Origin of the sequence: Facklamia sp. P12937, assembly GCF_050409505.1 — a bacterium.
Taxonomy (GTDB): domain Bacteria; phylum Bacillota; class Bacilli; order Lactobacillales; family Aerococcaceae; genus Facklamia.
Genome location: NZ_JBNUPI010000011.1, coordinates 1 through 57522, shown reverse-complemented (window position 1 = coordinate 57522; position 57522 = coordinate 1). Strand labels below are relative to the sequence as shown.

Annotated in this window: 66 protein-coding genes (1 of these 66 only partly in view); 59 read left to right on the top strand and 7 right to left on the bottom strand. The window is 37.6% G+C overall.

Annotation, left to right across the window (positions count from 1 at the left end; all coding sequences use genetic code 11):
* The 13 genes from ftsH to ACQV2R_RS05485 all read left to right on the top strand — a co-directional run.
* Nucleotides 1-1217: the 3' portion of an ATP-dependent zinc metalloprotease FtsH gene (ftsH, locus tag ACQV2R_RS05545; RefSeq protein WP_428873218.1), read on the top strand. Its footprint begins 838 nt before the window's first position; 1217 of the gene's 2055 nt are visible here — the last part of the coding sequence; its start codon lies off the left edge, out of view; the stop codon is at nucleotides 1215-1217.
* 64 nt (nucleotides 1218-1281) lie between these two features.
* A complete protein-coding gene (gene hslO / locus ACQV2R_RS05540; protein ID WP_428873219.1) occupies nucleotides 1282-2157 on the top strand; it encodes an Hsp33 family molecular chaperone HslO in 876 nt (291 codons plus the stop codon).
* A gap of 85 nt (nucleotides 2158-2242) precedes the next feature.
* A complete protein-coding gene (gene lysS / locus ACQV2R_RS05535; protein ID WP_428891933.1) occupies nucleotides 2243-3754 on the top strand; it encodes a lysine--tRNA ligase in 1512 nt (503 codons plus the stop codon).
* A 111-nt stretch (nucleotides 3755-3865) separates the two neighbouring features.
* The gene (locus ACQV2R_RS05530) at nucleotides 3866-4441 is read left to right on the top strand and encodes a TMEM175 family protein (protein WP_428873222.1); all 576 of its coding nucleotides are present in this window, start codon (nucleotides 3866-3868) and stop codon (nucleotides 4439-4441) included.
* Between the two features lie 111 nt (nucleotides 4442-4552).
* Nucleotides 4553-4846, top strand: a complete 294-nt coding sequence (locus tag ACQV2R_RS05525) for a GNAT family N-acetyltransferase (RefSeq protein WP_428873224.1) — start codon at nucleotides 4553-4555, stop codon at nucleotides 4844-4846.
* 199 nt (nucleotides 4847-5045) lie between these two features.
* A complete protein-coding gene (locus ACQV2R_RS05520; RefSeq protein WP_428875352.1) occupies nucleotides 5046-6137 on the top strand; it encodes a hypothetical protein in 1092 nt (363 codons plus the stop codon).
* Between the two features lie 136 nt (nucleotides 6138-6273).
* Nucleotides 6274-6474, top strand: a complete 201-nt coding sequence (locus ACQV2R_RS05515) for a hypothetical protein (RefSeq protein ID WP_428891932.1) — start codon at nucleotides 6274-6276, stop codon at nucleotides 6472-6474.
* A 20-nt stretch (nucleotides 6475-6494) separates the two neighbouring features.
* A complete protein-coding gene (locus tag ACQV2R_RS05510; RefSeq protein WP_428891931.1) occupies nucleotides 6495-6875 on the top strand; it encodes a hypothetical protein in 381 nt (126 codons plus the stop codon).
* A 391-nt stretch (nucleotides 6876-7266) separates the two neighbouring features.
* Entirely contained in the window at nucleotides 7267-7680 is a 414-nt protein-coding gene (rpsL, locus tag ACQV2R_RS05505; RefSeq protein WP_258436774.1) for a 30S ribosomal protein S12, read from the top strand.
* Nucleotides 7681-7718: 38 nt separating this feature from the next.
* Nucleotides 7719-8189: a 30S ribosomal protein S7 gene (gene rpsG / locus ACQV2R_RS05500; protein WP_090289529.1), complete on the top strand. Its 471-nt coding sequence runs from the start codon at nucleotides 7719-7721 to the stop codon at nucleotides 8187-8189.
* Between the two features lie 79 nt (nucleotides 8190-8268).
* Complete coding sequence (fusA, locus tag ACQV2R_RS05495; RefSeq protein WP_428873229.1) at nucleotides 8269-10359, top strand: elongation factor G; 2091 nt, start codon at nucleotides 8269-8271, stop codon at nucleotides 10357-10359.
* A gap of 141 nt (nucleotides 10360-10500) precedes the next feature.
* Nucleotides 10501-11688, top strand: a complete 1188-nt coding sequence (tuf, locus tag ACQV2R_RS05490) for an elongation factor Tu (RefSeq protein ID WP_428873231.1) — start codon at nucleotides 10501-10503, stop codon at nucleotides 11686-11688.
* A gap of 122 nt (nucleotides 11689-11810) precedes the next feature.
* The gene (locus tag ACQV2R_RS05485) at nucleotides 11811-13025 is read left to right on the top strand and encodes a mechanosensitive ion channel (protein WP_428875349.1); all 1215 of its coding nucleotides are present in this window, start codon (nucleotides 11811-11813) and stop codon (nucleotides 13023-13025) included.
* Between the two features lie 70 nt (nucleotides 13026-13095).
* Here ACQV2R_RS05485 and ACQV2R_RS05480 read toward each other — a convergent pair whose 3' ends face one another.
* From ACQV2R_RS05480 to ppdK, 3 genes are read right to left on the bottom strand one after another with little or no spacing between them, the layout of a single operon-like run.
* Entirely contained in the window at nucleotides 13096-13917 is an 822-nt protein-coding gene (locus tag ACQV2R_RS05480) for a pyruvate, water dikinase regulatory protein (RefSeq protein WP_428875347.1), read from the bottom strand.
* Between the two features lies 1 nt (nucleotide 13918).
* Nucleotides 13919-14533 carry a helix-turn-helix transcriptional regulator gene (locus ACQV2R_RS05475; RefSeq protein WP_258436781.1) on the bottom strand — a complete coding sequence of 205 codons (615 nt, stop codon included), beginning with the start codon at nucleotides 14531-14533 and terminating at the stop codon, nucleotides 13919-13921.
* A 22-nt stretch (nucleotides 14534-14555) separates the two neighbouring features.
* Nucleotides 14556-17174 carry a pyruvate, phosphate dikinase gene (gene ppdK, locus ACQV2R_RS05470; RefSeq protein WP_428891930.1) on the bottom strand — a complete coding sequence of 873 codons (2619 nt, stop codon included), beginning with the start codon at nucleotides 17172-17174 and terminating at the stop codon, nucleotides 14556-14558.
* A gap of 261 nt (nucleotides 17175-17435) precedes the next feature.
* Here ppdK and nox point away from each other — a divergent pair, with 261 nt between their 5' ends.
* The 37 genes from nox (at nucleotide 17436) to ACQV2R_RS05285 (ending at nucleotide 43616) form a co-directional block, all read left to right on the top strand.
* Nucleotides 17436-18779, top strand: coding sequence for a H2O-forming NADH oxidase (gene nox / locus ACQV2R_RS05465; protein ID WP_428882165.1), 1344 nt, complete (start codon nucleotides 17436-17438; stop codon nucleotides 18777-18779).
* Between the two features lie 340 nt (nucleotides 18780-19119).
* Nucleotides 19120-19428: a 30S ribosomal protein S10 gene (rpsJ, locus tag ACQV2R_RS05460; protein ID WP_428873238.1), complete on the top strand. Its 309-nt coding sequence runs from the start codon at nucleotides 19120-19122 to the stop codon at nucleotides 19426-19428.
* Nucleotides 19429-19453: 25 nt separating this feature from the next.
* Nucleotides 19454-20089, top strand: coding sequence for a 50S ribosomal protein L3 (gene rplC / locus ACQV2R_RS05455; RefSeq protein ID WP_428873239.1), 636 nt, complete (start codon nucleotides 19454-19456; stop codon nucleotides 20087-20089).
* Nucleotides 20090-20114: 25 nt separating this feature from the next.
* Nucleotides 20115-20738, top strand: a complete 624-nt coding sequence (gene rplD, locus ACQV2R_RS05450; protein WP_428873240.1) for a 50S ribosomal protein L4 — start codon at nucleotides 20115-20117, stop codon at nucleotides 20736-20738.
* Nucleotides 20738-21034 carry a 50S ribosomal protein L23 gene (locus tag ACQV2R_RS05445; RefSeq protein WP_090289517.1) on the top strand — a complete coding sequence of 99 codons (297 nt, stop codon included), beginning with the start codon at nucleotides 20738-20740 and terminating at the stop codon, nucleotides 21032-21034. The genes rplD and ACQV2R_RS05445 overlap by 1 nt, the downstream gene beginning before the upstream one ends.
* 33 nt (nucleotides 21035-21067) lie before the next feature.
* Nucleotides 21068-21898 (top strand): 50S ribosomal protein L2, encoded by an 831-nt coding sequence (gene rplB / locus ACQV2R_RS05440; RefSeq protein ID WP_428891929.1) that lies wholly within the window; start codon nucleotides 21068-21070, stop codon nucleotides 21896-21898.
* 31 nt (nucleotides 21899-21929) lie between these two features.
* On the top strand, nucleotides 21930-22211 hold the full coding sequence (gene rpsS / locus ACQV2R_RS05435) for a 30S ribosomal protein S19 (protein ID WP_090289515.1): 282 nt from the start codon (nucleotides 21930-21932) through the stop codon (nucleotides 22209-22211).
* An 18-nt stretch (nucleotides 22212-22229) separates the two neighbouring features.
* On the top strand, nucleotides 22230-22586 hold the full coding sequence (gene rplV, locus ACQV2R_RS05430) for a 50S ribosomal protein L22 (protein ID WP_428873243.1): 357 nt from the start codon (nucleotides 22230-22232) through the stop codon (nucleotides 22584-22586).
* A 3-nt stretch (nucleotides 22587-22589) separates the two neighbouring features.
* Nucleotides 22590-23246 (top strand): 30S ribosomal protein S3, encoded by a 657-nt coding sequence (gene rpsC, locus ACQV2R_RS05425; protein ID WP_428875089.1) that lies wholly within the window; start codon nucleotides 22590-22592, stop codon nucleotides 23244-23246.
* A 2-nt stretch (nucleotides 23247-23248) separates the two neighbouring features.
* On the top strand, nucleotides 23249-23683 hold the full coding sequence (rplP, locus tag ACQV2R_RS05420) for a 50S ribosomal protein L16 (RefSeq protein WP_258436790.1): 435 nt from the start codon (nucleotides 23249-23251) through the stop codon (nucleotides 23681-23683).
* On the top strand, nucleotides 23673-23867 hold the full coding sequence (gene rpmC, locus ACQV2R_RS05415) for a 50S ribosomal protein L29 (RefSeq protein ID WP_090289511.1): 195 nt from the start codon (nucleotides 23673-23675) through the stop codon (nucleotides 23865-23867). The genes rplP and rpmC overlap by 11 nt, the downstream gene beginning before the upstream one ends.
* Before the next feature lie 25 nt (nucleotides 23868-23892).
* On the top strand, nucleotides 23893-24156 hold the full coding sequence (gene rpsQ / locus ACQV2R_RS05410) for a 30S ribosomal protein S17 (RefSeq protein ID WP_428873246.1): 264 nt from the start codon (nucleotides 23893-23895) through the stop codon (nucleotides 24154-24156).
* A gap of 31 nt (nucleotides 24157-24187) precedes the next feature.
* Nucleotides 24188-24556, top strand: coding sequence for a 50S ribosomal protein L14 (rplN, locus tag ACQV2R_RS05405; RefSeq protein ID WP_090289509.1), 369 nt, complete (start codon nucleotides 24188-24190; stop codon nucleotides 24554-24556).
* A 26-nt stretch (nucleotides 24557-24582) separates the two neighbouring features.
* Nucleotides 24583-24888, top strand: coding sequence for a 50S ribosomal protein L24 (gene rplX / locus ACQV2R_RS05400; protein ID WP_428873248.1), 306 nt, complete (start codon nucleotides 24583-24585; stop codon nucleotides 24886-24888).
* A gap of 20 nt (nucleotides 24889-24908) precedes the next feature.
* Nucleotides 24909-25451: a 50S ribosomal protein L5 gene (rplE, locus tag ACQV2R_RS05395; protein WP_428873250.1), complete on the top strand. Its 543-nt coding sequence runs from the start codon at nucleotides 24909-24911 to the stop codon at nucleotides 25449-25451.
* Between the two features lie 14 nt (nucleotides 25452-25465).
* Nucleotides 25466-25651, top strand: coding sequence for a type Z 30S ribosomal protein S14 (locus ACQV2R_RS05390; protein ID WP_428873252.1), 186 nt, complete (start codon nucleotides 25466-25468; stop codon nucleotides 25649-25651).
* Nucleotides 25652-25685: 34 nt separating this feature from the next.
* Nucleotides 25686-26084, top strand: coding sequence for a 30S ribosomal protein S8 (gene rpsH, locus ACQV2R_RS05385; RefSeq protein WP_428873254.1), 399 nt, complete (start codon nucleotides 25686-25688; stop codon nucleotides 26082-26084).
* A gap of 31 nt (nucleotides 26085-26115) precedes the next feature.
* Complete coding sequence (gene rplF / locus ACQV2R_RS05380; RefSeq protein ID WP_428875090.1) at nucleotides 26116-26652, top strand: 50S ribosomal protein L6; 537 nt, start codon at nucleotides 26116-26118, stop codon at nucleotides 26650-26652.
* Between the two features lie 51 nt (nucleotides 26653-26703).
* On the top strand, nucleotides 26704-27060 hold the full coding sequence (gene rplR / locus ACQV2R_RS05375; protein WP_428873258.1) for a 50S ribosomal protein L18: 357 nt from the start codon (nucleotides 26704-26706) through the stop codon (nucleotides 27058-27060).
* Between the two features lie 20 nt (nucleotides 27061-27080).
* Nucleotides 27081-27584: a 30S ribosomal protein S5 gene (gene rpsE, locus ACQV2R_RS05370; RefSeq protein WP_428873259.1), complete on the top strand. Its 504-nt coding sequence runs from the start codon at nucleotides 27081-27083 to the stop codon at nucleotides 27582-27584.
* An 11-nt stretch (nucleotides 27585-27595) separates the two neighbouring features.
* Nucleotides 27596-27775, top strand: a complete 180-nt coding sequence (rpmD, locus tag ACQV2R_RS05365) for a 50S ribosomal protein L30 (RefSeq protein WP_428873260.1) — start codon at nucleotides 27596-27598, stop codon at nucleotides 27773-27775.
* Between the two features lie 31 nt (nucleotides 27776-27806).
* On the top strand, nucleotides 27807-28247 hold the full coding sequence (gene rplO, locus ACQV2R_RS05360) for a 50S ribosomal protein L15 (protein ID WP_428873262.1): 441 nt from the start codon (nucleotides 27807-27809) through the stop codon (nucleotides 28245-28247).
* On the top strand, nucleotides 28247-29539 hold the full coding sequence (gene secY / locus ACQV2R_RS05355) for a preprotein translocase subunit SecY (protein WP_428873264.1): 1293 nt from the start codon (nucleotides 28247-28249) through the stop codon (nucleotides 29537-29539). The genes rplO and secY overlap by 1 nt, the downstream gene beginning before the upstream one ends.
* A 35-nt stretch (nucleotides 29540-29574) precedes the next feature.
* Complete coding sequence (locus tag ACQV2R_RS05350; RefSeq protein ID WP_428873266.1) at nucleotides 29575-30228, top strand: adenylate kinase; 654 nt, start codon at nucleotides 29575-29577, stop codon at nucleotides 30226-30228.
* A gap of 25 nt (nucleotides 30229-30253) precedes the next feature.
* Nucleotides 30254-30472, top strand: a complete 219-nt coding sequence (gene infA, locus ACQV2R_RS05345) for a translation initiation factor IF-1 (protein ID WP_090289497.1) — start codon at nucleotides 30254-30256, stop codon at nucleotides 30470-30472.
* A gap of 23 nt (nucleotides 30473-30495) precedes the next feature.
* Entirely contained in the window at nucleotides 30496-30609 is a 114-nt protein-coding gene (gene rpmJ / locus ACQV2R_RS05340) for a 50S ribosomal protein L36 (protein WP_006908512.1), read from the top strand.
* A gap of 22 nt (nucleotides 30610-30631) precedes the next feature.
* On the top strand, nucleotides 30632-30985 hold the full coding sequence (rpsM, locus tag ACQV2R_RS05335; protein WP_428873267.1) for a 30S ribosomal protein S13: 354 nt from the start codon (nucleotides 30632-30634) through the stop codon (nucleotides 30983-30985).
* 25 nt (nucleotides 30986-31010) lie between these two features.
* The gene (rpsK, locus tag ACQV2R_RS05330; protein WP_090289495.1) at nucleotides 31011-31403 is read left to right on the top strand and encodes a 30S ribosomal protein S11; all 393 of its coding nucleotides are present in this window, start codon (nucleotides 31011-31013) and stop codon (nucleotides 31401-31403) included.
* Between the two features lie 73 nt (nucleotides 31404-31476).
* The gene (locus ACQV2R_RS05325) at nucleotides 31477-32421 is read left to right on the top strand and encodes a DNA-directed RNA polymerase subunit alpha (protein WP_428873268.1); all 945 of its coding nucleotides are present in this window, start codon (nucleotides 31477-31479) and stop codon (nucleotides 32419-32421) included.
* A 23-nt stretch (nucleotides 32422-32444) separates the two neighbouring features.
* Nucleotides 32445-32825, top strand: coding sequence for a 50S ribosomal protein L17 (rplQ, locus tag ACQV2R_RS05320; RefSeq protein WP_258436808.1), 381 nt, complete (start codon nucleotides 32445-32447; stop codon nucleotides 32823-32825).
* 247 nt (nucleotides 32826-33072) lie between these two features.
* Nucleotides 33073-33912 carry an energy-coupling factor ABC transporter ATP-binding protein gene (locus tag ACQV2R_RS05315; protein WP_428873269.1) on the top strand — a complete coding sequence of 280 codons (840 nt, stop codon included), beginning with the start codon at nucleotides 33073-33075 and terminating at the stop codon, nucleotides 33910-33912.
* Nucleotides 33882-34787: an energy-coupling factor ABC transporter ATP-binding protein gene (locus ACQV2R_RS05310; RefSeq protein WP_428873270.1), complete on the top strand. Its 906-nt coding sequence runs from the start codon at nucleotides 33882-33884 to the stop codon at nucleotides 34785-34787. The genes ACQV2R_RS05315 and ACQV2R_RS05310 overlap by 31 nt, the downstream gene beginning before the upstream one ends.
* The gene (locus ACQV2R_RS05305) at nucleotides 34780-35583 is read left to right on the top strand and encodes an energy-coupling factor transporter transmembrane component T family protein (protein WP_428873272.1); all 804 of its coding nucleotides are present in this window, start codon (nucleotides 34780-34782) and stop codon (nucleotides 35581-35583) included. The genes ACQV2R_RS05310 and ACQV2R_RS05305 overlap by 8 nt, the downstream gene beginning before the upstream one ends.
* Before the next feature lie 181 nt (nucleotides 35584-35764).
* Entirely contained in the window at nucleotides 35765-40735 is a 4971-nt protein-coding gene (locus tag ACQV2R_RS05300; RefSeq protein ID WP_428873273.1) for a S8 family serine peptidase, read from the top strand.
* Nucleotides 40736-40859: 124 nt separating this feature from the next.
* Entirely contained in the window at nucleotides 40860-41630 is a 771-nt protein-coding gene (gene truA / locus ACQV2R_RS05295) for a tRNA pseudouridine(38-40) synthase TruA (protein WP_428873274.1), read from the top strand.
* A complete protein-coding gene (locus ACQV2R_RS05290) occupies nucleotides 41623-42156 on the top strand; it encodes a GNAT family N-acetyltransferase (protein WP_428873276.1) in 534 nt (177 codons plus the stop codon). The genes truA and ACQV2R_RS05290 overlap by 8 nt, the downstream gene beginning before the upstream one ends.
* Nucleotides 42150-43616: a phosphate:AMP phosphotransferase gene (locus ACQV2R_RS05285; protein ID WP_428891928.1), complete on the top strand. Its 1467-nt coding sequence runs from the start codon at nucleotides 42150-42152 to the stop codon at nucleotides 43614-43616. Before ACQV2R_RS05290 ends, ACQV2R_RS05285 begins: the two co-directional genes overlap by 7 nt.
* 79 nt (nucleotides 43617-43695) lie before the next feature.
* Here ACQV2R_RS05285 and ACQV2R_RS05280 read toward each other — a convergent pair whose 3' ends face one another.
* Entirely contained in the window at nucleotides 43696-44940 is a 1245-nt protein-coding gene (locus ACQV2R_RS05280; RefSeq protein ID WP_428873280.1) for a peptidase U32 family protein, read from the bottom strand.
* A gap of 9 nt (nucleotides 44941-44949) precedes the next feature.
* The gene (locus tag ACQV2R_RS05275) at nucleotides 44950-45870 is read right to left on the bottom strand and encodes a peptidase U32 family protein (RefSeq protein ID WP_428873281.1); all 921 of its coding nucleotides are present in this window, start codon (nucleotides 45868-45870) and stop codon (nucleotides 44950-44952) included.
* Nucleotides 45871-46072: 202 nt separating this feature from the next.
* Here ACQV2R_RS05275 and ACQV2R_RS05270 point away from each other — a divergent pair, with 202 nt between their 5' ends.
* The 9 genes from ACQV2R_RS05270 to ACQV2R_RS05230 are packed head-to-tail and all read left to right on the top strand — an operon-like array spanning nucleotide 46073 to nucleotide 54500.
* Nucleotides 46073-46393 (top strand): hypothetical protein, encoded by a 321-nt coding sequence (locus ACQV2R_RS05270; protein ID WP_428873282.1) that lies wholly within the window; start codon nucleotides 46073-46075, stop codon nucleotides 46391-46393.
* Nucleotides 46384-48306: a V-type ATP synthase subunit I gene (locus tag ACQV2R_RS05265; protein WP_428891927.1), complete on the top strand. Its 1923-nt coding sequence runs from the start codon at nucleotides 46384-46386 to the stop codon at nucleotides 48304-48306. The genes ACQV2R_RS05270 and ACQV2R_RS05265 overlap by 10 nt, the downstream gene beginning before the upstream one ends.
* Nucleotides 48307-48323: 17 nt before the next feature.
* On the top strand, nucleotides 48324-48788 hold the full coding sequence (locus ACQV2R_RS05260; protein WP_428873344.1) for a V-type ATP synthase subunit K: 465 nt from the start codon (nucleotides 48324-48326) through the stop codon (nucleotides 48786-48788).
* 12 nt (nucleotides 48789-48800) lie between these two features.
* Nucleotides 48801-49379, top strand: coding sequence for a hypothetical protein (locus ACQV2R_RS05255; protein ID WP_428876134.1), 579 nt, complete (start codon nucleotides 48801-48803; stop codon nucleotides 49377-49379).
* A gap of 12 nt (nucleotides 49380-49391) precedes the next feature.
* On the top strand, nucleotides 49392-50402 hold the full coding sequence (locus ACQV2R_RS05250) for a V-type ATPase subunit (protein ID WP_428873286.1): 1011 nt from the start codon (nucleotides 49392-49394) through the stop codon (nucleotides 50400-50402).
* Nucleotides 50392-50703 (top strand): V-type ATP synthase subunit F, encoded by a 312-nt coding sequence (locus ACQV2R_RS05245; protein WP_258436826.1) that lies wholly within the window; start codon nucleotides 50392-50394, stop codon nucleotides 50701-50703. The genes ACQV2R_RS05250 and ACQV2R_RS05245 overlap by 11 nt, the downstream gene beginning before the upstream one ends.
* Before the next feature lie 13 nt (nucleotides 50704-50716).
* Complete coding sequence (locus ACQV2R_RS05240) at nucleotides 50717-52498, top strand: V-type ATP synthase subunit A (protein ID WP_428891926.1); 1782 nt, start codon at nucleotides 50717-50719, stop codon at nucleotides 52496-52498.
* On the top strand, nucleotides 52491-53867 hold the full coding sequence (locus ACQV2R_RS05235) for a V-type ATP synthase subunit B (protein WP_428873289.1): 1377 nt from the start codon (nucleotides 52491-52493) through the stop codon (nucleotides 53865-53867). Before ACQV2R_RS05240 ends, ACQV2R_RS05235 begins: the two co-directional genes overlap by 8 nt.
* A gap of 6 nt (nucleotides 53868-53873) precedes the next feature.
* Nucleotides 53874-54500, top strand: coding sequence for a V-type ATP synthase subunit D (locus ACQV2R_RS05230; protein WP_428873290.1), 627 nt, complete (start codon nucleotides 53874-53876; stop codon nucleotides 54498-54500).
* A 374-nt stretch (nucleotides 54501-54874) separates the two neighbouring features.
* On the opposite strand, the gene ACQV2R_RS05225 is transcribed toward ACQV2R_RS05230, so the two are convergent.
* Nucleotides 54875-55588 (bottom strand): YebC/PmpR family DNA-binding transcriptional regulator, encoded by a 714-nt coding sequence (locus ACQV2R_RS05225; RefSeq protein ID WP_428876136.1) that lies wholly within the window; start codon nucleotides 55586-55588, stop codon nucleotides 54875-54877.
* 150 nt (nucleotides 55589-55738) lie between these two features.
* Nucleotides 55739-57370 (bottom strand): ABC-F family ATP-binding cassette domain-containing protein, encoded by a 1632-nt coding sequence (locus ACQV2R_RS05220; RefSeq protein ID WP_428873293.1) that lies wholly within the window; start codon nucleotides 57368-57370, stop codon nucleotides 55739-55741.
* Between the last annotated feature and the right edge of the window lie 152 nt (nucleotides 57371-57522).

The window sequence follows — 57522 nt, the reverse complement described above, 5'->3', positions numbered from 1 at the left end:
AAAATGCAAAAAAAGAAGCACCAGCTATTATTTTTATTGACGAGATCGATGCTGTAGGCCGACAAAGAGGAGCAGGTATGGGTGGGGGCCACGATGAACGTGAGCAAACACTTAACCAACTGCTTGTTGAAATGGACGGCTTTGAAGGAAATGAAGGTGTCATTGTTATGGCTGCGACTAACCGTTCAGATGTCTTGGACCCGGCTCTTTTACGTCCTGGGCGCTTTGACCGTCAAATACTAGTAGGTAATCCAGATGTTAAAGGCAGAGAAGCCGTGTTGAAAGTTCACTCTCGTAATAAAAAGTTAGCTTCTGATATTGACTTGAAAGTGATTGCTCAACAAACACCCGGTTTTTCAGGAGCCGATTTAGAAAATCTTTTAAACGAAGCAGCTTTAATTGCAGCCCGCTTTGACCGTAAAGAAATTACAGCGCCTGATTTAGACGAAGCACATGATCGTGTGATTGCAGGACCTGCTAAAAAAGATGCTGTCGTTTCGGAGCGTCAAAGAAAAACGGTTGCTTACCACGAAGCAGGACATACTGTAATTGGTATGGTTTTAAGTGAAGCCCGTACAGTCCATAAGGTGACTATCGTTCCACGTGGTCGTGCAGGTGGCTATGCTATTATGCTTCCTAAAGAAGATCAATACATTGTTACCTATAAAGAATTATTTGAGCAAGTTGTAGGTCTTTTAGGAGGTCGTGCGGCGGAAGAAATTGTCTTTAACCATCAGTCAACAGGAGCCAGTGATGACTTCCGTCAAGCGACAGCTATAGTACGTAGTATGGTGACTCGTTACGGGATGTCTGAAACAATTGGAACCGTTCAATATGAGAGTGATAGCCAACCATTTGCAGGACGTCGCTATGGTACAGAAGACCATACCTCTTATTCTGAGCAAGTGGCTTATGAAATCGATAAGGAAATTCACCGTATTATGAAGGAAGCTTTAATGGAAGCTTATCGTATTATTAATGAGCACCGAGAACAGTTAAATCTGATCGCAGAAAAGCTCTTAGAAGTTGAAACCTTAGATGCTCGCCAAATTAAAGCTCTTTTTGAAACAGGTGAAATGCCTAAATTAGATGAAACGGAAGCAGCAGAAGTTGTGGAAGATCCATCTGACTTTGAAGAGTCTAAACAAAAATCTTTGGAAGATGACCCTAAAGAAAATTCTAACGAAGATTTGGATTCAAAGGACGAAGTCAAATAGTTAAGTTAAAAGACAGGCCCTCGCCTGTCTTTTATCATCGAATGAAATAGAAAGAAGGGAAAAAATGAAAGGGCAGTTAATCAAAGCATTAGCTTTTGATGATCAAATACGCGTATTTGTAGTAGATGCGACGGACTTAGTTAAGCGAGCACAAGAAAAACATCAAACGTGGCATACGGCTACAGCTGCATTGGGGCGAAGCTTGGTTGCTACAGCACTCTTGTCAGCCAATCTAAAAGGGGATGACCGCCTGCTTGTTCAGATTAAAGGTAATGGTCCTTTAGGATTAATCTCTTGTGATGGCGATACCCAAGGTCGAATTAGAGGGTATGTATCAAATCCGAACGTGGCTTTAGAGTTAAATAGTAAAGGCAAGTTGGATGTAGCGAGAGCGGTTGGGCTTCCTGGTAGTTTGAAGGTCAGTAAATACCTTGCGGATTCAGAAGCTTTTACTGGCCAAGTTGAGCTTATTTCAGGTGAACTGGGCGAAGATTTTACTTACTATATGGCAGTATCGGAACAAACTCCCTCTTCTATTGGCTTGAGTGTGCTTGTCAATCCAGATGAATCAGTTCAATCAGCTGGGGGCTTTATGATTCAAGTTTTACCTGGGACATCTGACGAAGTGATTGATCAACTGGAAACAAGGATTAAGTCGCTTGGTTCGCTGTCAGAGTTAATCGACGGATCAGAAGCGATTACAGATCTTTTGGATTCATTAGTTGGATTGAATAATAGCCGAGTTATTTCGCAGCAACCAGTTGAATTTTATTGTCCATGTAGTAAAGAGCGCTTTCGTAAGTCACTTGCAGTTTTGGATTCTAATATGTTACAGCAAATGATTGACGAGGATAAGGGAGCAGAGGTTATTTGCCAATATTGTAGTGCGACTTATCAATTTAGTGAAGAAGAATTAAAAGCGATCTTAGCTAATCAATAAGATCGCTCTATTATCACCATGACAAACTGAACGACTTCATGTAAAATGAAAGGGACAGTATAAAGAAATAGTGGGAGGAAAGCCAATGTCTGATGTAAAAGATAATCCAGAATTTGAAGAATTAAATGACCAGTTAGTAGTCAGAAGACAAAAGATGCAAGAAATGTCTGAAGCAGGAGTCAATCCTTTTGCTGCAGGATTTGAACGCAGTGACTATTCAAAGGCTTTAATTGAAAAGTATGATCACTTATCCAAAGAAGACTTGCAAGAAAAAGAAGCGATTGAAGTTTCTATTGCTGGCCGTATCGTTTCTAAGCGCGGAAAAGGAAAAGCAGGTTTTGCTCACCTGTTAGACATGAAAGGTAAGTTGCAGATTTATGTTCGCCAGGATCAAGTGGGTGAAGCTGCCTTTACTTGGTGGAACGCTGCCGATTTAGGAGATATTGTGGGGGTTCGCGGCAACTTGTTTAAGACAAAAACAGGGGAACTTTCAGTTAAAGCAAAGGAGTTTATTCCTTTAACAAAAGCTTTAAGACCACTACCTGATAAATTCCATGGTTTGACAAACGTTGAACAGAAATATCGCCAACGTTATTTAGACCTAATTGCCAACGAAGAAAGTTTTGATCGCTTTGTCAACCGTTCAAAGATTATTCGCGAAGTGAGACATTATTTAGACGATTTAGATTATCTAGAGGTTGAAACTCCTGTCTTACATAATCTAGCAGGTGGAGCGTCAGCTAGACCTTTCATTACACATCATAATGCATTAGACATGGAACTATACTTACGGATTGCTTTAGAATTACATTTGAAGCGTTTAGTAATAGGCGGTATGGAAAAAATATACGAAATCAGTCGTGTCTTCCGTAATGAAGGAATTGATACTACCCATAACCCTGAATTCACTATGATTGAAGTGTATACAGCTTATACAGTTTATACGGATATTATGGACTTAACAGAAGGGTTGATTCGCCATGTTGCCAAGAAAGTCTTAGGGACTGCTATGATTGATTATGATGGTAAAAAGGTAGATTTGGAAACGCCGTGGGCACGTCGCCATATGGTTGATTTAATTAAAGAAGAAACCGGTGTCGATTTCTGGCAAGAGATGACTCTAGAAGAAGCTAAAGCTTTAGCTAAAGAACATCAAGTCCCAGTTGAAGACCACGATTTGTCAGTAGGACATATTATTAATAACTTCTTTGAAGAAAAGGTAGAAGATACATTAGTTCAGCCTACTTTTGTTTATGGACATCCGGTTGAAATTTCACCATTGGCTCGAAAAAACGAAGAGGATCCACGTTTTACCGACCGCTTTGAATTGTTTATTGTTGGTAAAGAATATGCGAATGCCTTTACAGAGTTAACGGATCCAATTGATCAAAGAGAACGTTTTGAAGCTCAAATGGCAGAAAAAGATGCTGGAAATGACGAAGCGCATCCAGTTGACGAAGATTTCTTAGAAGCATTAGAGCACGGAATGCCTCCAACTGGTGGCTTAGGAATTGGTATTGACCGTTTAGTAATGTTATTAACGGATTCACAATCCATTCGTGATGTCCTCTTATTCCCAACATTAAGAAATAATTAAGAATTGAATTGATTAAGAAATTACCACAAACTGGATAGAGATTTGTTTGTGGTGTTTCTTTTGAAATAGTTAAAAATCTAAACCTCTCAACATTAAATAAAGGAGAATACTATGAATACAAGTAGAGCAGAAGCGTTTAGCGATGGAGTTTTAGCAATTGTTATTACTATCATGGTTTTAAAATTACAACCCCCAGCTAGTTTAGACCTAGCTGGATTGAAAGAAATATATCCGACTCTATTAGCCTATATACTAAGTTATGCATATGTGGGGATATACTGGGCCAATCATCATCATTTATTAGCCGTTTTAAAAACAGTCAATGGTAAAATTTTATGGCGTAACTTATTTTGGCTCTTTTTTATGTCTTTGATACCAACTTTCACGGAATGGATGGGCTTAAACCCTTCTGTTAAACTACCAGCCTTTTTTTATGGATTCATCTTACTAATGTGTGCTGTTTCTTATAATATTTTACAAACAGAAATTATTCGGGTGAATGGCAAGGATTCAGATTTAGCTAAAAAGATTGGTAAGGATTTCAAAGGGAAAGGTTCGATTGTTTTTTATATTCTTGCTTTGATTTTCGCTTTTTATCAGCCTCTAATTTCTTATCTAATATATGTGGCGATAGCTTTATTATGGATTATTCCAGATAAGCGACTAGAAAGCACCTTTTATAAATAGTCTTTCATTTATTTCTACGAATTTTTAAATATTGATATGGCAAATCATATTTTTTTAATTTTTGCGATTAATAGGTTATTATAGAATTAACACAATTAAGGAGGGCTAGTAATGGAATTTTTAAGAGAAGACCATGCCATTGTTTTACGTAATGAAGAAAACGAGATGATTGCCGAGATAACTTATCGAGATACTGATGATGAAAAGTTAGTGGTGGCTAACCATACCTTTACTTCAGATAGTCTTAGAGGTCAAGGAATTGCTGGTAAGCTTTTAGATGAGTTAGTAGCAGATATGCAACAGCAAGGTAAAAAAATATATCCCAGTTGTCCATATGTCATTAGAAAATTTGATGAGGAAGCAGAAAAATATAGGCATATAGATGCTCGTAAACACCCAGCTTAACAGTTGCTAATCATATAACCAAAAGTAGTTTCATCTACTTTTGGTTTTTTTAAGGTCTTTAATTAGACAATAAAGCGCTTCCGTGATAACCTTTTAATTAGTAGGTCTATTTCAAATATTTTAATAGTAAGTTGGAAAATACAGTGCTTACGACCTAAGTATTGATTTTATTTACAAAATATAGAAAGGAAGGATCAAGATGAGTTACAGTTTTATTGCAAATTTAAGAGAGTTACAAAGTCAAAAAGATTTGATGCGCCTTTCCCTTTATATGCCTACTAATCGTGGAGGTTTAAATAGGCAAGAAGACCTGATTCAATTTAAAAATCTAATTCAGCAAGTTAAATCTAAGCTGGAAGAAGTTGATAAAGATGAAGCAAATAAGATTTTAAAAGAAATTGAAAGAATTCGAAACGATAAAAATTTTTGGGATCAAACTAAAGAAGGTCTAGCCCTTTTTATCAGTCCTAAAGATGTTGAAGTTGCCTATTTACGTAATGAATTTAAACCTTCGATTCATCTAGGAAATGAATTTTATCTTTTACCTTTATTGGCTTATTATGAGGAACTTCATGAAGTAATCATTGCAGATATATCTAAAGATTCGGTGGATTTTTTTGATGCCAACCAGTTTAATGCCGAAGCCCTTACTCTAGACCCTGCGATTGAAGTGAAAGACTTTTCAGAGATTTATGATGATTTAGACGCTGACTCTCAAGTCAATGTACACTCTTATGGCGGACGTCAAGAGCCTGGTATGCATCATGGACACCGAGCTACTCCAGAAGAAAAAGATCTAGATCGCGCAAAATATTTCAATTACTTGCATAAAAAAATGCAAGAAGTAGCTAAACATTATCACCGGCCAATTTTATTAGCAGGAACAGTTGAGAACATAGGCCATTACAAAAAAGTTAATGAAAACACCGCTATTTATTATGATTCAACAATCGACAAACCCTTCCAATCCATGGATGCTAAAGCGAAAACCAAACTTTTAAAAGAGACCCTTAGTCAAAATCAGCAAGAATTCGCAAAAGAAAAGATTGATCAAATTGAAAAAGCTCGTAATCAAGGGAAAGTCATTCATGATTTTGAAGAGATTAAAGGGCTGATCCATGAAGGGCGTATCGAAGAATGGGTGATTCAATACTTTACAGACAACTTATTAGATGGAGAGGCTTTAAATCATTGGGTGATCAAAGCCATGGATCAAGGGGTTAAAATTTCTCTCGTTTTGGAAAAAGTTGAAGGGATTAAACAACAGTTTTCTGCTCTTTTAAGGTACTAAAAAAGAGATGAATTTATCCCTTTATAGCAAAAGATTACCAAACATTTTGGGCCATGTAATAGAATGAAAGCGATGCATGATTCCATAGTTATGCATCGCTTTTTAATTGCTTAAATAGATAGAGGAGTGTTTCTATTTGAATCGAAAGACATTGACGATAGCTTTTGCCTATGTGGGAGTAGTAACAGGGACGAGACTGACTTCAGGCCAAGAGCTACTGCAATGTTTTATTAGGTTTGGTTCTGTTGGCCTATTCGGCCTATTCTTGGTAGGGCTCATGCATGCCTTAATGGGTGGCTATTGTCCGGAGCTAGTTTGCAGCAGCAATTTAATTTAAAAAGCATTTGGGGTAGCGCCTTGTGTGTTCTATTAGTTTTGATTATTGCATCCTTTGATTTTGAAAAATCCAACAAATTATTGTTTTTTTACGCCGGTCTTAATTATTTTATTATCCTAGTTTTTATCGATACTTTATTTAACTATCGGTTTGATTTTGAAAAGATTGAAGTGATGAGTCAAGAACTCAATCAGCTTTTCCCTTCGATAATTTTGCCTAGCTTAAACTATTTTTCAATGTGTTTTATAACGGGTTTTTCCATGGCAGTTGTTATCAGTGGTGATGCCCTGCGCCTTCAGTTTACTTTCGCTTGTGCGCATCGCCTATCTAGTAAGCAACCCGACAAGTTTTATACCTACTATGTAGCAGTTACTTTAGCGGGGTTTGCTCTAAGTTTTTAGGATTTAAAGAATTAGTTGCTAGCATGCATCCTATTTTAGGCTTTATTTCTGTCAAGGATCGCTCCGCTTTCCTCTTTGACAAAAGTAAAGAATTTGAGGGCTAGACGCTAAGACATAAGCATGCCCATTTAGAAGCACCTTGTGTAACATATGTTTGACAACTCTAGAAAAGTTTTTAAAATATATGCGAAATTTAATTGACGAGGAAAAAACTACATGGTAAGATAATAAAGGTGTTTTTATTGACAGATACCTGAAACTCAGTCGTGCTGACTGCTATAGATTCACCCTGAAGCGCAGTTTTGAAAATTTCAAGCCTGCGGAAAATTTATATTTATAAATGACACACTTGGATGTGTGGACTAAGAAAATAATGGAAGGAGGACTTTTGATGCCAACAATTAATCAATTGGTTAATAAACCTCGTAAATCAAAAGTAAGTAAATCAAATTCACCCGCATTAAACGTAGGTTACAACAGCTTCAAACGTTCTAACACAAAAACAATGTCTCCGCAAAAACGTGGGGTATGTACACGTGTAGGGACTATGACTCCTAAGAAACCGAACTCTGCTTTACGTAAGTATGCCCGTGTTCGTTTATCTAACCTTATGGAAGTAACAGCTTATATTCCAGGTGAAGGCCATAACTTGCAAGAGCACAGTGTGGTACTAATCCGTGGCGGACGTGTGAAAGACTTACCAGGGGTACGTTACCATATCGTTCGTGGAGCGCTGGATACTGCCGGTGTTAATGACCGTAAGCAAAGCCGTTCTAAATACGGTACTAAGAAACCTAAATCATAATTATAACAATCACCGATTTTTCGAAAGGAGGAGTTTAAATGACTCGTAAAGGGAATATTCCTAAACGTGAAGTGTTACCAGATCCAATTTATAATTCTAAAGTAGTAACTCGCACAATCAACCGTTTAATGGTTGACGGTAAGCGAGGTAAAGCATCATCTATTTTATATAGTGCATTTGATGTAATCCGTGAACAAACAGGCCAAGATCCAATGGAGGTTTTCGAACAAGCCATTGAAAACATCATGCCATTATTAGAAGTTAAAGCTCGTCGTGTTGGGGGTTCTAACTATCAAGTACCAGTTGAAGTAAGACCTGAGCGTCGTTATACTTTAGCGATTCGTTGGTTAGTGACATATTCTCGTTTACGTGGTGAAAAAACCATGGAACAACGTCTAGCACGTGAAATTATGGATGCAGCAAACAATACAGGTGCTTCTGTACGTAAGCGTGAAGATATGCATAAAATGGCAGAAGCTAACAAAGCCTTTGCGCATTATCGCTGGTAAGATTTATAATGGTATTGTTAACTTAGTGATTCTTTGTTAACAGATAATGATTCAAAAAAGGAAAGAGGGGTAAATATACATGGGAAAAAGAGCATTTTCTCTTGAGAAAACTCGTAACATTGGAATTATGGCCCATATAGATGCTGGTAAGACAACGACTACTGAACGTATCTTGTATTATACCGGTAAGATCCATAAGATCGGTGAGACCCACGATGGTGGAGCTCAAATGGACTGGATGGAGCAAGAGCAAGAACGTGGTATTACCATTACTTCTGCTGCAACAACAGCTCAATGGAAAGAACACCGTGTAAATATCATCGATACACCAGGACACGTGGATTTTACGGTTGAGGTTGAACGTTCATTACGTGTATTGGATGGAGCGGTTGCCTTATTAGATGCTCAATCAGGTGTAGAACCTCAAACTGAAACAGTTTGGCGTCAAGCTACTACCTATGGAGTACCTCGTATTGTATTTGTTAATAAAATGGACAAAATGGGAGCTGACTTTGAATATTCACTAAGAACCCTTCATGAGCGCTTAGACGCAAATGCAGTAGCTATGCAAGTTCCAATCGGATCTGAAGATGAATTCAAAGGAATCGTCGATATTGTTCATAAAAAAGCATATATTTATAATAACGATTTGGGGACAGAAATAGAAGAAACAGATATCCCAGAAGAATATCAAGAAAAAGCTGCTGAATATTATACAACTTTAGTTGAAGCAGTAGCTGATACTGATGAAGAAATTATGATGGCTTATCTTGAAGGGGAAGAAATTCCTGAAGATGTTTTGAAAAAAGCTATCCGTAAAGCAACAGTTAATGTTGACTTATACCCAGTCTTCTGTGGTACAGCCTTCAAAAACAAAGGGGTTCAATTATTACTAGATGGTGTTATTGATTACTTACCAAGTCCACTAGATGTTCCACCAATTATTGGTTTCGAACCAGGAAGTGAAAAGGAAATTGAACACCATGCGGATGACAGTGAGTCATTTGCAGCTTTAGCCTTCAAAGTTATGACAGACCCATTCGTTGGTCGTTTAACTTTCTTCCGCGTTTACTCAGGAACATTGGCATCTGGTTCATATGTTCAAAACGCAACTAAAGATTCGCGTGAGCGTGTAGGTCGTATCTTACAAATGCACGCTAACTCTCGTGAGGAAATTGCTGAAGTATTCTCGGGAGATATTGCTGCAGCTGTTGGTCTTAAGAATACAGGAACTGGAGATACTTTATGTGACCCAGATAACTTAGTTATTCTTGAATCAATGGAATTCCCTGATCCAGTTATTGAGGTAGCGATTGAACCTGATTCAAAAGCTGACCAAGATAAGATGGGCTTAGCCTTAGCTAAGTTAGCTGAAGAAGATCCAACCTTCCGTGCTTCAACTGACCATGAGACTGGTCAGACAATTATTGCCGGAATGGGAGAATTACACTTAGATATCATCGTTGACCGCTTAAAACGTGAATTTAAAGTTTCAGCTACGGTTGGTGCACCACAAGTTTCTTACCGTGAGACCTTCCGTGCCGCGACACAAGCTGAAGGTAAATTCGTTCGTCAATCAGGTGGTAAAGGTCAGTATGGTCACGTATGGATCGAATTTGAACCAAATGAAGAAGGCGCTGGCTTTGAGTTTGAGAATGCGATTGTTGGTGGGGTTGTTCCTCGTGAATACATTCCAGCAGTAGAAGCAGGATTGAAAGATGCGATGGAAAATGGTGTCCTAGCAGGATTCCCATTAGTAGATATCAAAGCTAAGCTTTACGATGGATCTTATCACGATGTTGACTCTTCTGAAACAGCTTATAAGGTTGCGGCTTCAATGGCACTTAAGGCTGCTGCTAAGAAAGCACAACCTTCAATCCTTGAACCAATGATGGCTGTTGAAGTAACAGTTCCTGAAGAATATTTAGGAGATGTTATGGGACACGTGAACTCTCGCCGTGGACGTATTGAAGGTACTTCAACACGTGGAAACGCACAAATTGTTAAATCATTCATTCCTTTATCAGAAATGTTTGGCTATGCAACGACTTTACGTTCTTCAACTCAAGGACGTGGTACATTTACAATGCAATTCGACCACTACGAAGATGTTCCAAAATCAATCGCTGAAGAAATCATCAAAAAATACGGTGGGTCTTCAGAAAATTAATCATAAGCAATAAAGGCTTATTAAGAAGAAAGACCAAGGTTAAGGGAAATATCCGTTGAATTCACTTCAATATCTTTGGTATAATAATTTTGATAGATTACATAATCTATAAACACTTTAAAATTAGGGGGATTTACTCAAATGGCAAAAGAAAAATACGAACGTACGAAACCGCATGTTAACATTGGTACTTTAGGACACGTTGACCACGGAAAAACAACTTTATCAGCTGCAATCGCGACTGTATTAGCTAAAAACGGATTCGGTGAAGCTAAGGACTATGCTTCAATCGATAACGCTCCAGAAGAAAAAGAACGTGGAATCACAATCAACACTTCTCATATCGAGTATGAAACTGCTAACCGTCACTATGCACATATTGACGCTCCAGGACACGCGGACTACGTTAAGAACATGATCACTGGTGCTGCTCAAATGGACGGTGCGATCTTGGTTGTATCTGCAGCTGATGGCCCAATGCCACAAACTCGTGAGCACATCTTATTATCGCGTCAAGTAGGAGTTCCTTACTTCGTAGTCTTCTTAAACAAAGTAGACATGGTTGACGATGAAGAATTATTAGAATTAGTTGAAATGGAAGTTCGTGACATGTTATCAGAATACGACTATCCAGGAGATGACATTCCAGTAATCGCAGGTTCTGCTCTTAAAGCTTTAGAAGGCGATGAAGCTTATGAAGCTAAAGTATTAGAGCTAATGGAAGAAGTAGATGCATATATTCCAGAACCAGAGCGTGACACTGACAAGCCATTCATGATGCCAGTCGAAGACGTATTCTCTATTACTGGTCGTGGTACAGTTGCTACAGGACGTGTTGAACGTGGACAAGTTCGTGTAGGTGACGAAGTTGAAATTGTAGGTATCGCTGAAGATACTATGAAGTCTACAGTAACTGGTGTAGAAATGTTCCGTAAGATGTTAGACTATGCTGAAGCAGGGGACAACATTGGTGCATTATTACGTGGAGTTACACGTGATGATATTGAGCGTGGACAGGTATTAGCAGCTCCAGGAACTATTACTCCACATACTAAGTTCGAAGCGGAAGTATATGTACTTTCTAAAGAAGAGGGTGGACGTCATACACCATTCTTTACTAACTATCGTCCTCAATTCTACTTCCGTACAACTGACGTAACAGGTGTTGTAGAATTACCAGAAGGAACTGAAATGGTTATGCCTGGTGACAACGTATCTATGACAGTAGAATTAATTCACCCAATCGCTATCGAAGACGGAACTCGTTTCTCAATTCGTGAAGGTGGACGTACTGTAGGTGCAGGTACTGTTACTAAAATTAATGCTTAATTAAATATTAAGAACAAAAGCCAAGCAAAATACTTGGCTTTTTTATTTTAGATTAATGTTTGTTGTATCAAGCTTAATCATGCTATACTAAAAGTAAATAAAATTTAGAAAGGGGAATGACGATGGATTTTAACAGTGTTGTTAGCTCTATTCCTGGAATAATAGGCTCATTACTTTTATTAATAGCAGCATTGATTTTGGCGCATTTTGCGAGAAAATATGCGATTAAGGCTATGGAGAGTATCGACTTTGACTTGAAACTACAAAAATGGGGGTTAGCTAGAACCGATGAGGAATCTAATGCCTTCTTAGAAACAATAGGCACTTTATTATATTTTATTATTGTACTTTTCTTTGTACCTTTCATTTTAAATGGATTAGGATTGGCAGGGGTTGTTGATCCAATATCTAATATGTTTGCGAAGTTTTTTGCTTACATTCCAAACATTATTGCAGCCGTTTTAATTATATTCATTGGCAACTTATTCTGTAAGTTTGTTAAACAGTTAACGCAAAACTTACTAGAAGGTTTCAATTTAGATAAGTGGTATAGTAAGATGACGGGGCAGGAAGAAAAAGAAAGAGTCAATGATACACATCTAGCTGAAGTGTTTTCGACCGTTGTTTATGTCTTAATATTTATTCCGATTTTAACAGTGGCCCTTGAAACACTAGGTATTCAGACTATTTCAGCACCGATTGTCGGTGTATTAAACTCTGTAATGTCAGCAATTCCAAATATAATTGTGGCAGTTATTCTTGTTTTTGTCGGTGGCTTCATTGCAAAATTGTTAGGTGATTTATTAGAAAGTCTATTAAAGACATCTGGTATCGACCAATATTCAAAATATTTAAATTTTAAAGGTGAAAGCCATATCCAAATTTCAAGCGTGATTGCTCAAGTGGCTAAATCACTATTACTTATTTTCTTTATTGTCGAAGCTATTTCAGTTCTTAACTTAGAAGTATTAAATGCGATAGGCACTTCTATTATTGCCTACATCCCTGATGTAATAGCTGCAGCGTTAATCTTAGCGGTAGGAGTAATAGGTGGTAATATTCTTGCAAGCTTTTTGAAAGAAGTTTCTGGTAGTAAAGTATTTGGAGAATTTGTTCGTTATGCTATTATTGTATTGGCGATTTTCATGACATTGAACCAATTAAAGTTTGCTCCAACAATTGTTAACGCGGCCTTTATTATTATTCTTAGTGCGGTAGCTGTTGCCTTCGCTCTTGCAGTTGGAATAGGTGGTAAGGATTTTGCTGCACGTCAACTAGAAAATATTGAAAAAAGCATTGAACACGAAGAAAAAGAAGAAGAACAGCAAAGATTCTAAAACTAATCAAAACAAAAAGCTCGCTATTCTTAATTGAATGAGCGAGCTTTTTTGTGATTGTAATTACGATTTATTGAATCAGTCGATTATAGTGACCAATGATTTGTTCAGATAACTCTTCAATCGATTGATTCTCTACATTAATCACGGTGGCACCTAGTTGATGATATAAATCATCTGCGAACATCAATTCTTGCTTTACTCTCTCAAGTGAAGAGTAAGTAGCTTTTTCACCTAACCCCATCATTTCGACTCGTTTTTTACGAATGTTTTGGATATATAGAGGAGAGGCAATCAAACCATATATTCTTCGTGAATCAGCCTGATAGATTTCATCAGGAATGTGAACTTCTGGAAAAATTGGTAAGTTGGCTACCTTATATGATTTATTAGCTAGGTACATACTTAAAGGTGTTTTGGAAGAGCGTGAAACTCCTAGCAATACAATGTCAGCTAATTCGAATCCTTTACGATTTTTACCATCATCGTACTTCACTGCAAATTCAATGGCTTGAATACGATCGAAGTAGTGATCATCGAGTCGATGTAGGGTTCCTGATTTTTCAGTAGCTGTCATATTTGTTTTTTGTGAAATAAGGTCTAGAATGGGGTGGATTACATTATGATAATCTAATCCGTTTTTCTTTGAGAACTCACTGGCGTAATTTTCTAGACCTTCATCAACTAAAGTAGTGATTAAAATCGCATTCACTTTAGCAGCCTCTTCAAGTATGGGTTTTAATTCATCCCGGGTGTTAATAAATGGAAATCTTTTTAAACTGATGTTGGTTAACTTTGGGAATTGGGCTAAAGCGGCGTTGGTAGCGCGTAGGGCTGTTTCACCGACAGAGTCGGAAATGACATAGAATTTGTAAGAATTGGTTACTGACATATTATTCCTCCGATTGGCTTAATTCAACCAAAAGATTCACGATATGAGTTTTTGATACTTTGCCAAGTATTTCATAGTCAGCGGTTACGATTGGCAGTGAATCAATCTGGTGTTCAGATATTAGGCGTGCCGCATCAAGCACCGTTTGATCGGGTTGAGCGACAATAATATTTGGCATTCTGGTCATTATAATGGTTAAGGGTGTATCCATTAACTGACCAATCGCTGAGCGGAGTAAATCCTTACGCGACACGATACCTGCTAGCTTGTGGTCTTCTTCATCAATTACATAGATAGAACCAGCATCATACATAAATAAGTGAGTAATTGCGTTTTGGACTGTAGTATCAGGTGTAACTGTGATAGCCTGGACCATAATATCTTTAACAAGATACTCTGAAAATGCTTCATATAATAAGGATTTTTCAGTTAATCCAGAATAAATATAGCCTACTTTTTGACGAGCATCGAGGATGCCCGTCATGGTTAAGACAGCGAAATCACTACGCAATGTTGATTTTGTTAAACCAAGCTTACTAGCAATTTCGTCGCCGGTGATTGGTTCATTTTCTTTAACGATTGAGATGATTTCTTCTTGTCGGGGTGAAAGTTTCATAGTTCCCCTCCTAGTTAATTAATTATACGTTTTTAATAGCGCTTTGTGCAGCGGCTAATTGTGCAATTGGTACACGGTAAGGTGAGCAAGATACATATGAAAGCCCTACTTGGTGGAAGTGTTCAATGGAACGAGGGTCTCCTCCTAGTTCTCCACAAACACCAATTTTCAAGTTTTCTTTCACGGATCGTCCTCGTTCTACAGCTATCTCAACAAGTTCTTTAACAGCAAAAGTATCAATAGTTTGGAAAGGATCATCTTTTAAAATGCCTTGGTCAAGGTATTGATTTAAGAATTTACCAGCGTCATCTCGTGAGTAGCCAAAGGTTAGTTGAGTCAAGTCATTGGTTCCGAACGAGAAGAATTCAGCGTCATTTGCTAATTGATCGGCAATTAAGCATGCACGAGGTGTTTCAACCATTACTCCAACTGTAAATTCCATACTTACCTTTTCTTGCTTTAGAACATTTTCTAAGTGTTCTTTTATTTTTGCTTTCAAGTGAATTAATTCAGCTTGACTACTCACTAAAGGAATCATGATTTCTGGTTTAACTTTAACACCGTCTTTTGCTACTTTCATAGCTGATCGGATAACTGCTTCTGCTTGCATGATATATAAGTCAGGGTAGGACATTCCCATACGACAACCACGGTGGCCCATCATAGGGTTAACTTCCTTCATAGATTGCACCCGGTCACTCAATTCAGAAGCATCAATTTGAAGTTGTTTAGCAACTTGTTTGATTTCATTTTGACCATGCGGTAAAAACTCATGTAAAGGAGCATCTAACAAACGTACTACCACTGGTTTTTCTTGCATTAACTCAAAGATATGTGAAAAATCTTCGGTTTGGAAATTACGGATAGCATCTAAAGATGTTTGACGATCAGCAGGGTTTTTGGCAAGTAAGAATTTGCGGATGGCTATTAGACGGTCTTCTTGGAAGAACATATGTTCAGTTCTAACTAGTCCAATACCAACTGCTCCAAAACGTAAACCGTTTTCAATATCTGAAGCTGTTTCGGCATTCATACGAATAGCTAATTGAGCATGCTGACGAGACCATTCTAAGACCTTATCTAAGTCTTCATTTGCTCCGCCTGCAACTGTTGGGATTTCACCGATGTAAAGACATCCTGTCGTACCGTCTACAGAAATGATATCTCCTTCATTTAGTTGACCACCAGGATAAGATAAAGTCTTCTTATCTTCATTGATGTCCAATTCACTACAACCAGCTACACAGCATTTACCCATTCCGCGAGCAACAACCGCTGCATGAGAAGTCATTCCTCCTTGACTGGTTACAATGCCATTAGCAGAGTTCATACCCACAATATCTTCAGGTGAAGTTTCATGACGCACTAAAATAACTGATTTGCCAGCATCTGCCCACTCTTTTGCAGTGACTGCATCAAAAACGATTTGTCCAGTTGCAGCACCCGGACTGGCTGGCAAGCCCAACTTAGAAACTAATTCAGCTTGATTTAGAGCATTCGGATCAAAGGCAGGGTGTAGCAATGTATGGAGGGATTCTGGATTAATAGTTAGAAGGGCTTGGTCGGGTGATAAGATGCCTTCATTTACAAAGTCCACCGCAATTTTGACAGCTGCTTGAGCAGTCCGCTTGCCATTTCTTGTTTGCAGAATATACAATTTTTTATCCTCAATCGTAAACTCAATATCCTGCATATCCGAATAGTGCTTTTCAAGTTTCTCAGTTAATTCTATGATTTGTTGATAGATGTTAGGGAATTGGTCACGTAGACGATTAATTGAAACAGGGGTACGTATACCAGCAACTACGTCTTCTCCTTGTGCATTAGTTAAGTACTCACCGTATAATTCGTGCTTACCGTTTGCGGGATTACGTGTGAAGAGAACACCTGTACCAGAAGTTTCGCCACTATTACCAAAGACCATTTCTTGGATGTTAACAGCAGTACCTAAGTCATCTGGAATATTGTTTAAGCGACGGTAAACAATAGCCCGTTGATTATTCCAAGATTTGAAGACAGCTTCAACCGCTGCGTAAATCTGTTGGTAAACATCTTGAGGGAATGGATGGTTCAATTCTTCTTGATAGATAGCTTGATAATCTTTAACAATTCCTTTAAGGTGTTCAGCTGTCAATTCGTAATCATAGTGCAAATGATTGTCTAATTTAACTTGCTTAAGAATTTTTTCAAACTTAGCCATATCGATTTCATAAACGACGTTCCCATACATTTGTAGAAGACGACGATAACAGTCGTATGCGAAACGTTCATTGTTGGTGATTTGAGCTAATTTTAAGACATTTTCATCGTTAAGCCCTAAGTTTAATATAGTATCCATCATACCTGGCATAGAGATTTTTGCTCCAGAGCGAACGGAAACTAATAATAATTTTTCTGGATCATTAAAGGTCTTGCCTGAGATTTCTTCAAGATGGCTCACGGCTTCGGCAATTTCATCTTTAAGCTCAGTTTTTAACCCCTTAGCTTCCTCTAAGTATTCCAAACATGCTTGAGTCGAAATAGTAAATCCTTGGGGAACAGGGAAGCCTAGACTAGTCATTTCAGCCAAGTTGGCTCCTTTACCGCCTAATAGATCCCTCATTTTGGCATTTCCTTCACCAAATGCATAAACACGTTTCATCAACAAACCTCCTAAAAATTTAAGTAGTGCAACTTATCGTATTATATAATGCACACTATTACTTGTCAATCTAAAATAAGCCACAAAAATTATTGTTTTTAACGCTATGTAAGTTTAATAGTGTTGCTTATTTAAACGCTAAAATGTTTAATGAAAGCACATGATAAAAAGAAGGGTAAAAATTGACTTATTTTCGAGAGAATGGTAAAATATAGGCGTACAATTAGCTTGTGAAAAAACAATTTGGAGGCAGAAATATTTATGAAAGTGATCATCATTGGAACAAACCATGCTGGAATAGCAGCGGCAAATACTTTGTTAGAAAATTATCCAGAGCACGAAATTGTGATGTTGGAACGTAATTCAAATCTTTCTTATCTTGGCTGCGGAACAGCTTTATGGGTAGGTCGTCAAATTGATGATTATAAGGGTCTTTTCTATACAAACGAGGAGGCTTTCGCTAAAAAAGGAGCCCGAATTTATACTGAAACTGAGGTTTCTAACATCGATTTTTCGAATAAAAAGGTATACGCTCTGAAAAAAGATGGCGAAAAACTTGAGGAAAGCTATGATAAATTAATCTTAGCTACAGGATCATTGCCAATCACTCCTAAATTCCCGGGTTATGATTTGGAAGGATTACACTTCTTAAAATTATTCCAAGAAGGACAAGCGGTTGATAAAGCCTTAGCAGATAAAGGGGCAAAAAATGTTTGTGTAATTGGTGCAGGTTATATCGGTGTCGAAATTGCTGAAGCTGCTAAGAGACGTGGAAAAAACGTTCGCATTTTTGATGCTGAAAAAACTTCACTAGCTAGTTACTATGATCCTGAATTCGCTAAGATGATGGACCAAAACTTAGAGCGTAATGGCATATCAACACATTTTGGTGAATTAGTTCAAGAATATATCGGTGAAAACGGTAAAGTTAAGGCTGTGAGAACAGATAAGGGCACTTATGAAGCAGATGTGGTAATTAATTCAATCGGCTTCCAAGCGAATACCGAGTTAGGTAAAGACCATCTCGACTTATTTGAAGGTGGAGCATATCTTGTAGACCGCCATTTTAAAACATCAGATGATGATGTCTATGCGATTGGAGACTGTGCCAGCAATTACTCCAATGCCATTCAGGATACAACATACATTGCCTTAGCTTCTAATGCGGTTCGATCAGGTATTGTTGCAGCTCATAACCTTGCAGGTACTGAGTTGGAAGGAGCTGGTGTACAGGGATCAAACGGAATTAATATTTTCAACTTAAAATTAGTCTCAACTGGTTTGACGTTAAAGGCAGCTGAACTAGCAGGTGTTGATGTAGACTATGTAGAACATGAAGATACACAATTTCCCGGATTTATGCCTGAAAATCATCAAGTCAAAATAAGAATTGTCTATGAAAAGACAAGTCGTCGGATAGTAGGGGCTCAGCTAGCTTCAGATTACGATGTATCTTTATTAATCCATATGTTTTCACTAGCTATTCAAGAAGAAGTTACGATTGATAAGTTAGCCTTATTAGATACCTTCTTCCTACCTCACTTTAACCAACCGTATAATTACATTACTGTGGCTGCTTTAAAAGCTAAAAAACAATTAAAGTAAGATAATTTAAAATCCTCTATATAATAAGGTAGCAATTATGTTTTTCTAGGAAAATTGATATTGGTTTTCCTGCAGCTAAAAAAACATAAAAGCTATCTTTTTTTATAAATACTCAAGAAAGCTTTGATTATCGCTTGCATTAGCAATCTATCTTCGGTATAATATCGGTTGTGTCAATTGGAGGGTTCTGCCCCGAAATGGGCACAATCCCTCGAGAAGAGGGAGATATGCAGTGAAACGAGAGGTTGTGACACGCCAGGACAAGTTGCCAAGGGCTGGTTTGTTAGAAATTCTTGTGGAGCAAGTCACATATTTTATATTGACGAAGGAGGAAATAAAAATGGCAAATCAAAAAATTCGTATTCGCTTAAAAGCTTATGAGCACCGTGCTCTTGATGTTTCTGCAGCGAAAATAGTTGAATCTGCTCAAAGAACAGGGGCTAAGACATCGGGTCCAATCCCTTTACCAACAGACCGTTCTGTTTATACAGTTATTCGTGCAACACACAAGTATAAAGATTCTCGTGAGCAGTTCGAAATGCGTACACACAAACGTTTGATCGACATCGTTAACCCTACTGCTAAAACAGTAGACGCTTTAATGAAGTTAGACTTACCAAGCGGTGTGGACGTAGAAATCAAATTATAAAAAATAAAATAATGGAGGTGTACTCATGACCAAAGGAATCTTAGGAACTAAAGTCGGAATGACTCAATACTTTACTGAAAATGGTGAATTAATTCCTGTTACTGTTATCCAAGCTCCTGCAAACGTTGTTTTACAAGTTAAAACAGTTGAAACAGATGGCTATGAAGCAGTTCAAGTAGGATACCAAGATTTACGTGAAGTATTGACTAACAAACCACATAAGGGTCATGTAGCAAAAGCTAATGCTACTCCTAAGCGCTTCGTTCGCGAATTTCGTGATGTTGAGCTAGGAGAATATGAAGTAGGGCAAGAAATCACAGTCGAAACATTCGCAGTTGGTGACATCGTCGATGTGACGGGTACATCCAAAGGTAAAGGTTTCCAAGGAGCTATTAAGCGCCACGGACAATCTCGTGGACCTATGGCTCACGGTTCTCGTTACCACCGTCGTCCTGGATCAATGGGTATGGCGTCAGACGCTTCTAAAGTGTTTAAAGGTAAAAAATTACCTGGACAAACTGGTGGCGAACGTATCACTATTCAAAACTTGGAAATCGTATCAATAGATAGCGAAAACAATGTGATTCTTATTAAAGGAAACGTTCCAGGTGCTAAGAAGTCACTCGTTGAAATTAAACAAGCAATTAAAACAGTTAAATAATATCTAAGAGGGGAGGAACGAGCAAATGCCAAAAGTTACATTATTTAAACAAGATGGAACACAAGCAGGAGAAGTTGAATTAAACGAAGCAATCTTCGGAATTGAACCTAATGAAGCGGTAGTTTTCGAAGCAGTCGTAATGCAAAGAGCTTCACTACGTCAAGGGACTCACGCGGTTAAAAATCGCTCAGCCGTTAGCGGTGGAGGACGTAAACCGTGGAGACAAAAAGGAACTGGACGTGCGCGTCAAGGTTCTACTAGATCACCACAGTGGGTAGGCGGTGGAATTGTCTTTGGACCAACACCTCGTTCATACAGTTACAAATTACCTAAGAAAATGCGTCGTTTAGCCTTAAACTCTGTACTATCTCAAAAAGTTATGGATGAGAAGTTAACAGTTGTTGATGAATTAGTCTTTGACGCACCAAAATCAAAAGAATTCAAAGCGGTATTAAACAACTTAAATATTGATAGCAAAACATTATTAATCTTAGAAGGTGCAAATGAAACAGCGTACTTATCTGCACGTAACATTCCAAATGTAAAAGTGATTGATGATTTGAATGTGAATGTTTTAGATGTAATTGATGCGGATCGTATCTTAATTACAAGAGCTGCGCTTTCAACAGTAGAGGAGGCTTTAGCATAATGCAATTATCAGAAGTTTTATTACGTCCAGTAATTACCGAACAATCAATGCTAGCCATTGATGATAATAAATATACTTTCGAAGTTGACCGTCGTGCTAATAAGACTCACATCAAGCAAGCTGTTGAAGCAATGTTTGAAGGTGTTAAAGTAGCGAAAGTTAATACTATTAATGTAGATGGAAAAGCAAAGAGAATGGGACGTTATCAAGGTTTCACTCGTAAGTACAAAAAAGCAGTGGTTACCTTAACAGAAGATTCAAACCGGATCGAATTGTTTGGCGAAGACGCTGAGTAATTCTGGAAAATATTAAAATAGGAGGGTAACGCAGTGGTAATTAAACATTATAAAGCGACGACTAATGGACGTCGTAACATGACTGGATATGATTTTTCAGAGATCACTACAAAAACACCTGAAAAAAGCTTGTTAGAGTCAAAAAAACAACGTGCAGGTCGTAATGGTCAAGGAAAAATAACCGTACGTCACCACGGTGGTGGAAATAAACGTGCTTACCGTGTGATTGATTTTAAACGTAATAAAGATGGAGTAGTCGGAACAATTAAAACAATTGAATACGATCCAAATCGTACTGCTAACATTGCTTTAGTGCATTATGAAGACGGTGTTAAAACATATATTCTAGCACCTAAAGGCCTTAAAGTAGGCCAAAAAATTGAGTCTGGTGACAATGCGGATATCCAAATAGGAAACGCTTTAGCACTATCTAATATTCCGGTTGGTACAGTTATTCACAACGTGGAATTAAAACCAGGAAAAGGTGGACAATTAATTCGTTCAGCTGGTACAAGTGCTCAAGTTTTAGGACAAGAAGGCAAATACACTCTAGTTCGTCTGAACTCAGGTGAAGTTCGCATGATCTTATCAACTTGCCGTGCAACGATCGGAACAGTTGGTAACGAACAACACGAATTGATTAATATTGGTAAAGCAGGACGTTCTCGTTGGTTATCAAAACGTCCAACTGTTCGTGGATCTGTAATGAACCCTAACGATCACCCACACGGTGGTGGTGAAGGTCGTACTCCAATCGGTCGTCCATCACCAATGACACCATGGGGTAAAAAAGCTATGGGTGTTAAAACTCGTAACGCTAAGAAGAAATCTAGCAAATTAATTATTCGTGGACGTAAGAAATAATAACCAATAAATTCTGAAGGGAGGCTACATTGTGACTCGTAGTTTGAAAAAAGGACCTTTTATAGATGAACATTTAATGAAAAAGGTAGAGGCTCAACAAGATGCCCAAAAAAAACAAGTGATTAAGACATGGTCTCGTCGTTCAACAATTTTCCCTAATTTTATTGGGATGACAATTGCTGTATATGATGGCCGTAAGCACGTGCCTGTATTTATCCAAGAAGATATGGTCGGTCATAAGTTAGGAGAGTTCGTTCCTACACGTACATATAGAGGCCACGTTGACCAAGATAAGAAAACTAAGAAACGCTAATAAGAGGAGGTATATAAGATGTCTGAACAAATTACATCTGCTAAGGCAATGGCAAAAACAGTTCGAATTGCTCCTCGTAAAGCTCGCTTAGTAATGGATCTTATCAGGGGCAAGCAAGTTGGAGAAGCAATGGCTATTTTGAAGTTCACTCCAAAAGCTGGTTCACCAATTATAGAAAAAGTATTAATGTCAGCTATTGCAAATGCTGAACATAATTATGACTTAGATTTAGAAACGTTGTATGTAAGTGAAGCATACGTTAACGAAGGACCAACCATGAAACGTTTCCGTCCTCGTGCTAAAGGGTCAGCTTCACCGATCTTAAAACGTACAAGCCACATTACAATTGTGGTATCAGAAAAAGAGGAGGCTTAATTAATGGGTCAAAAAGTACATCCGATTGGAATGCGAGTTGGCATCATCCGCGATTGGGATACTAAATGGTACGCAGACAAGCAATATGCAGACTATTTACACGAAGATATCAAGATTCGTGAGTATCTCTACAAGAAATTAGCTGATGCCTCTGTATCCGTTATTCAAATTGAACGTGCAGCAAACCGCGTTGTAGTTTCTGTTAACACAGCTAAGCCAGGTATGGTAATTGGTAAAGGTGGATCAGAAGTCGACGTATTACGTGCTGAACTAAATAAATTAACCGGCAAACAAGTTCAATTAAACATTGTTGAAATTAAAGAACCAGCATTAGATGCTAAATTAGTTGCAGAAGATATCGCTCAACAATTAGAAAACCGTGTGGCATTTCGTCGGGCTCAAAAGCAAGCCATCCAACGTGTGATGAGAGCTGGCGCTAAAGGAGTTAAAACGATGGTTTCTGGCCGTTTAAATGGTGCGGATATGGCAAGAACTGAGCACTATACTGAAGGAACAGTTCCATTACATACGCTACGTTCTGATATTGATTATGCTTGGGAAGAAGCAGACACTCAATATGGAAAACTTGGAGTGAAAGTATGGATTTGTCGTGGTGAAATCTTACCAACTAAAAATAACTCTCAGAGAGGAGGAAATTAATCATGTTAGTACCTAAACGTGTAAAACACCGTCGTGAATTCCGTGGTAAAATGCGCGGAGAAGCAAAAGGTGGAAAGCAAGTTGACTTTGGATCATACGGTCTAAGAGCTACAGAAACAGGTTGGATTACCAACCGTCAAATCGAAGCTGCCCGTATCGCTATGACACGTTATATGAAACGTGGTGGGAAAGTATGGATTAAGATCTTCCCTCATAAATCATATACAAGTAAAGCTATTGGTGTTCGTATGGGTAAAGGTAAAGGGGCACCCGAAGGATGGGTAGCACCTACAAAACGTGGAAAAGTTCTATTTGAAATTGACGGTGTGAGCGAAGAGATCGCTAGAGAAGCCTTCCGTTTAGCTTCCCATAAATTGCCAATCAAGACAAAATTTGTAAAACGTGAAGAATATGGTGGTGAATCGAATGAAAATTAATGAAATAAGAGAATTATCCACTGCTGAAATGGTTGAAAAAGAAAAAGAATTCAAGCAAGAATTGTTTAACCTTCGATTCCAATTAGCAACAGGACAATTAGAAAACACTGCCCGTTTACGTCAAGTACGTAAATCTATTGCTCGCATAAAAACAGTCTTGCGTGAGCAAGAATTGTCTAAGTAAAAACGACAAAGGAGGCACATATTAAATGACTGAACGTAACCAACGTAAAGTTTACCAAGGACGTGTAGTGTCAGATAAAATGGACAAAACCATTACTGTGCAAGTAGACACACGTAAAATTCATCCTAAATACGGTAAACGTGTAAAATATTCTAAGAAATATAAAGCTCATGATGAGTTAAATCAAGCTAAAGAAGGCGACATCGTACGTATCATGGAAACTCGTCCATTATCTGCTACGAAACGCTTCCGTTTATTAGAAATTGTTGAAGAAGCAGTAATTATCTAATAATTGCGAAAATCGGAAGGAGGATAACGAAATGATTCAACAGGAAAGTCGATTAAAAGTTGCTGATAATTCAGGAGCTCGTGAAGTGTTGACAATTAAAGTGTTAGGCGGATCAGGGCGCAAAACAGCTAATATAGGCGACGTCATCGTTGCAACGGTTAAACACGCAACGCCAGGTGGAGTTGTCAAAAAAGGTGATGTTGTTAAAGCAGTAATCGTTCGAACTAAATCAGGAGCTCGCCGTAAGGATGGTTCTTATATTAAGTTTGACGAAAATGCATGTGTAATTATTCGAGACGATAAGAGCCCACGTGGGACACGTATCTTTGGACCAGTTGCACGTGAATTGCGTGATAACAACTTCATGAAGATTGTTTCATTAGCTCCAGAAGTTCTGTAATTTTAAGAAAAAGGAGGAAACAGTTCATGCGTATTAAAACAGGAGATAAAGTCCTTGTGATTTCTGGTAAAGATAAAGGGAAACAAGGTACGGTTATTAAAAGTATTCCAAGTGAAGATAGAGTTGTTGTAGAAGGAATTAACATTGCGAAGAAACATCGTAAGCCAAGTCAAACACAAACTGGTGGAATTGAAGAATTCCCAGCAGCGATTCATGTATCAAATGTTCAATTAGTGGATCCAGAAACTGGCGAAGCAAGTCGTGTAGGTTACCGCTTTGAAGATGGCAAAAAAGTTCGTTTTGCTAAAAAATCAGATAAAACTATCAATTAATTAGAAGGGAGGAACTTTAAATGACAAATCGTTTAAAAGAAAAATATCTTAATGAAGTTGCCCCAAAATTGGTAGAGCAATTTAATTATTCTTCAATTATGCAAGTCCCAAAAGTTGAGAAAATCGTAGTCAACATGGGTGTGGGTGACGCAACTGGAAATGCTAAAAACTTAGAAAAAGCAGTGGATGAATTAACTTTACTTTCTGGGCAAAAACCAATCATTACTAAAGCTAAGAAATCAATCGCTGGTTTCCGTTTACGTGAAGGCATGCCAATTGGTGCAAAAGTAACTTTACGTGGCGAAAGAATGTATGATTTCTTAGATAAATTAATCTCGGTCGCACTACCACGAGTAAGAGACTTCCAAGGGATTTCAAGCCGTGCATTCGACGGTCGTGGTAACTACACACTAGGTGTTAAAGAACAATTAATCTTCCCGGAAATTAGTTACGATAATGTAGATAAAGTACGTGGAATGGACATTGTTGTTGTAACTACTGCAAACACTGATGAAGAATCACATGCCCTTCTAAAAGAATTAGGCATGCCATTCAAGAAATAAAGGAGGCATTATCTTTGGCTAAAACATCAATGAGAATTAAAAACCAACGCAAACCAAAGTTCAAGGTTCAAGAGTATTCTCGCTGCGAACGTTGTGGTCGTCCGCACTCTGTATACCGTAAGTTCAAGCTTTGCCGTATTTGCTTCCGCGAACTTGCTTATAAAGGACAAATTCCAGGCGTTAAAAAAGCAAGCTGGTAAGAAATATATAATTAATCAAAGGAGGTAAATCCACATGGCAATGACAGATCCAATTGCAGATTTTCTAACAAGAATTCGTAATGCAAACAGTGTAGGACATAAAATAGTATCTGCACCTTCTTCAAATGCTAAAGTTGCGATTGCTGAAATCTTAAAAAGAGAAGGTTTCATCAAAAACTTTGAAATCACTGAAGATAACAAACAAAATGAAATCACTATCTTCTTGAAGTATGGCCGTAATGATGAAAAGGTTATTACTGGTATCAAGCGTATTTCTAAACCAGGATTACGTATTTATGCTAAGTCAGAAGATATTCCTAAAGTACTAAATGGTTTAGGGATTGCAATTATCTCAACATCAAATGGTGTGATAACAGATAAAGAAGCTCGTCAACAAGGTATTGGTGGCGAAGTGTTAGCTTATATTTGGTAAAACTTATAAAATTAAAGGAGGTGCAGCCCCTGTGAGTCGTATAGGAAATAATCCCGTAACAATTCCAGCTGGCGTAACCGTTTCAATGGATGGTCATACAGTGACTGTCAAAGGACCAAAAGGTGAATTAACTAGAGAAGTTAGTCCAAACATCAAGATTGAAATTAATGAATCAGAGATTACATTTAGCCGTCCAAACGATTCAAAAGTAAATCGCTCATTACATGGAACAACCCGTTCTTTAATTAATAATATGGTTGTTGGTGTTTCTGAAGGCTTTAAAAAAGAACTTCAATTAATTGGTGTTGGATATCGTGCTCAATTACAAGGTACTAAGTTAGTTCTAAACGTAGGTCTTTCACACCCGGTTGAGTTTGAAGCTTCAGAAGGTGTATCATTTGAAGTTCCTTCAAACACACAAATCATTGTTAACGGTTATAATAAAGAAAAAGTTGGCGAATTAGCAGCTAATATTCGTGGCATTCGACCACCTGAACCATATAAAGGCAAAGGAATTCGTTATGTTGATGAATATGTTATTCGCAAAGAAGGTAAAACTGGTAAATAATCGAATTATTTATCAAATTAAATTCAAAATTAAATTAAAGAGGTGACCATTGTGATTACTAAACCAGATAAAAATAAGTCGCGTAAAAAACGCCATAATCGTATTCGTAATAAGATTTCTGGTACTGCTGAGTGCCCACGCTTAAACGTATTTCGTTCAAATACAAACATCTACGCTCAATTAATTGATGACGTAGCGGGTGTGACGCTAGCAAGTGCCTCTAGTAAAGATGAGTCAGTAGCTAAGGCAAGTAAAACAGAACAAGCTTCTGCTGTTGGAAAATTAATTGCTGAACGCGCTGCTGAAAAAGGAATTAAAGTCGTAGTATTTGACCGTGGCGGATATATCTATCACGGACGTGTTAAAGCCTTAGCTGAAGCTGCACGTGAAAATGGACTCGAATTTTAAGAAAAGGAGGAAACCGATCGATGGTTAATATTAAACCAGAAAATTTAGGTGAAATTGAAGAACGTGTAGTAGCGATTAACCGAGTAACTAAAGTTGTAAAAGGTGGACGTCGTTTACGTTTCTCAGCACTTGTAGTTGTTGGAGATAAAGAAGGACACGTTGGTTTTGGAACCGGTAAAGCTCAAGAAGTTCCAGAAGCAATTCGTAAGGCAATCGAAGCGGCTAAGAAAAACCTAGTAACTGTCCCAATGGCAGGAACAACGATTCCTCATGAAGTTATCGGTGAATTCTGTGGTGGACGCGTTCTGCTTAAACCAGCACAAGCCGGTTCTGGAGTGGCTGCAGGAGGGCCTGTTCGTGCCGTTATGGAATTAGCAGGTGTTGCTGATGTAACTTCTAAATCATTAGGTTCTAATACACCTATTAATATGATTCGCGCGACTGTTGAAGCTTTGAAGCAACTAAAAGTGGTTGAAGAAGTGGCTCAATTGCGTGGTAAAACAGTAGAAGAATTATTAAGTTAGGAGGAAAGTCCATGGCAAACTTAGAAATCACTTTAAAACGTAGCCTAATTGGTCGTAAAAAGAATCATGTAGCTACTGCCAAAGCTTTAGGGTTAACAAAAACTTATAAAACCGTTATAAAACCTGATAATGAAGCTATTCGTGGAATGCTCCAAACAATTAGTCACTTAGTAGAAGTAAAAGAAGCTTAAATCTAGTATACTAGTATAAGGAGGTGCCAATATGAAATTACACACATTAAAACCCGCTGAAGGTGCGCGCAAGGAACGTAACCGTGTAGGTCGTGGACAAGGTTCAGGTAACGGTAAATTAGCTGGTCGTGGACAAGGCGGACATAAACAGCGTTCAGGTGGCGGTGTACGGTTAGGATTTGAAGGAGGACAACAACCTCTATTCAGACGTTTGCCAAAACGTGGTTTCACTAATGTTAATCGTAAAGACTATGCAATTGTTAATCTTGAGACATTAAATATGTTCGACGAGGGAACCGTTGTATCACCGGCTTTATTGATTGAATCAGGTGTTATTAAAAAAGAATTATCAGGAGTAAAAATCTTAGGTGAGGGTAACTTAGAGAAAAAATTGACTGTTCAAGCTAGCAAGTTCTCTAAAACTGCAGAGGAAGCTATTACTGCAGCTGGCGGTTCAATCGAGGTGATCTAATGTTCACATTTATTAAGAATGCTTTTAGTTCGCGAGATGTTAGAAGAAGAATTCTTTTCACCTTGTTTATTTTAGCAATCTTTAGATTAGGATCGCATATCCCTATGCCAGGAGTAAATGCGAAAGTTTTAGATTCAATAGCAAGTAATGGTCTTTTGGGGCTCTTAAACACATTTGGTGGAGGAGCCTTAGGCCGGTATTCACTGTTTGCTATGGGAGTCTCGCCTTATATTACAGCTTCCATTATTGTTCAACTCTTACAAATGGATATTATTCCAAAGTTTACTGAATGGGCCAAGCAAGGTGAAGTGGGACGACGTAAATTAAACCAGTGGACGATATACTTAGCCATAGTCATAGGCTATATCCAATCAGCTGGTCTTTCATATGGTTTAAACCGTATGTCCGGTTTAGGTTTAATTAAGAATCCACAACCTTCCACCTATTTAACAATTGCTCTTGTCTTAACAGCTGGCAGCATGTTACTCGTTTGGTTAGGTGAACAAATTACACGTAAGGGTGTCGGTAATGGGATTTCTATTTTAATTATGTCAGGTATTCTAGCACAAATTCCACAGGAAGTTGTCGCTTTTGTGAATACGATGATCATTGGAGCTGGCGACAAATTGGGAATCAATATTCTAATTGGTTTAGGAGTTGTTCTAGCTCTTATTGTTATGACAACCATTGTCGTCATAATGGAAAGGGCTCAGCGTCGCATCCCGATCCACCACTCCAAAAAAGTATCTGGCGCTAGACATATGGCGCATTTGCCGCTAAAAATTAACTCTGCTGGAGTTATTCCAGTCATCTTTGCGACATCATTTTTAACTACGCCTCAAACGATTATCGGTTTAATTAATCCAAATCCTGAAGGTGGCGTGATGGAATTACTTAGCAAGGTATTAAACATTCAGCATCCGTATGGTGCGGTATTCTATACAATTCTTTTAATCGCATTCACCTTCTTCTATTCATTAATTCAAGTGAATCCAGAAAAGGTAGCTGAAAACTTACAGAAACAAGCTGCATATATTCCGAGTGTACGGCCAGGAAAAGATACTGAAGATTACATTACTCGTTTAATTAATCGCTTGAGTGGTGTAGGTTCAATTTACTTAACAGTGATTGCACTATTACCAATTGTCGTGAGCTTCATTTGGAAAGTTCCCGCTAATATTGCTTTGTCAGGTACAAGTTTGCTAATTGTAGTTGGAGTAGCGATTGAAACAGCTAAGCAAATTGAAGGTCGTATGATTAAACGTCGGTATCAAGGTTTCTTGAATTTATAATTGCGTAATAGACAAATATAAAGGATGATTAATTAATGAATATATTATTAATGGGTTTACCTGGGGCTGGTAAAGGAACTCAGAGTGAACAAATTACTCGAGACTATCCGGTTGTCCATATTGCTACTGGCGATATATTCAGGCAAGCGATTAAAGATGAGACGCCACTAGGACTAGAGGCGAAATCATATACCGACAATGGTAATCTCGTTCCAGATGAAATTACTAACGGACTTGTTAAAGAACGTTTAAATCAAAGCGACGTAAAAGAAAATGGCTTTATGTTGGATGGCTATCCAAGAACTTTACAACAAGCCCGCGCTTTAAGTGACAACCTTGAAAGCCTCGATTCTAAAATCGATGCCGTTATTTACATTGATGTGGCTCCTGAAGTTCTAAAAGAACGCTTAAGTGGAAGAATTATCTGTGGATCTTGTGGAGCGAGTTACCATAAGATTTATAATCCACCAAAAGTAGAGAACACATGTGATTCATGTGGCGCTCATGACTTCTATCAACGTGAAGATGATAAACCTGAAAAAGTTGCTCATCGTATTAATCTCCAAATGGAATCGATTCAACCAATTCTAGCTTATTACGAAGAACTTGGATTGTTGCACCGAGTGAGTGGAGAAAATTCTATCGATCAAGTTTATAGCAAGATTCAAGAAGTGTTAAGTAAATTATAAAACTTCGTCCATAGGAGGTAAGTGAATGGCAAAAGATGATGTAATTGAAGTAGAAGGTATTATTATGGAAACTCTACCGAACGCTATGTTCAAGGTAGAACTTGAGAATGGTCATGAAATATTAGCACACGTCTCTGGTAAAATCCGTATGAATTATATCCGTATTCTACCTGGAGATAAAGTCACTGTTGAATTATCCCCTTATGACCTTTCTCGTGGCCGCATTACCTATCGCTTTAAGTAGTCTACGAAATAAGGAGGAGTATAATGAAAGTTAGAGCATCAGTAAAACCAATTTGTGAAAAATGCAAAGTTATTCGCCGTAAAGGAAAAGTTATGGTGATTTGTCAAAATCCAAAACACAAACAACGTCAAGGATAATAATTAAGAAGGAGGAAATTGCATGGCTCGTATTGCAGGAGTAGATATTCCCCGCGAAAAACGTGTGGTTATTTCTTTAACGTATATCTTCGGTATCGGCAACTCAACTGCTAAGAAAATCTTAGAAGAGGCAAATGTTTCTGAAGATACACGTGTAAAAGATTTAACGAACGACGAATTGGATCGTATCCGTGAAATCATTGATAAGATTCGTGTTGAAGGAGACTTACGTCGTGAGGTCAGCATGAACATCAAACGTCTTCAAGATATTGGTTCATTAAGAGGTATCCGTCATCGTCGTAACTTACCTGTACGTGGACAAAACACTAAAAATAATGCACGTACTCGTAAAGGTCCTAAGAAACCAATTAGATAGAACTTAACAAAGGAGGTTAAAATTCATGGCAAAACAACAAGCACGTAGAGGTCGTCGTCGTGTTAAAAAGAATATTGAAAAAGGAATTGCTCATATTCGTTCAACCTTTAACAATACGATTGTTATGATCACTGATGTGAATGGAAATGCTGTTTCATGGTCATCAGCTGGATCACTTGGATTCCGTGGTTCGAAGAAAGCAACTCCATTTGCAGCGCAAATGGCATCTGAGGTTGCAGCTAAAGGAGCAATGGATCATGGCATGAAGACAGTCGAAGTAACTGTTAAAGGTCCAGGTTCAGGTCGTGAGTCTGCAATCCGTTCATTACAAGCAACTGGATTAGATGTTACAGCTATTCGTGATGTTACACCAATTCCACACAACGGATGCCGTCCACCAAAACGTCGCCGTGTATAATGATAATTGTGTAGAATCCGTTTAGAAACGAAATTATCATCGCGACAAACGTTTTGAAAGGGGCAAATAATCGATGATCGAAATTGAAAAACCAGATATTAGAACGATTGAAATCAGTGACGATGCTAAGTATGGTAAAATTGTCGTTGAGCCACTTGAACGTGGTTATGGAACAACCCTTGGAAATTCATTACGTAGAATTTTGTTATCTTCATTACCAGGATCAGCGATTACAAGTGTTCAAATTGAAGGCGTAGTTCATGAATTTGCTACAATAAAAGGTGTGGTTGAAGACGTTCCAACCATCATTTTGCATTTAAAAGAAGTAGCTTTCAATACACATACAGAAGAAGATAAGGTGATCGAATTAAATGTTGCAGGTCCTAAAACAGTAACAGCAGCAGATATTATTCATGATAATGAAATCGAAATCCTAAACCCTGACTTGTATATTTGTACCTTAGCAGAAGGTGCTCAATTGAATATGCAAATGAATGTGTCAAATGGTCGTGGATTTGTTCGAAGTGAACATAATAAGCGAGAAGATACACCAATTGGTGTATTGCCGATTGATTCGATCTACACTCCAATCAAAAAAGTAAACTATCAAGTTGAAAACACTCGGATTGGACAGCGAAATATTTATGATAAGCTTACATTGGATATATGGACCGATGGGTCAATAAGTCCAGAAAAAGCTCTAAGTTTAGCTGCAAAAATTTTAACTGAACATTTAAATATCTTTGTAGATTTGAATGATGAAGCACGTAATACTGAAATTATGGTAGAAAAAGAAGAAGCAGAAAAAGAAAAAGTTCTTGTCATGACGATAGAAGAACTTGATCTGTCTGTTCGATCTTATAATTGTCTAAAGCGTGCCGGAATAAATACAATTCAAGAGCTAACTAATAAATCCGAAGCTGAAATGATGAAGGTTCGTAACCTCGGCCGTAAGTCATTAGATGAAGTGAAAAATAAATTAGCTGGTTTAGAATTAAGCTTACGTGAAGAAGACTAGTAGAGAGTAAAGGAGGAAACTGAATGTCATATCGTAAATTAGGTCGTACGAGTTCACAACGTAAGGCTTTACTACGTGATTTAACGACAGATGTGATTATCAACGAGCGTATCGAAACAACTGAAGCCCGCGCTAAAGAAGTTCGTAAGACAGTTGATAAAATGATCACTCTGGGTAAAAAAGGTGATTTAGCTTCTCGTCGTCGTGCAGCAGCATTCTTACGCAATGAAATTGCAGATGCTCGTATCGAAGGTGATGAGGTAGTGGTTGAGACTGTATTAAATCGTGTGTTTGATACTTATGCTGAGCGTTACGCTGAACGTAATGGTGGATACACACGTATCCTTAAGAAAGGTCCTCGTCGTGGCGACGGTGCACCGATGGTTATCTTAGAGCTAGTTTAAGATAACGCTATTTCTTAAGTTGACTAATTCACTTTGATGATGGAGAGTGTTATGATTTCAAGAGATAATCGAGGAGTCTAGCTCTATAGCAACCAATATAATTGGTGGATTGGGATTAGCCGAATTTCTAATCTCAATCCTGCTATCATCTTCAAGTGTTTTTTTTATACATAAAACTTGTATTAATAGTTAAGGAAAGCAAACGACTTTAACTATTAATTTAAGAATATCTTTTAAGGAGACAATAATGAAAGAAGAAATTATCCGAATCGATTCAGTTTCTTTTCAGTATCCTGGCGCCGAGAAAGACGCTATTAAGGATATCTCTTTAAGTATCAATAAAGGGGAATGGGTAGCGCTCATTGGTCCGAATGGATCGGGCAAGTCTACTCTTTCAAAGACGATTAATGGTCTTCTAGTGCCTTACGAAGGAGAAATATACGTTAAAGGCATGAAGTTACAAGAAGAGACTGTTTGGGATATTCGTCGATCAGTTGGTATGGTCTTTCAAAACCCTGATAACCAATTCGTCGGTGCGACTGTCGAAGATGACGTGGCCTTCGGTCTTGAAAATAACGGGGTCAATCGTGAAGAAATGAAAGTTCGCGTAAAAGAAGCTGTTCAACAAGTCCGAATGCTTGATTTCTTAAAAAAAGAGCCAGCAAGACTTTCAGGTGGGCAAAAACAAAGAATTGCCATTGCTGGAGTTGTTGCTTTACGTCCAGACATTATCATCATGGATGAATCAACGGCTATGTTGGATCCTTTAGGACGTAAAGAAGTGGTCGAAGTCGTTCGAGAAATCAAAGAAAAGTATGGATTGACGGTCATTTCCATTACTCATGATATTGATGAAGCCAGTCTAGCTGATCAAATCATCGTTTTAAAAGAAGGAAAAGTAATTTATAAAGATATTCCTGCTAACATTTTTTCTATGGGCACATCCCTAATTGAAATGGGTTTAGATCTTCCTTTTGCTGAGAAATTACGTTTGCAACTAAAAGAAAAGGGAATGGATGTCCCAGACTACTACTTAACAGAGGAGGAAATGGCAGAATGGCTATCTCAATCGTATTTGAACAAGTAGATTTCACTTATTCGCCAGGAACCCCCTTTGAAGTTCCTGTACTTAAAGGGATTGATTTAGAAATCCCACAAGGAAAAGTCACAGCTATTATAGGTCATACAGGATCAGGTAAATCTACCCTTATCCAACACCTAAACGTCTTATTAAAACCAACTAGGGGCAAATTGATTATTGACGGTCGGGTGATCACATCCGAATCAAAAGATAAAAACCTTAAAGCACTAAGAAAAAAAATAGGTGTAGTTTTTCAATTTCCCGAAAGTCAACTCTTTGAAGAAACAGTGTTAAAAGATGTTATGTTCGGTCCACAAAATTTTGGTGTTTCTAAAGAAGAAGCCGAGCGAATTGCCCGTGATATGCTAAGTTTAGTGGGAATCGATGAAGAACTTTTTGAGCGGTCACCATTTGATTTAAGTGGAGGTCAAATGCGGAGAGTTGCTATCGCCGGTGTACTGGCATTGCAACCAGAAGTTTTAATTTTAGATGAGCCAACGGCTGGTCTGGATCCACTGGGACAAATCACCATGCTGGAAATGTTTATGCAATTGCAAAAGGACTATCATCTTTCTCTCGTATTAGTTACTCATCAGATGGATGATGTGGCCAAGTATGCCGATAATGTGGTGGTTTTGGAAAATGGCCAGATTGTTAAGCAAGGAACTCCTTCAGAAGTATTCTCTGATCCCGAATGGTTGAGAGAAAAGCAATTAGGTTTACCACAGACTTTAGCGTTTATTGATTTATTAGATGATAAAATTCCTGAAGATCTCATGAAAAAAATTAAGCAATCTCCTCTAACAGTAGAACAACTAGCAGAGATTCTAATTGACATTAATCATCAACAAAATGATTGGGAGGCTAGCGCTAATGAATGATAAGATATTAATCGGCCGCTATATTCAAATTGATTCATGGATTCATGCGCTCGATCCTCGCACTAAATTGATTGCTACTTTCTATTTTATTTTACTTGTTTTTTTTGCAAATAATGTAGTAGGATATGGAACTTTATTTCTAGTATTGTTAATAGGCATCAAATTGAGTCGGTTGAAGCTTAGTTTTTTCTTTAAGGGATTAAAGCCTATGCTATGGATTATTCTTTTTACGGTCATTTTTCAGATATTGTTTACAACAGGAGGACAGGTTTATTTTAATTGGGGACCCATTTCGATTACATCGCTAGGATTATTAGGCGGCTTTTATATCTTTATGCGTTTGTTCTTAATTATTATGATGTCAACCATTTTAACTTTAACAACTGCTCCGCTTGAGTTAACTGATGGTATTGAACATCTGTTGCGTCCTTTAACACATTTTGGATTTCCATCGCATGAAGTAGCCTTAATGTTGTCAATTGCCTTACGTTATGTACCGACACTTTTAGATGAGGCTCAAACTATAATGAATGCTCAACGTTCAAGAGGAGTGGATTTTGATGAAGGGTCTATGATGGAACGGATGAAAGCAATTGTTCCTATACTTGTTCCACTATTTGTTTCCGCTTTTAATCGAGCAGAGGAACTAGCTACGGCCATGGAATCACGTGGGTATCATGGTGCTGAGGGGCGAACAAAGTACCGTTACTTAGATTATGATCGCAACGACGTGATTGTTTTAATTGTCATGATTTTAATCACCGTAATCATTCTAACTATTCGGTTTTATATTTAATTTAAAACTACAATCTTATTGCACCCTAAACCTAGTGTTTAGGGATTTTTAATAGTTTAACAATATTAAAATCAAGCCCTTACAATTTAATAAAACACTCATTTATTTCTTATATTCACTATCAAATTTAAAAAAAATCTGTTAAAATGTATCCATATGAAAACGTTTGAGGAGGAATTTTATGAATAATCGATTGAAGGTGCTTAGTTCTTGTGGGCTTGCGTTAATGATGATGGCACAGGCTAATCAAGTTAATGCTGAAGAACAAGAAGTAAAAGTGGATCAAGTTCAGCTTCAAGAAAACAGTCATCAACAGACTACTAGGGAGTCGGATCAAAAAGTTACCACGAATTCAGTGGAGGAAAAACAGCAAGCGAAAGAATTTTCAAATGAAAAATTGAAAGCGATTCCTAAAAAAGAGATCATAGAGACAAGTGAAATAGTGGAGACATCAACTTCAATTGAAAAAACTGAGACTATTGAAAACACTGAGATAGTTGAAACAAGCGAAACGGTTGAAACAAGTGAAGCTGTTGAAACAACAGTCTTAGAAGAAACAGCAGAGCCAACTAAAACAACAGAAGCTAAAGATGATGAAGCAGTAGCCGAAGATAAAGTTAAGATAATTGTGCGCACCAATAACCTAGCAGCTATTGATCGAGCAGACTATCGTGACGAGACACTCTATCAGTTAGCTATTAAAGAAAGTGAAGAAGAAGTAAAGAAAACCATCAAAGAAATTACTGATCTTCTCGCTGGTCAAGGGCTTACTTTAGAAGGTGAACAAGAATATTCAGCTTCATTTACAGGTTTCTCAGCTGTAGCTAACCAAGCTACAATTGATCAACTTAAGTCGATGACTCAAGTCTTGTCTGTAAATGTATCGCAAAGTTACACACGCCCAGTAGCCGAAGCTAATATGATTAATTCTGGTCCTTTAATTGGAATGGATTTATTAGCTGATTACCAAACAGAATATAAGGGTGAAAACATTGTTGTGTCAGTTATTGATACAGGCTTTGATCCTTATCATCGTGATTTCATTTTAGCTGATGATATCGAAAAACGTTATGATGAAGCAGAAATGAATGAAATGATTCAAAAATTAGGATTACCAGGTAAATGGTACTCTAATAAAATTGCATATGGTTATAATTATGCTGACAATGTAGACACTTTACAGTCTAAAGATGAGCATGGAAACCACGTAGCTGGTACGATTGGAGCAAATGGTGACCCAGAAGAGGGTGGTATTCGTGGAATCGCGCCACATGTACAATTACTATTAATGAAAGCCTTCTCAGAAGATCAAGTAAACGCAACAGTTTATGAAGACATTTGGATGAAAGCGTTTGATGATTCGGTTAAATTAGGTGCTGATATCATTAATATGTCTCTAGGCATGTCAAGTGGCTTTAACATTATGGGTGATACTCCAATGGCAAAAGCCGTTCAAAACGCTCGCGATAAAGGAATTCTTCCAATGATTGCAGCAGGTAATGACCGTAACGCTACTTGGGGGACAGATTATACTCAACTAGGTAAAAATCCAGATAATAGCACGATGGGCTATCCAGCCAGTGTGGATCCTTCCATGTCGATTGCTTCATTCGATAACTTAAAAGAAATGAAACGCTATGTTCAAGTAAAAGCAGGAGAAGAAGTTAAATACTTCCCAGGCTCCTTTACCTATCCTGAAGGATTCAGTGAAGAATTACCACTTGTAGAATTTGGCAAAGGTAATGTAGAAGATTACGAACTGTATAAAGATACCAACAATGCAGAGGTCGATTTTACTGGGAAAATTGTTCTGGTCCAACGTGGGGATGCTTCATTTAATGAGAAATATCAGTTAGCTAGAGAACGCAATGCGGCAGGACTAATTATTTATGATAATTTAGAAAGCCCTTATACTATGGAAATGACAGGTTTAGAGAATTTAGATATTCCAATTATGTTTGTGACTAAGGAGTCTGGACAGAAGCTTAAGGAAATTGCTAGTTCTAATCAAGATGCCCTTTTCAAAATTTCTAAAGAACTACAAGCATTTGATGCTTTCACGGCAGGTAATCTCAGCGAGTTTTCTTCTTGGGGGCCTTCTACAGACTTACTATTAAAACCGGACATCGCCGGACCAGGTGGTTTCATTTATAGTTTAATGAGTGATGATCGTTATCAGAATATGTCGGGAACATCGATGGCAACACCTCACTTATCGGGCATGGCTGCTCTTGTAATGCAAAGACTTTATGATGAAGGTATTTTAGTCCGTAATGGGAAAGAAAAAGATCCATTACAGGATGACTTAGCAATGCTGATTTTAATGAATACAGCCGTTCCAAAGTTAAATACACTTGAAGAGGGTGCTTCTTATTACACTCCTATTCAACAAGGTGCAGGTCTTGCGAATATCAAAAAAGCCTTAGATAATCTTGTGACTGTTGTGGCAACTAATGAGACAGATACAAAAGAAGACGGAAAGCTTGAAATAAAAGAAGTTCAAGATCAATTTGTAGCTAATCTAAAACTGAAAAACTATGGTAAAGACGATCAGACCTATACTGTTTCTTATGTTTTATTAAAAGATAAGATTAATGAAGAAGGTCGCTATACAGAAACAACCGAAACGATTAAAGAAGAGAGTTTAGGTGAAATTACTGTTAAAGCTGGTCAAACAGCAACAATGGAACAAATCATTTCAACTATGGGTATCGATCAAAATCAATACGTCCAAGGATACTTCTTCTTCAAGCCAGTTGATTCTAAAGCCACTGAATTGTCATTGCCTTTCTTTGGTTTCAAGGGGGAATGGGATAAATTACCGATTATTGATGAAATGATTGATTTTGCCGACGCTAAAGATGTCAACTTCTTACCGATTGAATACGAGGATGGTGGTGTCGACAAAACAGCCTTTGTTCGTAAGCGTTTAGAACAGGGTTGGGATTACTTTAATGCATGGCGAGTTGAAGATGATAAGGTGATTTTTGTTAATAGTAATGAGAAAGATGGCTTTGAAAACAAAGTAACGCCGAAATTAGCTTTCTTACGTGACGCAGTCGATGTAACTTTCCACGTGGAAAATGCTGCTGGAGAAAAAATACGTGATCTTTCCATCATCAATCGTATGTTTAAAGTTGCTCGTTTATACCAAGATCAATATCGATTCTTACAAGATCCTTGGGGAACTGGCTGGGATTTCACCGATACATTTGGTGAGAAAGTAGATGAAGGTGAATATTATTATGTAATCGAAGCACAAATTGATGCGCCAGATGCTGAAAGACAGCGTTATGAGTATAAGTTTGTACTAGATAATAGTGATGCTATGTTAGAAGCCAAACGTGAACAAAACAAAGTAACTTTATCAGTAGAAGATAACTTATCTGGCATTTTTGCAGTAGAGGTTTATAGTGGCGATCAATTTGTATCTTGGCAAGAAGTTAATAAGAATGATAATCCACAATTACTAAAAGAAACATTTACAATTAATCTAGAAGAAGGTTTTGAAGATAAAGACTTAGATATTTGGGTATATGACAACGCTCGAAATATTAAACAATATCGCTTATTAGCCGATGGTACTTTAGAAGAAGTCGAAAGAGGATCTGATATTAAACCAGGAGAAGAACCAGAAGCAGAGGTAACTGAAGAGAACAAAGCTTATGGTGAGGCTCCGAGCAATCCAGAAGAATATATTGCAGAAAAAGGCTTAGATACAACCGACTTACCATCAATTGTTACTAATAGCCCTTGGTACTTCCAGCCATATGGTGAGTATCAAGAATTCATTGACCTTTCAGGTGAAATCTCAAATTATAATGAGCTTCATTATTTAGAGTATCGAGTGAGTGACGAAGACGGAAATATCATTATAGAAAATCACCCAGTCGCTTTTGAAGAAATAGAGGGTATGATCTACTTTAAGGAAGATATATCTACTGAGAAGTTAACCGAAAATAAAGTTTACAGTATTGAAATGATTGCTTATGTTAAGAGTCCTAACGATAAATTAGTTAAGCAGCAAGTGGCTCAAAGAATAAGACGAGATATTGAAGCGCCAAAACTTAAAGTTAACCAAGTCTTTGGTCCAGATAAGGATTTATTATACTTCGAGATCGACTTCAGTGATAACATGAACTATGTTGAATTATGGGCGGATAATGACATGATCGGTCGCGTAGATAAGACATTCGATTCACTATTAAATCCTATCCCAGTCGAAGGAAAAGTTTTATATACTATTCCTAAATCTAAGTTAGGAAAAGAGCTAACCTTTACTGTTTATGATGACTTTGGTAATGAAAGTGAAGCAACATCTATCCCAGTTCAATTAAGAGATTTAAAAGCTATTCCATTTAAAGTTGTGAAACGTTTTAATGCAGATTTAGCTGTGGGTGAAATGAACGTTGTCCAAGAAGGTCAAGAAGGAAAAGCTAATATCGATGAAGATGGTGAATTAGTTATTCTTATAGACGCGACTGATAAAGTTGTGGAATATGGTCCATTAGAAATTGATTTTGAAACGGATAAAAAATCAGACTCTTATTTATTAGAAGGAATCGAATTAACTATTCAAGAAGGAGTTAAAGGGTTGTTGAATCCGTTAACCGGAGAAGTTATTCGTCCGGCTCAAACAGAGATCATTCTAATGGGTACTAAGGTAAATGATGAGCATTTAAGTCCGGAAGAACCATCCAGTCCAACTGATCCAACAAAACCAGAACAAGCAAAAGAAGACGAATTATCAGAAGAAATTAAAAACTTCAATGCTTACTTTGAAATGTTTAAATATAAACTAAAGAATATCGAAGATTATCGTAAGCCTAAAGATTTTGATCTTAAGAAAGCTCAAGCTTTAGTGAATGAAATTGAGGCAAGTAACTTAAACGATTTAACAAAAGCTCAATTATTAGAATTGCAAAATCTTGTAATGGGATATTCTAAAGACTTGAAGCCTAAGGCTGGTTCAAGACCACAGCAAGGTGAAAGTTTTGATAAGAATCAAGGTGTAGGATCTGATGCTGAAGGCGCTAGCGTCTTACCAGCTACTGGAGAAACGAGTCAGCATGCTTATCCTATCGTAGCAACAATACTTTCCTTCTTAGGTTTAGGCAGCCTTGCGTATTCAAAGAAAAAATTAAAAGATTAATAACACATTACTTTTTTCTCTCTCATTCAAATTGAATGAGAGAGTTTTTTTGTTAGGCAACCATTAGCCTTTATAATGAAGAAAAGAATGTCTATAATTAAATGAGATGGAAAGGAGTGGGAGTTTGCCACGTTATGTAGCTAAAGTTCAATATGATGGAAGTCACTATCACGGTTATCAAATTCAAAAAAATGGTATATCTATTCAAGAGAAAATTGAAAATGCCTTGCTTCTTATTGCTAAAAAAAGCCCAGAAAACCCTATTAAAATTATAGGTTCCGGTCGAACAGATGCAGGGGTTCATGCCATGGGGCAAGTGATCCATTTTGATTTTCCTGCTTCGATTCCGGCTATCAATCTTTTGCGTGCTTTGAATTCTATTCTTGAAAAAGACATTCGTATTATTCAATGTAACCAGACGAAGATAGATTTTCATGCCCGCTACCATGCTATTGGAAAGTCCTATCGCTATCGCGTGGATACTCAAGCTTTCCCAGATCCTTTTAAACGAAATTTTACCACTCACCATGGTTATCCTTTTGAAATTGAGCGCATTCAAGAAGGTTTAGCTTATCTACAAGGAGAACACGATTTCACAAGTTTTTGCTCTACTAAAACAGATAAAGAGAATAAAGTGAGAAACTTATATGAAGTAAAGGCTAATCTAGACGTTCCTAATCAAGAGTTAGTTTTTGATTTTAAAGGGAACGGATTTTTATACAATATGATCCGTATTATTGTGGGAACTTCCCTTCAAATAGGTGACGGCCTTAAAGAACCTATCGAGATGCAACGACTTCTAGATATAAAAGATCGCAACCAGGCAGGTCCTACAGCGCCTCCACAAGGTTTATATTTAATGCATGTAGAATATGAGGAGGATCCTTTTGAGTAAGATAAAAAAAACAAGTGACTGGCAGGTTCGTCGAGTAGAATTAAGAGATATCGATAAGTTGCAAGCCATTTATGATCAAGCACGTCGATTTCAATTGGCTACTGGTAATCTCAATCAATGGATTGATGGCTATCCTGGCAGAGAGGTCATTCTAAATGATTATCGTTCAGCACATTCTTATATAGTAGAAGATAGGCTCGATCATGAAATATTAGCAGTGATGGCTTTGCTAGCAGGGGAAGACCCTACTTATAAAAACATTCAGGGACAGTGGCTGAATGATGAAGAGTATGTGACTATTCATCGACTAGCATCTTTACCATCAGCAAAAGGTAGTGGGCAAGCATTATTAGACTGGACCTTGGAACATTATTCGAATATCAGAATTGACACACATGAGGAAAATCAACCAATGAAACATATTTTAGCAAAGCTAGGATTTCAGTTTTGTGGCATTATTTTTTTAGAAAATGGCGATCCTAGAGATGCTTACCAATATTACAGAAAGAAGGAGAATCCATGTTAAAAGACTTTGATTTTGAAAAAATTGACCAACGCTTTGATAACTATAAAAGATCAGAGTTGGGTGAAAGGCTCGATCAATTACAACGAACAGTTAAAGGACTTGAAATTCCAGTTTTAATTTTAATTGATGGCTGGGAATCGGCAGGTAAAGGCTATGTGATCAACGATTTAACGCGTGAACTCGATCCACGTTATGTGAGAGTAGAAGTCTTTGACAAGGCCAATCAAATGGAAAAAGCGCATCCTTCTGTTTGGCGTTTTTGGCAAAAAATTCCCTCTAATCAAGAAATAGTTGTCTATGATCGTTCCTTTTACTATCAAGTCTTTAATCATGATCAAAAAAATGATGAAAAACTAGAGCAGCGTGTTCGTGAATTAACAGAACTAGATAGTACTTTGATAAATAACGGTATGATTGTTATTAAGTTTTTCATAAATATAACGGAAAAAACACAAAAAAAACGCATCAAGAAACTTGAAGAGACAGTTGAAGGAAAGCATTTGTTATCTGAGGTAGACTATGAACAAAATAAAAACTACCAAGACCACCAAGAATGGTTTGAAAAGATTCTTACCCAAACTAATAATAAACGATCACCTTGGCATATCGTTGCAGCTGAGGACAAAAAATATGCTTCTAAAATGGTCTTAGGGACGGTAATTGATGAAATTCATCGTGGTATAGAACGGATCGTTCAGTGCCGGACTAGGGATGAAGCGATTAAAAGAGATCGTGATCAGGTTTACGATGTTCTTGACCAATTTGACTTAAGTAAGAGTCTTTCAAAAGATGATTACCACAAGGAGTTAGCTGACTTACAAGAGCAAGCGGCTAAATTGGTTTACCAATGCTATGATCAGAAAATCCCCATTGTTTTAGCCTTTGAAGGAATGGATGCAGCTGGTAAAGGTGGGGCAATTAAGCGGTTGACTCGGCACGTTGATCCTCGTTCTTATAAAATATTTGGAATTAACGCACCAGACCCTATAGAAGAAAAATTTCATTATTTATGGCGTTTTCAAAAAGAAATGCCCGAAGATGGTCAGATGGTTATTTTTGATCGTTCTTGGTATGGGCGGGTCTTAGTTGAGAGGGTAGAAAATTTCACCCCTGAAAGAGATTGGGAACGCGCTTATGAAGAAATTAATCAAATGGAAAGAACCTTGGCCGACCACGGCACGGCTGTCATGAAGTTTTTCTTATATATTGATAGTCAAGAGCAATATGAAAGATTTGAAGATCGGGTAGAAGATCCAGCCAAAAACTATAAAATAACAGCTGAAGATTGGCGCAATCGTGAGAAAATGCCACAATATTTAGAGGCTATGAATGAAATGTTGGTTCGCACAGATACCGAATATGCTCCTTGGTATATCGTAGCCAGCAATGATAAACGCTATGCCCGTATTCAAGTCTTGAAATACTTCATTGAGCACTTAGAAAAAATAATAGCTAAATAAAAGCAACTCTGAAAGATACCTACCCTTTGACTGTTTATCCAGCAAAAGTGGTAGGTATCATCTATGAGTTGCTTTCGTTTTATTTTAAGTGTTTACGAAGCATATCATGCTTAGCAACAGGTTGACTGACTTTCATAGTAACAATTTGCATAGCGTGAGGAGCCACTTCGATTTCAGCTCCTGTGTCATCCCACATTTGATCTAATGTTTCTTGATGACGGCGCATGCCAGGACCATAAAATTCAATGGTTTCACCAACTTTAAAGTTATTGCGTTGTTGAATAGTAGCGATGGTTGTATCAGGGTCATAATCTAAAACTTCCCCTATAAAGGAATACTCTGGTCGACGTCGACGCTTGCCAAACAATTGCTCTTTTTCACTTGGTGCGTCGTAATAAAAGCCAGTTGAAAGCTCGCGTTGAGCAATTTTCCATAATTCATCAGACCATTCTTTTTTTACTTCATAATTTTTAGGATCAGCAAAGAAGCTATCAATAGCCTTACGATAAACGTTAACAACGGTTGAGATATAATGGATGGATTTCATACGGCCTTCAATTTTCAGCGAATCAATCCCTGCCTCAATGATTTCAGGGATATGGTCTAACATCCCCATATCAACAGCTGACATCGAGAAAGGTTCTTTAATACCCGGTTCACCTGCCCCCACCATTACTTTTTGGTCCAACTCAGGCAGTTCGAATAAGCCATAGTGCCAACGACAAGATTGACAACAGCCGCCTCGATTAGCGTCACGATTAGCCATATGGTTGGAGAGAGTACAACGACCGGAATAAGATATACACATAGCACCATGAATAAAAGCTTCGATTTCTACATCCGTATTAGCACGGATTTCTTTAATTTCTGCCATAGAGACCTCACGTCCTAAAACGCAACGTGTCAGTCCGGCTTCCTGCCAAAAGTTCAAGGTTTCATAATTGACAGCTGATTGCTGGGTGGAAAGGTGAATGTCTAGTCCCGGAGCTTCACTGGCACATATTTGCATAAGAGTCGGATCAGACACAATGACCGCATCAATGCCAATATCCCTTACTTGCCGGAAAAAATCACCAGCACCTATCTCATCATTTTCATGAGTAACCATATTAGCAGCGACATATACCTTCGCATCTCTTGCATGGGCAAAAGCGACTCCCTCAGCCATATCCTCAAAAGAAAAATTACCGGCTCTTTTACGAAGTCCGTAATCATTACCGCCAATATATACTGCATCTGCTCCATAGTGAATCGCAGTTTTTAGTTTTTCGAGCGTTCCTGCGGGTGCTAATAATTCTGGTTTTTTAAAAGTTAAGTTTTCCATAAGCGCCTCCTATTGTACCTGGTCTGCTTCATATAAGAAGAAACCTGTACCCAATTCCCGATTTTTAGTGTGATATTGTTCAACCGCTACACGATGTAGTTTTAGTCCTTCTAAAGTCACTTGGTCTTGTTCAATTAATTCCTTCACACGTATAAAATGTCTTGCGACTTGTTTGAACGCTTCTTCGGGTGTAAATAATCCATCTAAATACCAATGCGTTTGTTGAACATTTGCTAAATCGGGTAAATATTCAATTAAATTTAAATCTTTATTGGCAAAGATATGTGTACCGTGTTGATCGGTGTAGATCGAATAATGGCTATCCTTTTTATTAGGCTCAGACAAGAAAAGATCACGATCGGTTAACTCCTCAACATCCTTATGAATATAGTTAAAGTAATTATTCAATAAGCGTCTTCGACTTTGATGAATACAAGTAGAGCCATAGACTTGATAAACAAGAGGAATTTGACTTTCAGCTAACATATCCTTTAATTCAACAAATGGCACTTCACTTGCGACAAAGGCTCTCTTTGCGCCATATTTGGCCCAGAAATTTACTTGACCGGATGAGGTCATTAAAACAGAAGCATTATAAATATATGGTAAGTAGAGGTCTTCATCTTTAAGAATTTGAATCAAGCCAGTATCGCCAACCATAATTTGGTCTGCACCGATTTCTTTGATCTTCTTTAGAAAAGATCGTGCTTGCTTAATTTGTTCATTATGCAAAATAGCATTCATGGCAATGATGACTTCTTTTTTGTATTGGTGGGCGTAATCGATAACCTCTTTCATTTCGTCAAAGGAGAAATAAGCCGGCAAGCGCAAACCAAATACTTCCTCACCAATAACAACTTGATCGATCCCAAGATCGATTAGTTTTTTGGCTTGTCCTATCGATTCAGCTGTTGCAATCAACTTGATCATTAGAACCCTTCTTTCTAATCGTTATTTTATTCATCTATCAATTATATACGAGTAAACAGAGATAATAAACAGCATTTTAATACATAGTAACTTTTTCACAAACTAAATAATATTGGAAACGGAATCAAAATTCATGTTATAATATCAGTGTCGCTAATTATTTATTTCCTATTTGAAATAGGAAAAGAAGGGTGGTGAACGAATGGCAAATTTAATTGAGACAGTTAACGAATTAGAGGCATTAAGTGCTGAAAAAGTTGCTGATTATCAAAAAAAATTGCAAGAAATGCAAGAAAACTTTGAAGATCAAAAACTCACATTTAAAAGGCAGGTTGATTCGGAATTCGCTCAATTTAAACAAACGACTAAAGAAAAATATAATCATCAATTTCTTGAGGTTGAAAATGACTTAAGAAATGAAAATCAATTGTCGGTTGTTCAAATTGAATCCGATATTGCTAACCGCCGTGAGGATTTGACGCAAAAAATTGCTGAAAAGGTGGTGAAAGAAATATGGCAATAGCTAAAATGGCTAAGGTTTTAGCAATTGTTGAGAAAGAAAATCGTGACGACTTGATGCAGGCATTTCAAAAAATGCAAAACATTCAAGTGAAGACAATTAACTCTGAATTGTTGGACCAAGAGCCAAAAATGGAATCAAAACAACTGACAGAATATCTCGATCAGTTAGAAAATGTCCGATCAGCAAAAAAATATTTAGAAAGTTATCTAACAGCTGAATCCTTTAAAGACAAGTATCTAACGCCATTACCAGAAATGAGTATGGCTGAAATTGAAGAAAGTCAAATGGATGAGCAAGCCAAGAAGATTACTGATAAAGTATGGGAAAAGAAAAAGATGCTAGAAGAAATTGATTCCCAAATTCAAATTTGCGAGAATGAAGCCGATTTTTATCATAAGTGGCGCAATCTAAAAGCACTTCCAGATTACGCTAAAGATTATCGCTATACACGCTTGTTATTAGGGACAATTCCTCAAACAGCGGATAATGAATATTACAATGCTTTGAAAGAAGACCGAATTGCACTGGAAGAGGTCTATCAGTCTAAAGAAGAAATTGGCCTGGCAGTTGCTTTTGATAAGGATGATGCCTTCGAAGTGAATCAATTTCTTAATCAAAACCGCTTCCAGATCTTAGATTATCGCTTCAAAGACCTTCCGGTTAAACTGCTAGAAGAATCCCATATAGAAGCGGAAAACTTAAGAAACAAAGCCAGAGATCTAAGAAAAGAATTGGGAAGTTTCAGACAAGAATATAACCAATTAAAAATCGCTGAAGAAGTTTTTTATGCCAAAGTAGAAAGACAAAAAGCAACAGAATTAGGATTAAACAAAGGGGAGTTGTTCGCTCTAGAAGGTTGGATTGAAGAGCAACAAGCTCAAGCAAGCTTAGAAGAAGTTATAAAAGCGCTAAATGGAGAAGTTTATTTAGACTATGTGACACCAACTGAAGAAGAAAGCGAAGAAGTACCCATTCAATTAAAAAATCACCCTTTGGTTGAACCTTTTGAAACAGTTACTTCAATGTATGGTCTACCTGGATATAAGGGGTTTGACCCGACATCCTCTTTAACGCCTTATTATTGGACATTCTTTGGAATGATGATTGCCGATTTAGGTTATGGAATTTTACTCTGGTTAGGAACCTTTATCCCATTAAAATTCTTTACGATCGATAAAGGGATGAAAAAAAACATACGTTTCTTCCATCTCTTATCATATGCTGTTTTGCTATGGGGCTTAATTTACGGGTCGTTTTTTGGTGAATCCTTGCCTTTCAAGTTGCTATCACCTACTGAAGACGTCATTCAGGTATTGGCCTTGTCGATTGGTTTAGGATTTATCCAAATCATTCATGGACTCATCCTAAACACACTCCTAAATTGGGAAAGTAATCGATTAGATGCAATTAAGGATGGACTATCATGGATTATCATGCTATTTGGCTTTTTAATTGCAGTCCTTGGACCAATGTTATTAAACATTGAAAGTCTACAACAATTAGGCCTATATTTAGCTGGGTTTGCAGCCATAACAATTTTGGTAGTAGCTATTATTAAAAGTAAAAATAAATTTGCCGGTTTCGGAGCCGGTTTATACGATTTGTATGGCATCTCTTCTTATTTAGGAGATTTAGTATCGTATAGTCGACTAATGGCCCTTGGTATAGCTGGAGGATCAATTGCCTTAGCCTTTAATATTTTGGTGGCATATTTACCTCCTGCAGCAAGATTTTCAGTGGGTATTCTATTAATCATTGCTTTACAGTTATTTAACTTTGGCTTAACGGTCTTAAGTGCTTATGTTCACTCTGCACGTTTAATCTTCGTTGAGTTCTTCGGTAAATTCTATGAAGCTGGGGGTCAAGCCTTTGCCCCATTAAAATACTTAGGCAAATACATTAATATTAAATAAATTTACTAGGAGGTAATATAATGGAATTTTTACAAGAGTATGGTGGTTATTTATTCGCCGTTTTAGGGATAGCAGTGGCAGTTATTTTCTCAGGTTTTGGTTCAGCTAATGGGGTTGGTACTGCAGGTACATCCGCTGCAGCTTTAACTAAAGATCAACCTGAAAAATTCGTTCAATCTTTAATCTTACAGTTACTACCAGGTACACAAGGCCTTTATGGATTTGCGATTGGCTTCTTAATTTTCTTACAGTTACAACAAGGCATGGAACTACAAACAGGACTTAATCTATTAATTGCTGCTATGCCTGTTGGTTTTGTAGGTTGGGTATCAGGTATTCACCAAGGTAAAGTAGCTGCAGCAGGTATGCAGATTTTGGCTAAACGTCCTGAAAAAGTTATTAATGCAATTATTTATTCAGTAATGGTTGAAACTTATGCAATTTTAGCATTCGTATTCTCATTCTTACTTGTTCAAGGATAGGAGGTCAAACTTGTGGGAAACATTGAAACTTTACAAAATAAAATCTTAGGGAAAGTTCAAGCCACAGGTGAAGCACAAGTTCAAGATCTTCAAAAAGAGTTGTCCCAAGCAATGGACGATTACAAAAATCGGATTAATAAACAATTTGAGCATGATAAAGAAAACTTTATTCGTAAGCAAGAGCAACAATTTGAAATTCGTAAGCAATCATTGGCTAATGAATTGCGCAACTCACAGCTTACTCATAAGCAAAAATTATTAGAAGAAATTATCCAAGACGTTCCTGAAGAAATAAACCATTCGATAGCTAATAATTTGGGTCAAATGATTCAAGCGGCAATGCAAAAGTTGGATTCAAATCAAGCTTTTGAACTAAGAATCGGTGAAAAATCACGTCAATTTATTTCTGATGATCAAGCGAATAAATTTCATGCAGATTATAATATGATGCAATGGGGCGAAAACGTTGCGGATAAATCTGGTTTTATTCTTACCCAAAAAGGGATGAATATGAATTATTTATTTGAAGATATTATTAATGAACTGAAGCCTCAACTGCTTATTGAACTTGAAAAACAACTGAAAGCATAAGGGGGGCTTATAATGAAAGAATTAGAGTATGCTGGTTTAAATACGACCCTGCGCCTCTATGAAGCTCAACTTCTCAGTCAATCAGACTATGAAACGTTATTACAAATGGACCATTCTGATGCTGTTTTAGACTACTTAGGTAAGACGGCTTATTCTATTCCGGAGGAAGTGCGTTTAAATCGTAGTTTTGAGCCAATCATTCAACAACGTTTGGTTTATGTATATGAAGAATTACTTGAGGCATCACCTGATAGGCGTATAATCGAAATCTTCTCATTAAGATATACTTATCATAATTTGAAGCTTTTAATTAAAGAAAAATATCTGGATGAAGATTTGTCTCATTTGTACATTCCGATTGGCAGTTTTTCAAAAGAGGAACTTGCTCAAGTTGTGTCTACAAAAGGACAAAATGAAGACCTTCATCCTGTATTAGAAGAAGCTGTCTATGACGCTATCACAGCAGTAGAAGACACAGGCGATACCCATTCGATTGATGTCATTTTGGATACAGCCTATCTAAGACATATCCGATCTCATGCCGATGCAATGAAGCATGAAGAACTCAGTCGATTTGTAAAAATGAAAATTGATTTTCAAAATTTATTAACTTTTGTCCGTGCTTTTAAACAAGGTCAAAGTACATCATTTATTTTCACCTCTTTATCAAGTCAAGGGGCAGTGAGTCGTGATGATATCATTGAAAATTGGCGAGAAAAAGATTTGAACGGTTTAGTTGAAACTTATCAAACAGCTGAATACATGATTAATTTAGACCCTGTTTGGGATCAATTGAATGATGAAAAGGTTAACCCAACTGAACTAAATGCTTTAATTCAAGGCGAGTTTAGTCGGATTTTAAGATCATTCTCATTTGATGCCTTCGGGCCGATGCCAGTACTTACTTATCTATATTTCTTGGAAAATGAGAGTGACAACGTACGCCTCATCTTAATTGGGAAAGAAAATAATTTGGACAATCAACTAATTAAAGAAAGGATGCGACCTATTCATGGCATATAAAATAGCAGTAATCGGTAACCGTGACGTCGTATTAGCCTTTAAACTATTAGGATTTGAAGTCTATCCAGCAAGTAGTGGCGAGGAAGCTAGAAAAATTCTACACGATTTAAAAGAAGAAAATATTGGTGTCGTATTATTGACAGAAAATCTAGCTCATGAAATACCCGATACGATTAGTCACTTTGACACTTTACCAACCCCTGCGGTTATTCTAATTCCAACTCATAAAGGATCTCTTGGAATAGGTAAAGCCAAAGTCAATGACAACGTTGAAAAAGCAATCGGACAGAACATATTATAAAAGGAGGAAAAAAATGACAACTGGAATTATTCAAGAAATTTCAGGACCTTTAGTGAAGGCTAAAGGAATGAAAGACTCCTCAATTCGTGAAATTGTTTTGGTTGGAGAAATGCAACTTACTGGCGAAATTATTGAAATGCACCAAGACGTTGCATCCATTCAAGTATACGAAGAGACCTCGATGTTGAAACCGGGCGAAATCGTAAGACCTACAGGACATCCTCTTTCAGTTGAATTAGGACCAGGTCTATTAACCAAGATGTTTGATGGGATTCAAAGACCATTAGAAGATTTCATGCAAAAAACAGAGAGTAATTTTTTAGTAAGAGGAAGTAACATTGATGTTTTAGATCGAGACAAGGTTTGGGAATTTGAAGCTCGTAAAGCAGTGGGTGACCATGTGGTAGCTGGCGATATTATTGGGGTCATTCAAGAAACCAAAATTATTGAGCACCGCATTATGGTTCCTGTTGGCATTGAAGGAACAATTAAATCCATCGAATCTGGCTCTTTCAAAATTGAAGATACCGTTTGTGTGGTTGAAACAGAATCAGGCGAACATGAATTAAATATGGTTCAAAAATGGCCGGTTCGTTTGGGACGCCCTTATAAAGCTAAATCAACTCCCAAAGCACCACTAAAGACAGGACAACGTGTAATTGATACATTCTTCCCAATCACTAAGGGTGGGGTAGCTGCTGTTCCTGGACCTTTCGGGGCTGGAAAAACGGTCGTTCAGCACCAAATCGCTAAGTATGCTGATGTTGACGTAGTGGTTTACGTAGGATGTGGTGAACGTGGAAATGAGATGACGGACGTTATTAACGAGTTTCCAGAATTAATTGATCCTAAAACGGGCGAGTCTATCATGCAACGTACTATTTTAATTGCTAACACTTCCAATATGCCGGTGGCGGCTCGTGAAGCTTCAATCTATACAGGTATCACTATTGCGGAATACTTCCGTGATATGGGCTATTCAGTGGCCATCATGGCGGATTCTACTTCACGTTGGGCAGAAGCATTACGTGAAATGTCAGGACGTATGGAAGAGATGCCAGGGGATGAAGGTTATCCAGCTTATTTAGGTTCACGTATTGCAGAATACTATGAGCGTGCCGGCTTGGTCCAAGTATTGGGATCAGATGAGCGCGTTGGTTCAGTTTCTGCCATTGGAGCGGTTTCACCTCCAGGTGGGGATACTTCAGAACCCGTTACCCAAAATACTTTACGTATCGTAAAAGTATTCTGGAGTTTAGATTCTAAACTTTCACAACAACGTCACTTCCCAGCTATTAACTGGCTAGATTCTTATTCTCAATATTCAACCGATGTTCAAGCACATAATGATGAACACATTGACCCAAGTTGGGGTGAGAAAGTACGTCATTGCTTATCACTTCTTCAAGAAGAATCAAGCTTGCAAGAAATTGTTCGTTTGGTTGGTTTAGATTCACTTTCTGAAAAAGATAAATTAACGCTTGCCATCGCAGGGATGATTCGTGAAGACTTCTTACAACAAAATGCTTTTGACGATGTTGATACGACAACCTCTGAAGAAAAACAATTGAAATTATTGAATTTAATTATTGATTTTGAAATTGAGGCAAGAGAAGCAATGAAACTGGGCGCTTACTATAATGAAATTATGGAAGGTACTCAAGAAGTTCGTGAGCAAATTGCTCGAGCTAAATTTATTCCAGAAGAAGAAATTCACCGCTTGGATGAGATTGATCAGCAAATTGCTACCTACATGAAACAAGTATTAGAACAAGGAGGTGGAGCAAATGCTTAAGGAATATACAAATATTTCTGACCTATATGGTCCTTTGATGATTGTAGATGGCGTCGAAGATATAGCCTATGACGAACTAGTTGAAATTGAGCTCCACGATGGTGAAATTCGTATGGGTCAGGTGTTAGAAGCTAAAGAGGGTAAAGCCGTTGTTCAAATCTATGGTGGTACTTCTTCAATGAAGCTATCCAATATTAAAGCGCGTTTTAAAGGCAAGCCCTTAGAATTTGCTTTATCCGAAGATATTGTGGGACGCATCTTTGACGGTATGGGTAATGTGATGGATGGCGGACCGCAAATCATTCCTGAAAAGTTTGCTGATATCAATGGTCAAGCGATTAACCCAATGGCGCGTGACTATCCGGATGAATTTATTCAAACAGGTATTTCAACCATCGACCATTTGAATACACTGGTTCGTGGACAAAAACTACCCGTTTTCTCTGGTTCTGGTTTGCCGCATAAAGAGTTAGCAGCCCAAATTGCACGTCAAGCAACTGTTTTAAATTCTGATGAAAATTTTGCAGTTGTCTTTGCAGCCATGGGAATTACTTATGATGAGGCTGAATACTTTATGGATTCTTTCCGTGAAACCGGAGCAATCGATCGTTCAGTAATGTTTGTTAACCTAGCTAATGACCCAGCAATTGAGCGGTTAGCGACTCCAAAAATCGCCTTAACTGCTGCCGAATACTTGGCTTTTGAAAAAGATATGCACGTTTTAGTTATCATGACAGACATGACGAACTATTGTGAGGCCTTACGTGAAGTGTCAGCAGCCCGTCGTGAGGTACCAGGCCGTCGTGGCTATCCAGGTTACTTATATACCAACCTATCTACACTCTATGAACGCGCAGGACGTTTAGTAGGATCTAAGGGATCGGTTACTCAAATCCCAATTCTTACCATGCCTGAAGATGATATTACTCATCCAATCCCTGACTTAACCGGTTATATTACTGAAGGACAAATCATCTTAGACCGTTCATTAGATAACCAAGGTATTAAGCCGCCTATTAATGTTCTTCCTTCCTTATCGCGTTTGAAGGATAAGGGAACCGGTGAAGGAAAAACACGTGAAGATCATGCACCGACAATGAACCAGCTATTTGCAGCTTATGCCAAAGGTAAAGAAGCAAAAGAATTAGCGATTGTATTGGGTGAGTCAGCCCTTTCAGATATCGATAAACAGTATGTTAAATTTACTGATGAATTCGAGAAACGCTATGTTAACCAAGGCTTTGATAAGAACCGTGACATCTTTGAGTCGCTTGATATTGCCTGGGACTTATTAAAGATTTTACCGAAGAGCGAATTGAAACGGATCAAGGATCCAATGATCGAGCAATACTTACCGAAAGGAGAGTAATGCACTATGGCAAACGTATTAGGGGTAAAGCCCACCCGGATGGAGCTGTCAGCTTTAAAGAGTACGCACGCACTGGCTAGTCGCGGGCATAAGTTACTTAAAGATAAGCAAGATGAATTGATGCGCCATTTTATTGATTTGATTCGTAAAAACAATGAACTAAGAGATCAAGTGGAAGCAGAACTTTCAAATGCCTTACAATCATTTGTATTAGCGAAGTCTTTAATGAGCGATCATTTTATTGAAGAGATAGCGGCCATTTCAGGTGAAAACATTGATCTTTCAATTGACCTTAAAAATATTATGAGTGTCAATGTTCCTAAAATGGATTTTAATTTAGATGATGATATTGATGATGAGCCTTTACGCTATGGTTATTTGAATTCCAATGCGGAATTAGATGAAGCTTTAGAAGGTTTAAGGTCCATTTTGCCCAAGTTATTAGATTTAGTCGAAATTGAAAAGACTTGTCAGCTTTTAGCCGATGAAATCGAAAAAACAAGAAGACGTGTTAACGCTCTTGAATATCGAATGATTCCGGATACCGAAGAGACAATCAACTATATTTCAATGAAGTTAGAAGAAAATGAGCGAGCAAGTATCACTCGTATGATGAAGGTTAAAGATCTATAATTAGTAGAAAGATTAATAAATTAGTCTTATGAAAAAATCCGAATAGTATGTAGAAAGATTGTCAAATAAATCAATGGATTTATTACTCACTCCACTGATGCTTCTCTAAACGTTTAATCTATAAGAGAGCATCAATAGTTGGATTGAATGTTCTTTCTATAACTATTCGGATTATTTTTATTTATGAAGAGCAATTCCTTTATTAATACCTTTTATTTGGTGGAATTATTTATTGTATTATGATCGTATCGTGTACAAAAATATAAATAATAAGATTGATATTTAAACGGATGTTAACAAACAATCTCCTATTCAACGGATAGGAGGCTATTTGTTAACATAGGAATATAGACCTTTAAATTTACGTGAATTAATTACACATTCACATTATGATAAACCTTTTGCACGTCTTCATCATCTTCTAATGCATCAATTAACTTCTCAAAAGTTTCCAAGTCTTCTGCGTTGAGGTCCACTTCAGTCTGGGCAATCATTTCAGTTTCAGCCACTGAAAAGTCAGTAATACCAATACTTTCCAGGCATTCTTTAATAGTGCCGTAATCACCAGGTTGACCATATACAACCACAGATCCTTCTTCAGTATAAACATCTTTGACATCGAGATCTGCTTCCAATAAAGCCATCGTAATGGTTTCTTCATCTTGGTTTTCCATCACAAAAACAGCCACATGATCAAACATATAAGAAACGGATCCAGCAACCCCCATATTTCCACCGTTCTTATTAAAGGCCATGCGAACATTGGCAGCAGTGCGGTTTACGTTGTTTGTTAAAGCATCCACGATAATCATTGAACCATTCGGGCCAAAACCTTCGTATCGCAATTCTTGGAAGGTCTCATCGGCCGAGCCTTTGGCCTTGTCAATGGCTTTGTTGATGACGTGAGATGGTACATTATAGGTTTTAGCACGATCGACAACAAATTTTAGTTTCTGGTTGGTCTCCGGATCTGGGTCTCCTGATTTGGCTGCTGCATAAATTTCAATGCCAAATTTTGCATAAATTCTTGAGGTTTGTTGATCGGTTTTCGCTTTTTTTTCGCGAATGTTCATCCATTTACGACCCATTTAATTCACTTCACTTTCATTATAGTCTGTTTGTATTATAGCGAAAAACAAGCTTCATTTATAGAATTTTTTCAAAAATTTTTAGCTTGCAAGATTTCTGTCAAACTTTTGATAGCAAAAGAAAAAAAGCGACTGCTGAGTCGCTTAAAATTAATCTTTTGGATACATTTTATCTATTCGCGCTTGTAAATCTTTATCATTGACAAATTCCTCATAGCTGGTATTCATGCGATCAAAGGCCCCAGTTGGAGTAATTTCAATTACACGATTGACTGTTGTATTTAAGACTTCGTAGTCATGTGAGGCGATGAGAATAGCGGATTTAAATTTAATTAAACCATCGTTTAAAGCAGTAATGGATTCAAGGTCTAAGTGGTTGGTTGGTTGATCCATCACTAAAACGTTGGCTTTCGATAGCATCATTTTTGAAAGTAAACAGCGGACTTTCTCACCACCAGAAAGGACGTTGACAGGTTTTAAGACATCATCTCCTGTAAAGAGCATGCGTCCTAAGAAGGAGCGTAAGAAGGTATTGTCACTTTCTTCTTTAGAAGCATATTGTCTTAACCAATCGACAATTGACAACTCGACTCCATCAAATTCATCGCCCGAATTACGTGGCAGATAGGTTTGTGAAGTCGTAACACCCCATTCAAAGCTTCCCTTATCTGCTTCCAAGTTTCCCATCAAGATTTCAAAAAAGGCTGAAATGGCATTGTCATTGCGGGAGACAAAAGCCACCTTATCATCACGATTCAAAGTGAAAGTAACATTATCAAAGAGGGCTTCACCGTCAATTGATTTTGACAGTCCTTCTACGCTAAGTAAATCATTACCGATTTCACGTTCAGGTGAAAAGCCGACAAATGGATAGCGACGGCTGGAAGGTTGAATGTCATCCAGGGTAATTTTTTCTAAAAGTTTCTTTCTAGAGGTCGCTTGTTTTGATTTAGAAGCATTAGCAGAAAAGCGCGCAATAAAGTTTTGTAATTCTTTAATTTTTTCTTCTTTTTTAGCATTTTGATCCGCTTGCAATTTAGCGGCTAATTGACTGGATTGTAACCAAAAGTCATAGTTTCCCACATAAATTTTTATTTTACCGAAGTCGACATCCGCCATATGAGTACATACTGTGTTTAGGAAGTGACGGTCGTGAGAAACAACGATGACAGTGTTTGGGAAGTCCATGATGAAGTTACTTAGCCAATCAATAGCTTGAGCATCTAGACCGTTAGTTGGCTCGTCTAGGAGCAGATTGTCCGGTTTACCAAAAAGTGCTTGAGCCAGTAAAACTTTGATTTTATCAGCTTCGATAAGCTCACTCATCTTGGCTGTATGTTGTTCAGTAGGGATTCCTAAGCCTTGTAACATATTAGAAGCTTCTGATTCAGCTTCCCAACCACCCATTTCGGCAAACAAACCTTCTAATTCGCCAGCGCGCACCCCATCTTCATCAGAAAAATCAGCTTTCATATAGATGGCATCTTTTTCTTTCTTTACTTCATAAAGTTCCTTATAACCCATCATCACGGTTTCGATCACTTCATAGTCTTCGAATCCGTAGTGGTTTTGGTTAAGAACAGCTAATCTTTCATTAGGATCCATGGACACATTTCCCGTTGTAGGTGCAATGTCACCTGATAAAATTTTTAAAAAGGTGGACTTACCAGCACCATTGGCTCCGATCACACCATAACAGTTGCCAGGTGTAAAATTAATATTGACCTCATCAAATAATTTCCGGTCTGGGAATTGTAAACTAACATTCGATACATTGATCACAAACATAACCTCCATCTTAGATTCATAGACATACGCCTTCATTCTAGCATGATAAGGACTAAAAAGCATTAAGAAATATAGTTTATTGATAAACTTATTCTAGAGTTGTCAAACATATGTTACACAAGGTGCTTCTAAATGGGCATGCTTAT

Coding starts and splice junctions, on each gene's coding strand:
- hslO (WP_428873219.1), top strand. CDS start 1,282: ATGAAAGGGCAGTTAATCAAAGCATTAGCTTTTGATGATCAAATACGC.
- lysS (WP_428891933.1), top strand. CDS start 2,243: ATGTCTGATGTAAAAGATAATCCAGAATTTGAAGAATTAAATGACCAG.
- ACQV2R_RS05530 (WP_428873222.1), top strand. CDS start 3,866: ATGAATACAAGTAGAGCAGAAGCGTTTAGCGATGGAGTTTTAGCAATT.
- ACQV2R_RS05525 (WP_428873224.1), top strand. CDS start 4,553: ATGGAATTTTTAAGAGAAGACCATGCCATTGTTTTACGTAATGAAGAA.
- ACQV2R_RS05520 (WP_428875352.1), top strand. CDS start 5,046: ATGAGTTACAGTTTTATTGCAAATTTAAGAGAGTTACAAAGTCAAAAA.
- rpsL (WP_258436774.1), top strand. CDS start 7,267: ATGCCAACAATTAATCAATTGGTTAATAAACCTCGTAAATCAAAAGTA.
- rpsG (WP_090289529.1), top strand. CDS start 7,719: ATGACTCGTAAAGGGAATATTCCTAAACGTGAAGTGTTACCAGATCCA.
- fusA (WP_428873229.1), top strand. CDS start 8,269: ATGGGAAAAAGAGCATTTTCTCTTGAGAAAACTCGTAACATTGGAATT.
- tuf (WP_428873231.1), top strand. CDS start 10,501: ATGGCAAAAGAAAAATACGAACGTACGAAACCGCATGTTAACATTGGT.
- ACQV2R_RS05485 (WP_428875349.1), top strand. CDS start 11,811: ATGGATTTTAACAGTGTTGTTAGCTCTATTCCTGGAATAATAGGCTCA.
- ACQV2R_RS05480 (WP_428875347.1), bottom strand. CDS start 13,917: ATGTCAGTAACCAATTCTTACAAATTCTATGTCATTTCCGACTCTGTC.
- ACQV2R_RS05475 (WP_258436781.1), bottom strand. CDS start 14,533: ATGAAACTTTCACCCCGACAAGAAGAAATCATCTCAATCGTTAAAGAA.
- ppdK (WP_428891930.1), bottom strand. CDS start 17,174: ATGAAACGTGTTTATGCATTTGGTGAAGGAAATGCCAAAATGAGGGAT.
- nox (WP_428882165.1), top strand. CDS start 17,436: ATGAAAGTGATCATCATTGGAACAAACCATGCTGGAATAGCAGCGGCA.
- rpsJ (WP_428873238.1), top strand. CDS start 19,120: ATGGCAAATCAAAAAATTCGTATTCGCTTAAAAGCTTATGAGCACCGT.
- rplC (WP_428873239.1), top strand. CDS start 19,454: ATGACCAAAGGAATCTTAGGAACTAAAGTCGGAATGACTCAATACTTT.
- rplD (WP_428873240.1), top strand. CDS start 20,115: ATGCCAAAAGTTACATTATTTAAACAAGATGGAACACAAGCAGGAGAA.
- ACQV2R_RS05445 (WP_090289517.1), top strand. CDS start 20,738: ATGCAATTATCAGAAGTTTTATTACGTCCAGTAATTACCGAACAATCA.
- rplV (WP_428873243.1), top strand. CDS start 22,230: ATGTCTGAACAAATTACATCTGCTAAGGCAATGGCAAAAACAGTTCGA.
- rpsC (WP_428875089.1), top strand. CDS start 22,590: ATGGGTCAAAAAGTACATCCGATTGGAATGCGAGTTGGCATCATCCGC.
- rplP (WP_258436790.1), top strand. CDS start 23,249: ATGTTAGTACCTAAACGTGTAAAACACCGTCGTGAATTCCGTGGTAAA.
- rpmC (WP_090289511.1), top strand. CDS start 23,673: ATGAAAATTAATGAAATAAGAGAATTATCCACTGCTGAAATGGTTGAA.
- rpsQ (WP_428873246.1), top strand. CDS start 23,893: ATGACTGAACGTAACCAACGTAAAGTTTACCAAGGACGTGTAGTGTCA.
- rplN (WP_090289509.1), top strand. CDS start 24,188: ATGATTCAACAGGAAAGTCGATTAAAAGTTGCTGATAATTCAGGAGCT.
- rplX (WP_428873248.1), top strand. CDS start 24,583: ATGCGTATTAAAACAGGAGATAAAGTCCTTGTGATTTCTGGTAAAGAT.
- rplE (WP_428873250.1), top strand. CDS start 24,909: ATGACAAATCGTTTAAAAGAAAAATATCTTAATGAAGTTGCCCCAAAA.
- rpsH (WP_428873254.1), top strand. CDS start 25,686: ATGGCAATGACAGATCCAATTGCAGATTTTCTAACAAGAATTCGTAAT.
- rpsE (WP_428873259.1), top strand. CDS start 27,081: ATGGTTAATATTAAACCAGAAAATTTAGGTGAAATTGAAGAACGTGTA.
- rpmD (WP_428873260.1), top strand. CDS start 27,596: ATGGCAAACTTAGAAATCACTTTAAAACGTAGCCTAATTGGTCGTAAA.
- rplO (WP_428873262.1), top strand. CDS start 27,807: ATGAAATTACACACATTAAAACCCGCTGAAGGTGCGCGCAAGGAACGT.
- secY (WP_428873264.1), top strand. CDS start 28,247: ATGTTCACATTTATTAAGAATGCTTTTAGTTCGCGAGATGTTAGAAGA.
- ACQV2R_RS05350 (WP_428873266.1), top strand. CDS start 29,575: ATGAATATATTATTAATGGGTTTACCTGGGGCTGGTAAAGGAACTCAG.
- infA (WP_090289497.1), top strand. CDS start 30,254: ATGGCAAAAGATGATGTAATTGAAGTAGAAGGTATTATTATGGAAACT.
- rpmJ (WP_006908512.1), top strand. CDS start 30,496: ATGAAAGTTAGAGCATCAGTAAAACCAATTTGTGAAAAATGCAAAGTT.
- rpsM (WP_428873267.1), top strand. CDS start 30,632: ATGGCTCGTATTGCAGGAGTAGATATTCCCCGCGAAAAACGTGTGGTT.
- rpsK (WP_090289495.1), top strand. CDS start 31,011: ATGGCAAAACAACAAGCACGTAGAGGTCGTCGTCGTGTTAAAAAGAAT.
- ACQV2R_RS05325 (WP_428873268.1), top strand. CDS start 31,477: ATGATCGAAATTGAAAAACCAGATATTAGAACGATTGAAATCAGTGAC.
- rplQ (WP_258436808.1), top strand. CDS start 32,445: ATGTCATATCGTAAATTAGGTCGTACGAGTTCACAACGTAAGGCTTTA.
- ACQV2R_RS05315 (WP_428873269.1), top strand. CDS start 33,073: ATGAAAGAAGAAATTATCCGAATCGATTCAGTTTCTTTTCAGTATCCT.
- ACQV2R_RS05310 (WP_428873270.1), top strand. CDS start 33,882: ATGGCTATCTCAATCGTATTTGAACAAGTAGATTTCACTTATTCGCCA.
- ACQV2R_RS05305 (WP_428873272.1), top strand. CDS start 34,780: ATGAATGATAAGATATTAATCGGCCGCTATATTCAAATTGATTCATGG.
- ACQV2R_RS05300 (WP_428873273.1), top strand. CDS start 35,765: ATGAATAATCGATTGAAGGTGCTTAGTTCTTGTGGGCTTGCGTTAATG.
- ACQV2R_RS05285 (WP_428891928.1), top strand. CDS start 42,150: ATGTTAAAAGACTTTGATTTTGAAAAAATTGACCAACGCTTTGATAAC.
- ACQV2R_RS05280 (WP_428873280.1), bottom strand. CDS start 44,940: ATGGAAAACTTAACTTTTAAAAAACCAGAATTATTAGCACCCGCAGGA.
- ACQV2R_RS05275 (WP_428873281.1), bottom strand. CDS start 45,870: ATGATCAAGTTGATTGCAACAGCTGAATCGATAGGACAAGCCAAAAAA.
- ACQV2R_RS05270 (WP_428873282.1), top strand. CDS start 46,073: ATGGCAAATTTAATTGAGACAGTTAACGAATTAGAGGCATTAAGTGCT.
- ACQV2R_RS05265 (WP_428891927.1), top strand. CDS start 46,384: ATGGCAATAGCTAAAATGGCTAAGGTTTTAGCAATTGTTGAGAAAGAA.
- ACQV2R_RS05250 (WP_428873286.1), top strand. CDS start 49,392: ATGAAAGAATTAGAGTATGCTGGTTTAAATACGACCCTGCGCCTCTAT.
- ACQV2R_RS05245 (WP_258436826.1), top strand. CDS start 50,392: ATGGCATATAAAATAGCAGTAATCGGTAACCGTGACGTCGTATTAGCC.
- ACQV2R_RS05240 (WP_428891926.1), top strand. CDS start 50,717: ATGACAACTGGAATTATTCAAGAAATTTCAGGACCTTTAGTGAAGGCT.
- ACQV2R_RS05235 (WP_428873289.1), top strand. CDS start 52,491: ATGCTTAAGGAATATACAAATATTTCTGACCTATATGGTCCTTTGATG.
- ACQV2R_RS05230 (WP_428873290.1), top strand. CDS start 53,874: ATGGCAAACGTATTAGGGGTAAAGCCCACCCGGATGGAGCTGTCAGCT.
- ACQV2R_RS05225 (WP_428876136.1), bottom strand. CDS start 55,588: ATGGGTCGTAAATGGATGAACATTCGCGAAAAAAAAGCGAAAACCGAT.